56 protein-coding genes (1 of these 56 cut by a window edge) are annotated in these 55,936 nt (G+C 68.6%); 19 read left to right on the forward strand and 37 right to left on the reverse strand.

Features of this window, described 5'->3' with window-relative positions:
- The first annotated feature begins 262 nt into the window (after positions 1-262).
- The gene (locus tag DMH01_RS20115) at positions 263-1,258 is read left to right on the forward strand and encodes a hypothetical protein (protein ID WP_125678850.1); all 996 of its coding nucleotides are present in this window, start codon (positions 263-265) and stop codon (positions 1,256-1,258) included.
- Between the two features lie 180 nt (positions 1,259-1,438).
- Entirely contained in the window at positions 1,439-2,839 is a 1,401-nt protein-coding gene (locus tag DMH01_RS20120; protein ID WP_125678851.1) for an SdrD B-like domain-containing protein, read from the forward strand.
- Between the two features lie 67 nt (positions 2,840-2,906).
- Here DMH01_RS20120 and DMH01_RS20125 read toward each other — a convergent pair whose 3' ends face one another.
- The 3 genes from DMH01_RS20125 to ddaH form a co-directional block, all read right to left on the reverse strand.
- A complete protein-coding gene (locus DMH01_RS20125) occupies positions 2,907-3,575 on the reverse strand; it encodes a glycoside hydrolase family 75 protein (protein ID WP_125678852.1) in 669 nt (222 codons plus the stop codon).
- Positions 3,576-3,681: 106 nt separating this feature from the next.
- Entirely contained in the window at positions 3,682-4,338 is a 657-nt protein-coding gene (locus tag DMH01_RS20130; RefSeq protein WP_125678853.1) for a polysaccharide deacetylase family protein, read from the reverse strand.
- Between the two features lie 91 nt (positions 4,339-4,429).
- A complete protein-coding gene (ddaH, locus tag DMH01_RS20135) occupies positions 4,430-5,275 on the reverse strand; it encodes a dimethylargininase (protein ID WP_199745566.1) in 846 nt (281 codons plus the stop codon).
- Between the two features lie 74 nt (positions 5,276-5,349).
- Here ddaH and DMH01_RS20140 point away from each other — a divergent pair, with 74 nt between their 5' ends.
- The 4 genes from DMH01_RS20140 (at position 5,350) to DMH01_RS20155 (ending at position 9,835) form a co-directional block, all read left to right on the forward strand.
- A complete protein-coding gene (locus DMH01_RS20140; protein ID WP_005151923.1) occupies positions 5,350-5,796 on the forward strand; it encodes an Lrp/AsnC family transcriptional regulator in 447 nt (148 codons plus the stop codon).
- Between the two features lie 13 nt (positions 5,797-5,809).
- Positions 5,810-6,562: an enoyl-CoA hydratase gene (locus DMH01_RS20145; RefSeq protein WP_125678854.1), complete on the forward strand. Its 753-nt coding sequence runs from the start codon at positions 5,810-5,812 to the stop codon at positions 6,560-6,562.
- A gap of 301 nt (positions 6,563-6,863) precedes the next feature.
- On the forward strand, positions 6,864-8,771 hold the full coding sequence (locus DMH01_RS20150; protein ID WP_125678855.1) for a 2-oxoacid:acceptor oxidoreductase subunit alpha: 1,908 nt from the start codon (positions 6,864-6,866) through the stop codon (positions 8,769-8,771).
- Positions 8,768-9,835, forward strand: a complete 1,068-nt coding sequence (locus DMH01_RS20155; RefSeq protein WP_125678856.1) for a 2-oxoacid:ferredoxin oxidoreductase subunit beta — start codon at positions 8,768-8,770, stop codon at positions 9,833-9,835. The genes DMH01_RS20150 and DMH01_RS20155 overlap by 4 nt, the downstream gene beginning before the upstream one ends.
- Before the next feature lie 70 nt (positions 9,836-9,905).
- Here the strand turns inward: DMH01_RS20155 and DMH01_RS20160 are convergent, their stop codons facing one another.
- From DMH01_RS20160 to DMH01_RS20170, 3 genes are all read right to left on the reverse strand, one after another.
- Entirely contained in the window at positions 9,906-11,234 is a 1,329-nt protein-coding gene (locus DMH01_RS20160; protein ID WP_125678857.1) for a LapA family protein, read from the reverse strand.
- A 15-nt stretch (positions 11,235-11,249) separates the two neighbouring features.
- Entirely contained in the window at positions 11,250-12,275 is a 1,026-nt protein-coding gene (locus DMH01_RS20165; protein ID WP_034310720.1) for a polyprenyl synthetase family protein, read from the reverse strand.
- A gap of 150 nt (positions 12,276-12,425) precedes the next feature.
- Positions 12,426-12,731 carry a DUF6204 family protein gene (locus tag DMH01_RS20170; protein WP_125678858.1) on the reverse strand — a complete coding sequence of 102 codons (306 nt, stop codon included), beginning with the start codon at positions 12,729-12,731 and terminating at the stop codon, positions 12,426-12,428.
- Positions 12,732-12,910: 179 nt separating this feature from the next.
- Between DMH01_RS20170 and DMH01_RS20175 the strand changes: the two genes are divergently transcribed.
- Positions 12,911-13,570 carry a hypothetical protein gene (locus DMH01_RS20175; protein WP_125678859.1) on the forward strand — a complete coding sequence of 220 codons (660 nt, stop codon included), beginning with the start codon at positions 12,911-12,913 and terminating at the stop codon, positions 13,568-13,570.
- 112 nt (positions 13,571-13,682) lie between these two features.
- On the forward strand, positions 13,683-14,318 hold the full coding sequence (locus tag DMH01_RS20180) for an SRPBCC family protein (protein WP_125678860.1): 636 nt from the start codon (positions 13,683-13,685) through the stop codon (positions 14,316-14,318).
- Here the strand turns inward: DMH01_RS20180 and DMH01_RS20185 are convergent.
- The 3 genes from DMH01_RS20185 to DMH01_RS20195 all read right to left on the reverse strand — a co-directional run bounded on the left by DMH01_RS20185 (position 14,294) and on the right by DMH01_RS20195 (position 17,536).
- Positions 14,294-15,034, reverse strand: a complete 741-nt coding sequence (locus DMH01_RS20185) for an HNH endonuclease (RefSeq protein WP_125678861.1) — start codon at positions 15,032-15,034, stop codon at positions 14,294-14,296. The genes DMH01_RS20180 and DMH01_RS20185 overlap by 25 nt on opposite strands.
- Positions 15,031-16,218 carry an AAA family ATPase gene (locus tag DMH01_RS20190; RefSeq protein WP_125678862.1) on the reverse strand — a complete coding sequence of 396 codons (1,188 nt, stop codon included), beginning with the start codon at positions 16,216-16,218 and terminating at the stop codon, positions 15,031-15,033. Before DMH01_RS20190 ends, DMH01_RS20185 begins: the two co-directional genes overlap by 4 nt.
- 142 nt (positions 16,219-16,360) lie before the next feature.
- Positions 16,361-17,536, reverse strand: coding sequence for a hypothetical protein (locus tag DMH01_RS20195; RefSeq protein WP_233621619.1), 1,176 nt, complete (start codon positions 17,534-17,536; stop codon positions 16,361-16,363).
- Between the two features lie 299 nt (positions 17,537-17,835).
- On the opposite strand from DMH01_RS20195, the gene DMH01_RS20200 reads away from it, so the two are divergent.
- The 4 genes from DMH01_RS20200 to DMH01_RS20215 are packed head-to-tail and all read left to right on the forward strand — an operon-like array spanning position 17,836 to position 20,926.
- Entirely contained in the window at positions 17,836-18,258 is a 423-nt protein-coding gene (locus DMH01_RS20200) for a hypothetical protein (RefSeq protein ID WP_125678863.1), read from the forward strand.
- Positions 18,258-18,869, forward strand: a complete 612-nt coding sequence (locus DMH01_RS20205; protein ID WP_125678864.1) for a DUF3558 domain-containing protein — start codon at positions 18,258-18,260, stop codon at positions 18,867-18,869. The genes DMH01_RS20200 and DMH01_RS20205 overlap by 1 nt, the downstream gene beginning before the upstream one ends.
- Positions 18,869-20,146, forward strand: coding sequence for a PPE domain-containing protein (locus DMH01_RS20210; protein WP_125678865.1), 1,278 nt, complete (start codon positions 18,869-18,871; stop codon positions 20,144-20,146). Before DMH01_RS20205 ends, DMH01_RS20210 begins: the two co-directional genes overlap by 1 nt.
- 27 nt (positions 20,147-20,173) lie before the next feature.
- Positions 20,174-20,926: an ESX secretion-associated protein EspG gene (locus DMH01_RS20215; protein ID WP_125678866.1), complete on the forward strand. Its 753-nt coding sequence runs from the start codon at positions 20,174-20,176 to the stop codon at positions 20,924-20,926.
- On the opposite strand, the gene DMH01_RS20220 is transcribed toward DMH01_RS20215, so the two are convergent.
- The 21 genes from DMH01_RS20220 to DMH01_RS20320 all read right to left on the reverse strand — a co-directional run bounded on the left by DMH01_RS20220 (position 20,879) and on the right by DMH01_RS20320 (position 44,242).
- The gene (locus DMH01_RS20220) at positions 20,879-21,613 is read right to left on the reverse strand and encodes a helix-turn-helix transcriptional regulator (RefSeq protein WP_125678867.1); all 735 of its coding nucleotides are present in this window, start codon (positions 21,611-21,613) and stop codon (positions 20,879-20,881) included. The genes DMH01_RS20215 and DMH01_RS20220 overlap by 48 nt on opposite strands.
- Before the next feature lie 32 nt (positions 21,614-21,645).
- On the reverse strand, positions 21,646-22,452 hold the full coding sequence (locus DMH01_RS20225; RefSeq protein WP_125678868.1) for an alpha/beta fold hydrolase: 807 nt from the start codon (positions 22,450-22,452) through the stop codon (positions 21,646-21,648).
- A 97-nt stretch (positions 22,453-22,549) separates the two neighbouring features.
- Positions 22,550-24,115 (reverse strand): NADH-quinone oxidoreductase subunit NuoN, encoded by a 1,566-nt coding sequence (nuoN, locus tag DMH01_RS20230; RefSeq protein WP_125678869.1) that lies wholly within the window; start codon positions 24,113-24,115, stop codon positions 22,550-22,552.
- A gap of 3 nt (positions 24,116-24,118) precedes the next feature.
- The gene (locus DMH01_RS20235; protein ID WP_125678870.1) at positions 24,119-25,669 is read right to left on the reverse strand and encodes an NADH-quinone oxidoreductase subunit M; all 1,551 of its coding nucleotides are present in this window, start codon (positions 25,667-25,669) and stop codon (positions 24,119-24,121) included.
- Positions 25,670-25,847: 178 nt separating this feature from the next.
- The gene (gene nuoL, locus DMH01_RS20240) at positions 25,848-27,746 is read right to left on the reverse strand and encodes an NADH-quinone oxidoreductase subunit L (protein WP_125678871.1); all 1,899 of its coding nucleotides are present in this window, start codon (positions 27,744-27,746) and stop codon (positions 25,848-25,850) included.
- Positions 27,747-27,756: 10 nt separating this feature from the next.
- The gene (gene nuoK / locus DMH01_RS20245) at positions 27,757-28,056 is read right to left on the reverse strand and encodes an NADH-quinone oxidoreductase subunit NuoK (RefSeq protein WP_005151882.1); all 300 of its coding nucleotides are present in this window, start codon (positions 28,054-28,056) and stop codon (positions 27,757-27,759) included.
- Positions 28,053-28,898: an NADH-quinone oxidoreductase subunit J gene (locus tag DMH01_RS20250; RefSeq protein WP_125678872.1), complete on the reverse strand. Its 846-nt coding sequence runs from the start codon at positions 28,896-28,898 to the stop codon at positions 28,053-28,055. The genes nuoK and DMH01_RS20250 overlap by 4 nt, the downstream gene beginning before the upstream one ends.
- The gene (gene nuoI, locus DMH01_RS20255) at positions 28,895-29,434 is read right to left on the reverse strand and encodes an NADH-quinone oxidoreductase subunit NuoI (RefSeq protein WP_125678873.1); all 540 of its coding nucleotides are present in this window, start codon (positions 29,432-29,434) and stop codon (positions 28,895-28,897) included. Before nuoI ends, DMH01_RS20250 begins: the two co-directional genes overlap by 4 nt.
- A complete protein-coding gene (gene nuoH, locus DMH01_RS20260; RefSeq protein ID WP_233621620.1) occupies positions 29,421-30,758 on the reverse strand; it encodes an NADH-quinone oxidoreductase subunit NuoH in 1,338 nt (445 codons plus the stop codon). Before nuoH ends, nuoI begins: the two co-directional genes overlap by 14 nt.
- Positions 30,755-33,241: an NADH-quinone oxidoreductase subunit G gene (locus DMH01_RS20265; protein ID WP_125678874.1), complete on the reverse strand. Its 2,487-nt coding sequence runs from the start codon at positions 33,239-33,241 to the stop codon at positions 30,755-30,757. Before DMH01_RS20265 ends, nuoH begins: the two co-directional genes overlap by 4 nt.
- Entirely contained in the window at positions 33,238-34,518 is a 1,281-nt protein-coding gene (nuoF, locus tag DMH01_RS20270) for an NADH-quinone oxidoreductase subunit NuoF (protein ID WP_125678875.1), read from the reverse strand. Before nuoF ends, DMH01_RS20265 begins: the two co-directional genes overlap by 4 nt.
- Complete coding sequence (gene nuoE / locus DMH01_RS20275) at positions 34,518-35,405, reverse strand: NADH-quinone oxidoreductase subunit NuoE (protein ID WP_125678876.1); 888 nt, start codon at positions 35,403-35,405, stop codon at positions 34,518-34,520. The genes nuoF and nuoE overlap by 1 nt, the downstream gene beginning before the upstream one ends.
- On the reverse strand, positions 35,402-36,733 hold the full coding sequence (locus DMH01_RS20280; protein WP_125678877.1) for an NADH-quinone oxidoreductase subunit D: 1,332 nt from the start codon (positions 36,731-36,733) through the stop codon (positions 35,402-35,404). The genes nuoE and DMH01_RS20280 overlap by 4 nt, the downstream gene beginning before the upstream one ends.
- The gene (locus DMH01_RS20285) at positions 36,730-37,491 is read right to left on the reverse strand and encodes an NADH-quinone oxidoreductase subunit C (protein ID WP_125678878.1); all 762 of its coding nucleotides are present in this window, start codon (positions 37,489-37,491) and stop codon (positions 36,730-36,732) included. Before DMH01_RS20285 ends, DMH01_RS20280 begins: the two co-directional genes overlap by 4 nt.
- A 5-nt stretch (positions 37,492-37,496) precedes the next feature.
- Positions 37,497-38,045, reverse strand: a complete 549-nt coding sequence (locus tag DMH01_RS20290; RefSeq protein WP_005151847.1) for an NADH-quinone oxidoreductase subunit B family protein — start codon at positions 38,043-38,045, stop codon at positions 37,497-37,499.
- A gap of 6 nt (positions 38,046-38,051) precedes the next feature.
- Positions 38,052-38,468 carry an NADH-quinone oxidoreductase subunit A gene (locus tag DMH01_RS20295; RefSeq protein ID WP_125679783.1) on the reverse strand — a complete coding sequence of 139 codons (417 nt, stop codon included), beginning with the start codon at positions 38,466-38,468 and terminating at the stop codon, positions 38,052-38,054.
- A 650-nt stretch (positions 38,469-39,118) separates the two neighbouring features.
- The gene (locus DMH01_RS20300; protein WP_034310672.1) at positions 39,119-40,405 is read right to left on the reverse strand and encodes a geranylgeranyl reductase family protein; all 1,287 of its coding nucleotides are present in this window, start codon (positions 40,403-40,405) and stop codon (positions 39,119-39,121) included.
- Complete coding sequence (locus DMH01_RS20305) at positions 40,402-41,106, reverse strand: demethylmenaquinone methyltransferase (protein WP_125678879.1); 705 nt, start codon at positions 41,104-41,106, stop codon at positions 40,402-40,404. The genes DMH01_RS20300 and DMH01_RS20305 overlap by 4 nt, the downstream gene beginning before the upstream one ends.
- A gap of 69 nt (positions 41,107-41,175) precedes the next feature.
- Positions 41,176-41,946: an AfsR/SARP family transcriptional regulator gene (locus tag DMH01_RS20310; RefSeq protein WP_125678880.1), complete on the reverse strand. Its 771-nt coding sequence runs from the start codon at positions 41,944-41,946 to the stop codon at positions 41,176-41,178.
- A gap of 69 nt (positions 41,947-42,015) precedes the next feature.
- On the reverse strand, positions 42,016-43,119 hold the full coding sequence (locus DMH01_RS20315) for a glycosyltransferase family 1 protein (RefSeq protein WP_125678881.1): 1,104 nt from the start codon (positions 43,117-43,119) through the stop codon (positions 42,016-42,018).
- A gap of 4 nt (positions 43,120-43,123) precedes the next feature.
- Positions 43,124-44,242, reverse strand: a complete 1,119-nt coding sequence (locus tag DMH01_RS20320; RefSeq protein WP_199745567.1) for a glycosyltransferase family 1 protein — start codon at positions 44,240-44,242, stop codon at positions 43,124-43,126.
- Between the two features lie 111 nt (positions 44,243-44,353).
- Between DMH01_RS20320 and DMH01_RS20325 the strand changes: the two genes are divergently transcribed.
- Positions 44,354-45,184: an inositol monophosphatase gene (locus DMH01_RS20325; RefSeq protein WP_125678882.1), complete on the forward strand. Its 831-nt coding sequence runs from the start codon at positions 44,354-44,356 to the stop codon at positions 45,182-45,184.
- Between the two features lie 179 nt (positions 45,185-45,363).
- Here the strand turns inward: DMH01_RS20325 and DMH01_RS20330 are convergent, their stop codons facing one another.
- The 3 genes from DMH01_RS20330 to menD form a co-directional block, all read right to left on the reverse strand.
- A complete protein-coding gene (locus tag DMH01_RS20330) occupies positions 45,364-45,807 on the reverse strand; it encodes a DUF3592 domain-containing protein (protein ID WP_125678883.1) in 444 nt (147 codons plus the stop codon).
- Between the two features lie 22 nt (positions 45,808-45,829).
- On the reverse strand, positions 45,830-47,344 hold the full coding sequence (locus tag DMH01_RS20335; RefSeq protein ID WP_125678884.1) for a M1 family metallopeptidase: 1,515 nt from the start codon (positions 47,342-47,344) through the stop codon (positions 45,830-45,832).
- A 108-nt stretch (positions 47,345-47,452) separates the two neighbouring features.
- The gene (gene menD, locus DMH01_RS20340) at positions 47,453-49,129 is read right to left on the reverse strand and encodes a 2-succinyl-5-enolpyruvyl-6-hydroxy-3-cyclohexene-1-carboxylic-acid synthase (protein ID WP_199745568.1); all 1,677 of its coding nucleotides are present in this window, start codon (positions 49,127-49,129) and stop codon (positions 47,453-47,455) included.
- Between the two features lie 57 nt (positions 49,130-49,186).
- Here menD and DMH01_RS20345 point away from each other — a divergent pair, with 57 nt between their 5' ends.
- The 4 genes from DMH01_RS20345 (at position 49,187) to DMH01_RS20355 (ending at position 52,461) form a co-directional block, all read left to right on the forward strand.
- Entirely contained in the window at positions 49,187-50,110 is a 924-nt protein-coding gene (locus DMH01_RS20345) for a 1,4-dihydroxy-2-naphthoyl-CoA synthase (protein WP_125678886.1), read from the forward strand.
- Positions 50,111-50,161: 51 nt separating this feature from the next.
- Positions 50,162-51,286: an o-succinylbenzoate--CoA ligase gene (gene menE / locus DMH01_RS20350; protein ID WP_199745569.1), complete on the forward strand. Its 1,125-nt coding sequence runs from the start codon at positions 50,162-50,164 to the stop codon at positions 51,284-51,286.
- Positions 51,287-51,348: 62 nt separating this feature from the next.
- Positions 51,349-51,507, forward strand: a complete 159-nt coding sequence (locus DMH01_RS43040) for a hypothetical protein (protein WP_167337758.1) — start codon at positions 51,349-51,351, stop codon at positions 51,505-51,507.
- Between the two features lie 84 nt (positions 51,508-51,591).
- Positions 51,592-52,461: a 1,4-dihydroxy-2-naphthoate polyprenyltransferase gene (locus DMH01_RS20355; RefSeq protein WP_125678887.1), complete on the forward strand. Its 870-nt coding sequence runs from the start codon at positions 51,592-51,594 to the stop codon at positions 52,459-52,461.
- 74 nt (positions 52,462-52,535) lie between these two features.
- On the opposite strand, the gene DMH01_RS20360 is transcribed toward DMH01_RS20355, so the two are convergent.
- From DMH01_RS20360 to DMH01_RS20370, 3 genes are read right to left on the reverse strand one after another with little or no spacing between them, the layout of a single operon-like run.
- Positions 52,536-53,615, reverse strand: coding sequence for a PLP-dependent cysteine synthase family protein (locus tag DMH01_RS20360; protein WP_125678888.1), 1,080 nt, complete (start codon positions 53,613-53,615; stop codon positions 52,536-52,538).
- Positions 53,612-53,890 carry a DUF4229 domain-containing protein gene (locus tag DMH01_RS20365; RefSeq protein WP_007030895.1) on the reverse strand — a complete coding sequence of 93 codons (279 nt, stop codon included), beginning with the start codon at positions 53,888-53,890 and terminating at the stop codon, positions 53,612-53,614. The genes DMH01_RS20360 and DMH01_RS20365 overlap by 4 nt, the downstream gene beginning before the upstream one ends.
- 11 nt (positions 53,891-53,901) lie before the next feature.
- The gene (locus tag DMH01_RS20370; protein ID WP_199745570.1) at positions 53,902-54,375 is read right to left on the reverse strand and encodes an Lrp/AsnC family transcriptional regulator; all 474 of its coding nucleotides are present in this window, start codon (positions 54,373-54,375) and stop codon (positions 53,902-53,904) included.
- A 248-nt stretch (positions 54,376-54,623) separates the two neighbouring features.
- Between DMH01_RS20370 and DMH01_RS20375 the strand changes: the two genes are divergently transcribed.
- Together DMH01_RS20375 and DMH01_RS20380 are read left to right on the forward strand one after the other, a co-directional pair.
- Positions 54,624-54,836, forward strand: a complete 213-nt coding sequence (locus DMH01_RS20375) for a BldC family transcriptional regulator (protein WP_005151795.1) — start codon at positions 54,624-54,626, stop codon at positions 54,834-54,836.
- A gap of 149 nt (positions 54,837-54,985) precedes the next feature.
- On the forward strand, positions 54,986-55,168 hold the full coding sequence (locus DMH01_RS20380; protein WP_005151794.1) for a hypothetical protein: 183 nt from the start codon (positions 54,986-54,988) through the stop codon (positions 55,166-55,168).
- A gap of 9 nt (positions 55,169-55,177) precedes the next feature.
- Here DMH01_RS20380 and DMH01_RS20385 read toward each other — a convergent pair whose 3' ends face one another.
- Positions 55,178-55,936 carry the 3' portion of a MinD/ParA family protein gene (locus tag DMH01_RS20385; RefSeq protein ID WP_125678889.1) on the reverse strand. 570 nt of this gene lie beyond the right edge of the window, so 759 of the gene's 1,329 nt are visible here — the last part of the coding sequence; the start codon falls outside the window, past its right edge; the stop codon is at positions 55,178-55,180.

Below are 55,936 nucleotides of genomic sequence, written 5' to 3' on the forward strand. Positions count from 1 at the left end.
ATCGAAAACCCTGCTCTGCCCATCGAAGCATGATCACCACACAAGCCCTGGTCACCACACCGACAGACCGGTCAGTGTCCGTGAGGTCCTGAAACATCAACTGTCCGACATGTCCTGAACTCAGACATGCCGTTAGAACGGCACTTACCACTCACGACCACCCCGACCCGGTTATCCACAGCCACCGCCCCCTCCCCCCCTGTTTGTCCACAGATCCGCTTCATGCCCACCGTGACCGTCGCCGGACGGCGATCGTGGGAAGGTGCCCATCCACAGACGCTGGTCGGAAGACTCCATCCCGGCCGGACAACGCCCGAGCTGGCCGGTCCTCCTGGCGGAGCAGCATGGAATGGTCTCGAGGCGGCAATTGCACACCTACGGCCACACCATGTCGGATATCAGGGCGAACCTCGCGGGCGGACGCTGGCAGCGGGTTCTCCCGCGTGTTTACTCGACATTCACCGGCGGCTTGTCCCGCTCGGCCAAGATCCACGCCGCACTGCTCTACGGAAGCGGGTACGCGATCTTGAGCCATCGGACGGCCGCCGAAGAATGGAAAATCCTGCCGGTCATCGAAGGACCTGTCGAAATCACGGTTCCGTACACCTCCTCCGCGATCTCGCAGGCTCCCTTGGTCATAGTCCACAGATCCCGCGCATTGCCCCATATCGCCGCCGGAACGAATCCCCCACGCGCCAGGGTCACCGACACCATCCTCGATCTGGCCACTTCTCAACGGACACCGCGTCAGGCGACCAACACCATCGTCGACCTGCTCGGCCGGACCCGGGTCTCGGTGGCCGCGATGGAGGCGTGCGTGCTGGCCAGGCCACCGTTTCGCTATCGTCCCGCCATCCGGTACGGCCTCGCCCTCGTCGGCGGCGGCCTGATGTCAGCACTCGAAGTGGCCTACCAGGAGGATGTCGAAGACCGTCACGGCCTTCCCCGCGGAAGCAGGCAAACTCCCTTCGAGGTCGACGGAAAGACACTCTGGGAGGACGTCACCTACGACGCGCAGGGCGCCGCGGTGACGGTCCGGCTCGACGGCAGGTCGACACACTCGACACCGGGTGTCGCCTTCCGGGACCGTCGCCGTGACAACGCCGCGGAACTCGCCGGGCGGGCAAGGCTCGTCTACGGGTGGCGCGACGTCCGGGAGTCACCGTGCGCGGTGGCCGCCGAGGTTCGGACCATTCTCACCCGCGAAGGCCGGCTCCATTCCGACGCAAGGGAAAACTCCTGTCCGCGCTGCCGATGATCGCCGGAAAGACCTCTAGGACACGTCCAGGACACCCGTACGGTTGCCCGGCCGCGGTGCCGGAATGTTCCGCGCTGGCCACCCTCCGAACCGGTCTTTAGGTTCGATCCGTCAACGATGATCGCCTGGGGGCGTCCGCAAGGGACGGGTGCGTGCCGGGCGGGACTGGGGAACACATCAATGCGAAGAACATCGCTGCGCGCGCTCGGCTTGCTCACCGCGGCCTTCACCCTCACGGGGCTGGTGACGGCCACGCCCGCGAGCGCCGAGCCGGGCCCGAACCTCAAAGTGACGGCGACGGTCGTGCAAGGCCGTTACCTGCCGGGGGACGAGATCCCGGTCGACGTGACTGTCACCAACATCGGTGACACCGCCGCCGCCGAGGCCAAGGGCAGCAACTACACGGTCTCGGGGCCGTACTTCACAGTTCCCCGGGGCGCTTGGGGCGACCTGGAGAACGAAGGCCCCGGAGCCTCCTACGCTCCCGGAGAGACCCGGACCTACCGCGTGATCGGCAAGTCGATGTACGGCAGCAAAGAAGACCCCACCGTGCAGTTCGAGGTGTACACGCCCGGTGATGTCGACTACCGGGACAACACTTCCATCGTCACCCTGGAGCACGTTCCGGCCGGTACGACCGACCGCGTCGCCGGGCAGTTGTACGGCGACGCCAACGAGGACGGCGTGCCATCCCCCGGAGAGGGACTGGCCGGGGCCGAGGTCCACTTGAGCGGCGTGGGCATGACGGGCGAACTGATGACGACCACCGACGCCGCCGGCCGATTCGAATTCGCCGCCGTGCCGATCACCCCCAACGCGAGTATCTACTTCTGGAAGATCCCCAACGGCTGGATCACCCCGCACACGGGTGACCTCAGGGTGGACGGAAGCGGATCGCAGACGGCGCTCGCCATCAAGGCGACCCGCCCCCTGACCGACGTGCTCCAGGCGACCGGCAGCCTCGACAAGGCGAGCTATGCCGTGGGCGAGACCGCCAAGGCGACTCTCGTCCTCACCAACATCGGCAACCGGCCGCTGGCCGGTCTGTGGGTGGGTTGCGACCCCGTGGGCAGCGGACAGCATCTCGAAATCGCCGACACCCAATGGGGCGACTTCAGCCCGGCGAAGCAGGCGGGCACGCTCGCGGCGGGGCAGCGCCTGGAAATCACGGTCACGGGCAAGGTCCCGGAGAAGGCGAGCTACTTCGGCAGGGTCTACCTGACGTGCTACGTCGACAGCAAAACCGCTTCCTCCGGTCCGGTCGCCGAAGCCTTCGGCAAGGTGCCGGGCAAACGGGCCGACTCCCGTGGCCGGATCTGGACCGACAAGAACGGCAACGGCCAGTGGGACTCCGGCGAGCAGGTGCCGAACGTGACCGCCACCTTGAGCACCGACGGCGGGAAACTCGTATCGCTCGCGAAGACCGACGCTGACGGCTGGGTGACCTTCCCGAACGTCGCGGTCGGTGTCTACCGGTTGCGGACGGTCGCGCCGTGGCGGGCGGTCGGCGACACCGATGTCTACGTCATCGCCCCGCCCTACGGGTTCGGCGACTGGCACCAGCAAGTGGTCCGGCGCTGAAGTCTCGATCGGTCTCGTGAGTGGTAAGGGCGGTTCTAACCGTCCTTACCACTCACGAGGTTTTCCGTCAGCCCTGAACGAACTTCGTCGCCAGAGCCTGCCCGACCGAGGTCGACTTCCCGTTGTCCTCGATCGGCGACACCTTCGAGTTCTTGAAGCAGATGTACGTGACCCCCGAGTCGACGCCGCCGTTCTTCGGGTCCGGGTTGATCCCGAGCGCCTTCGCGGCCGCGTAGGACGCTTCGCCGATGATGTCCTTCGGTCCGGTGTCACCGATGACGGTGTAGAGCACCTTGTCGTTGTAGATCACCGCGCACGAACCGGCGCCCTTGAGGCCGGCCTTTTCGAAGTTCCACGTGCTGCTGATGCTCGGCACGACGACGTAGGGCGTCTGGTCGGCGATCAGCGCCTTGCCGTCGGAGCGCGGGTACGCGGTGCCGTCCTGGAACCACGGGTCGGTGTTCTTGTTGCACCGCGCGGTCGGCTGCCCGTCGCAGTCGATGTCCATGTCGGCCTTCCAGAACACGGCGCTCCCCGCGTCGCAGACCGCGATGGTCCTGCCGGTTTCGTCGTCGGTCTTGTACTTGCCGTTCGACACCTGCTTGCAGGCGGTGGTCTTCGCCAGCAGCTGCTGCGCGGTCGGGGCAGCCTGTACCGAAGGAGCGGCGACGGCCGTCGCCGCGGGGGCCAGTCCCGCGGCCAGCAGCATCGCAGAGAACAGGAGCAGTTTCCGCATACCGAGCACCCCTTTGTTAATAAAGCTTCTTTATCGAGGGTGCTCAGATTGCCTTCGCCGACAGGTCAGCTCAAGGGTTATTTTCCCACCACGCCAAGAAAACCGGTCAAAAGCGGGCAAGCCTGGCGACTCGCGCCATGAGCCGTCCCGCTCGGCGGTACAGGCCCTCCCGCTCACCGAGCACGCTGTCGATCCACTCCTGGTCGACGTCGTGCCGGACCTCGATCCGCGGCCGCAGCCAGCCGTCGCGCGAAGCCGCGCCGCCTTCGGTCGTGTAGACCCTTGTCGCGCCGGAACGCCGGAGCCTGCTGAGCACCCGCCGGTCGTAGGCGCCGAACGGCGGCGCGTACGCGCGCACCGGTTTCCCGCTCAGGTCCGCGAGCAGTTTCGGCGCGGTTTCCAGTTCACGCCGGGCGTTCCGGTCGTCCAGCCGCCGCCAGTCGCGGTGCTCCCAGCCGTGCGAACCGATCGACATCCCCGCCTCGACCAGCGCGCGAAGGCCGTCGGCGTCGAGGAAACCCCGCTGCCCGATCCGGCCCGCCAGCGGGAAGAACTCGGCCGTGAGATCGCGCTCCACCAGTCTGGGGAGCGCGATCTCGACGTCCGAGGAATTGCCGTCGTCGAACGTGAGGCCGACGTCTTCGCGTCCGGCCACGGTGTCGAGCACCCGCTCGAACTGTTCGACCGTCACCCATGTTTCGTTCTCACCGGGATCCAGCGCGCGCACGGGCCTGCCCACGCCGCCTATCGCCAGGATCACCATCCGCGCCTCATTCGGGACCGAGTGTGTTTCCCGATTAATCGAGTTGGCGAACGGAGTAGTTACATGATCCCGCAAGGTGTCCACGAACGGATTACTTGCGAATCTCCAGGGTGCAGCACTTCGGGCCGCCGCCCGCCTTCCTGAGTTCGGAAATGTCCAGGAAGACGACTTCGTAGCCGCGTTCGGTCAGCCGGGCGGCCAATCCGGTCGCCTCGACCGGCAGAACGACGTTGCGGCCGTCGGACACCCCGTTCAGGCCGAAGCACTCCGCGTCGGCCCGGTCCGCGATTACCGCGTCCGGGAACATCCGCTCCAGCACCTTCCGCGACCCGGCCGAGAACGCCTCCGGGAAGTAGGCGATCTGGGCGGACGTGGCGTCGGTGGCCTCGGCGAGCACGAACAGCGCGGTGTCGAGGTGGTAGTAGCTCGGGTCGATCAGCCGCAGCGACACGACCGGGACACCGAGGACCTCCTGCGCTTCGGCGTGCGCGGCCGGGTCGGTCCGGAAGCCGGTGCCGGCGAGCAGGATCTTGCCGGTCCACGCGAAGTCGCCCTCGGCCTCGTTGATCTTCTCGGGCATGGTGATGTCGCGGTAGCCGTGCTCGACGAACCAGCGGCGGAAGTGTTCGGCCTCGGCGGTGCGCTGCGGCGCGCGGAACCGCGAGCCGAGGACACGGCCGTCGACGACGGTACCGGAGTTCGCGGCGAACACCATGTCGGGCAGGCCGGGCTGGGCTTCGATCTCCTCGACGGTGTGGCCGAGGCGCCGATAGGTGTCGCGGAGTTCGGTCCATTGGGCCATCGCGGTGTCGACGCTGACCGGGACCGACGGGTCCATCCACGGGTTGATGACGTAGTCCACCGCGAAGTACCGCGGCGGGCACATGAGGTAGCGGCGCGTCGTGGGTACACGGGGCTGCTGCTCCAGTTCCGGCATACCCGAAGGGTAAGGCTCACCTAATTCCGCAATCAATCGCTGTTCGCTGCGCATATACCTGCTAAACATTGCGTGTGAACACCATCGACCAGCGAATCGTTTCATGCCTGATGGCCAACGCGAGGTCCAGCTACGCCGACATCGGCAAGGTCGTCGGCCTGTCCGCGCCCGCGGTGAAACGGCGGGTCGACAGACTCCTCGAAACCGGGGTCCTGCGCGGGTTCACCGCGGTCGTCGACCCGGAGGCGCTGGGCTGGGGCACCGAGGCGTTCGTCGAGATGACCTGCAACGGCAACATCACCCCGGCCCGGATCCGCGCCCGGCTGGAGCCGTTGCCGGAGGTCGTCGCGGCGTACACGGTGTCGGGCGCGGCCGACGCGATCGTCCATCTGCGCGCCTCGGACATCCACCATCTGGAGACCGCGCTGGAACGGCTGCGCGGGCTGGAGATCGTCGACCGCACGGTGTCCACCGTCGTCCTGTCCCGGTTGCTGGAACGCCCGCCGACACCCGAAGCGTGACACCCTCGTCCCCGTGACCGATCAGATCCGCTCCAGCCACGACGGCGGCGTCGCCGTGCTCACCATCGACGCGCCCGCGACCCGCAACGCCCTGACCCTCGACCTCTCCGCGCAGCTGGCCGATGCCGTTTCGCGCGCCGAAGCCGACGAAAGTGTCCACGCTTTGGTCATCACCGGCGCACCGCCGGCGTTCTGCGCGGGCGCCGATCTGGACACGCTCGCCGGCGCCAGGGAAGACGGGCTCCGCGCGATCTACGACGGATTCCTCTCGGTGGCGCGGTGTTCCCTCCCGACGATCGCCGCGGTCGGCGGTGCCGCCGTGGGCGCCGGGCTGAACCTCGCGCTCGCCGCGGACGTCCGCATCGTGGGACCGAAGGCGAAATTCGTGGCCAGATTTCTCGATCTGGGCATCCATCCCGGCGGCGGGATGACGTGGATGATCCAGCGGCTCGTCGGCCCGCAGAAGGCCGCGGCGATGACGCTCTTCGGTGAAGTCGTCGGCGCCGAAGCCGCTGTCGAATGCGGGCTCGCGCTCCGGCTCGCCGACGGAGATCTGGTCGAGGCCGCCCGTGAACTGGCGAAACCCGCCGTCGGCGCCCCGCGCGACGTCCTTCTCGCGACGAAGCGCTCGCTCCGGCACACCTCGTCGCTGACCGACCATTCGGCCGCCGTCGACGCCGAGATCGCCCCGCAGCTGGCGTCACTCACCGCACCCGCGTTCACCGAGCGACTGGCCAAGCTGCGGGCGTCGCTGTCCGACCACTGACCGGCCAATGACCGTTCCTCGACCGGACTTCACTACGCTGGAAGGAGATACGGCTCACAATCGAGCCGCATCGCCGACCGTTACCATCGGTAACAGATAAACCGGATAATCCCCGCTCAGCGCCGAGCTCAGGACACTCGAGGAGTAGGTCCAGACCGTTTTTACGGCAACCTGGAACGTGTGCCGAGGACTAACCTCGGGACATGGCACCTGTGACCTGGCCGACACCGCCGGGCGAGGCACGCCGAACTCCGGCATGGCCGGGGACGACGCACGTCGGGAGAGAGGGAATCCCTGACCTATGAGCACGAGTGCGAACGGCAACGGCTCCTTGTCGGCCGTCAGGCCCACCGAGGTCGCCAAGCTGGACCGGGTGGTCATCCGGTTCGCCGGTGACTCCGGTGACGGCATGCAGCTGACGGGCGACCGGTTCACCTCCGAAGCGGCCGCCTTCGGCAACGACCTGTCGACCATGCCGAACTTCCCCGCGGAGATCCGCGCGCCGCAGGGCACCATCCCCGGCGTCTCGAGCTTCCAGGTGCACTTCGCCGACTACGACATCCTGACGCCGGGCGACCGGCCGGACGTCCTGGTCGCCATGAACCCCGCCGCGCTGAAGGCGAACCTCGCCGACGTGCCGACCGGTGGGACGATCATCCTCAACACCGACGAGTTCACGAAGCGGAACCTGGTCAAGGTCGGGTACGAGAACGACCCGCTCGACGACGACACCCTTTCGGCCTATCAAGTCCACCGGGTGGCCATGTCGACCTTGACCAGAGGCGCGCTCGAAGAGACCGGACTGTCCAAAAAGGACGCCGAACGCGCGAAGAACATGTTCGCGCTCGGGCTGCTCTCCTGGATGTACCACCGGCCGACCGAGGGCACGGAACGGTTCCTGCGCGAGAAGTTCGCGAAGAAGGCCGATATCGCCGAGGCCAACATCCTGGCCTTCCGTGCGGGCTGGAACTACGGCGAGACGACGGAGTCGTTCGCGACGACGTACGAGGTCGCGCCCGCGAAACTGAACCAGGGCACGTACCGCCAGATCACCGGGAACACCGCGCTGGCGTACGGCCTGGTCGCCGCCGGGCAGCAGTCCGGCCTGCAGATCCTGCTGGGCACGTACCCGATCACCCCGGCGTCGGACATCCTCCACGAACTGTCCAAGCACAAGAACTACGGCATCCTCACCTTCCAGGCCGAGGACGAGATCGCCGGTATCGGCGCCGCGCTCGGCGCCTCCTACGGCGGCGCGCTGGGCGTCACCTCGACGTCCGGGCCCGGTGTCGCGCTGAAGTCCGAGGCCATCGGTCTCGCGGTGATGACCGAACTGCCGCTGGTCGTCATCGACGTCCAGCGCGGCGGCCCGTCGACCGGCCTGCCGACCAAGACCGAACAGGCCGACCTGCTGCAGGCGATGTTCGGCCGCAACGGCGAATCCCCGGTGCCGATCGTCGCGCCGCTGTCCCCCGCCGACTGCTTCGACGCGGCGATGGAGGCCACCCGGATCGCGCTGAAGTACCGCACCCCGGTGTTCCTGCTCTCGGACGGCGCGATCGCGAACGGCTCCGAACCGTGGCTGATCCCGGACGTCGAGGACCTGCCGGATCTGCGCGTGGAATTCGCCACCGAGCCGAATGCCGAGGACGGTTCCGGGGAATTCTGGCCGTATGTGCGTGACCCCGAGACCCTCGCCCGCACGTGGGCGGTGCCGGGCGCCGCCGGGCTGCAGCACCGCATCGGCGGGCTGGAGAAGGCCGACAAGACCGGCCACATCTCCTACGAGCCCGACAACCACGACAAGATGGTCCGCCTGCGCCAGGCCAAGATCGACGGCGTCGACGTCCCGGACCTCGTCGTCGACGACCCGAGCGGCGGCAAGGCACGGGTGCTGGCGCTCGGCTGGGGCTCCTCCTACGGGCCCATCGGCGCCGCGTGCCGCCGCGTCCGCAAGGACGGCATGCCGATCGCGCAGGCGCATCTGCGCCATCTCAACCCGTTCCCGGGCAACCTCGGCGACGTACTCCGTTCGTACGACACCGTGGTCGTCCCCGAAATGAACCTCGGGCAGCTTTCGATGCTCCTGAGGGCCAAGTACCTCGTCGACGTGAAGTCGTACACGAAGGTCGCCGGACTGCCCTTCAAGGCCGAAGAGCTGCAAGGCGTCTTCACGGAGATCATCACCAGTACGGAGGGGACGAAGTGACCGCGATCGATCTGGGGATCCCCACCCTCGGCGGCTTGGACCTTGTGCCGACCGAAACCGAACCGCAGAAGGCGAAGGACTACAAGTCGGACCAGGAGGTCCGCTGGTGTCCCGGCTGCGGTGACTACGTCGTGCTCAACGCCGTGCAGTCGTTCCTGCCGACGCTCGGCCTCAAGCGCGAGAACATCGTGTTCATCTCGGGGATCGGCTGCTCGTCCCGGTTCCCGTACTACCTGAACACCTACGGCATGCACTCGATCCACGGCCGGGCGCCGTCGATCGCGACCGGGCTCGCGACCGCGCGGCCGGATCTGTCGGTGTGGGTCGTCACCGGTGACGGCGACGCGCTCTCCATCGGCGGCAACCACCTGATCCACGCCTTGCGCCGCAACGTGAACATCAAGATCCTGCTGTTCAACAACCGGATCTACGGCCTCACCAAGGGCCAGTACTCGCCGACGTCCGGGCCGGGCATGGTCACGAAGTCCACCCCGATGGGCTCGGTCGACACCCCGTTCAACCCGCTCTCGCTGGCGATCGGCGCCGAGGCGTCGTTCGTGGGCCGCGCGCTCGACTCGGACCGCAAGGGCCTGACCGAGGTGCTGGAGGCCGCCGCGAAGCACCGCGGGTCGGCGTTGGTGGAGATCTACCAGAACTGCCCGATCTTCAACGACGGTGCCTTCGACGTCCTCAAGGACAAGGACGAGGCCGCGACCCGGCTCATCCCGCTGAAGGCGGGCGAGCCGATCAAGTTCGGGCCGCAGGGCGAATACGGGGTCACGCGGAGCGGCTGGGCCGGCCTGGAAGTCGGGAAGGTCGCGAACATCGGCGAGGAGAACCTCGTCGTGCACGACCCGGCGATCGAGGACACCTCGTACGCGTTCGCGCTTTCGCGGATCGGCGACCAGAACCTGAACCACGTGCCGACCGGCATCCTGCGGCAGGTCGAGCGGCCCACCTACGACGACCAGGCGCGCGCCCAGGTCACGGAGGCCCAGGCCGCCCGGAAGCCCGATCTGCAGGGGCTGCTGCGCGGCAAGGACACCTGGACCGTGGTCAGCTAGCCGGTCCTCAAGCGCGTGAAGGCCCCCTTCCCTCGGCTGAGCCGAGGGAAGGGGGCCTTCACGCGCTTCATCAGGTCAGGGGGCGGAAGCCCACGCGCTCCGCGTCGGCGGCGGAGCGGAACCAGACCTCCGCGACCATCTTCGGGAACTGCGGCGAGTCCTCCGTGCAGTACCGCAGGGCGGTCACGCTGGCCTTGACCGCGAAGTCGTCGGCGGGACGGCCACCGCCCGGCCGCGGCATCGCCGAACCGGGGCCGAACGGGCCGGGCGGGACGGATTCCGTCACCGGAGCGACCTGCCGCGCGGGCGGGGGCTCCGGGGCCGGCATCGCGTCACCGGGCTGGACGGCCGGCTCGAACAGCGAACCGCTCTGCCCGCCGGACAGTTCCGGCTCACGACGTTCGATCGCCCGCATCGACGGCTGGATCGGCTGCGGCGGCTCGAAACCACCGCGCACCGCACCCCGCGGCGTGCGCTTGGGCAGCACCTGGGTGGCTTCGGCGGGCGTCTCGGGCTCCGAGTCGAGGAGACCGGCCTTCGCTTCTTCGTCGGATCCGAAGGCGTACGCGGGCGGGTCGTCGTGCAGCGCCTCTTCCCGCTCGAACCAGTTGGTCTCGACGGGGGCCTGCTCGGTCTCGACGCGCGACGCGGGGCTGAACAGCGACACCGGCTCCGGCTGCGTCTCGGCGCCTTCGGGGTCCAGTTGCATCTCCAGGCGGGACCGGTACGGCCCCTCGCCCGGCAAGGACGGCTGCGGCTCGGGTTCCGGCTCGGGCTCGGGTTCGGGCTCGACGTCCAGCTTCGACGCGGGCTGGAGGTAGTCGGTCGCCGCGGCGACGTACGGGTTCGCGGGCTCCGGCTCCGGCTCGGGATCCGGCTCCGGCAAGGCCGCCGGGATGTACTGCGTCCGCTCCGCCGCGAGTTCCGCGTCAGGCTCGGGTTCGGGGTCCGGCTGGGGCGCGGTGCGGTACTCGGCCTCGTACTCTTCTTCGGGCTCGAAGATCTGCGTCGGGGAGTGCTGCTCCGGCTCCTCGGCAGCGTCCTCGCGGACGTCCTCGTGAACGTCCTCGGCAGGCTCGGTCCACTGCTGCGCGGGCTCCTGCTCGGTGAGCGTCTCGGGGTACGCGGGCTTCGGCTCCTCGACGGCCGCGAACTCCTCGTCCAGCTCGTCGTGCGACGGCTTCGCGAGGTACGCGGTCCCGCCGGCGACGGCCGCCGCCCCCGCGCCGAGACTCACCCCGGCCGGCAGTCTCGACGTCTCGGCGTGCGCGGTGGCCAGCGAGCTTTCCAGCTCACGGATGCGCTTGCGCGCCGGAAGTACCAGCACCAGCCAGGTGAGCAGCGCGCCGACGACGAACGCCAGCAGACTCCACAGCCAAACCTGTCCGAAAATGGACATCTAACCTGCCCTTTGTCAATGCGTTCGCGCGACCAGGTAGTCGGCGACCGATTCGCAGGCGTCCCGGGCGGGCGACGCGGGCAGCGCCGCGAGCTCGGCACGCGCCCGACGAGCGTAGTCGGAAAGAGTTTCGCGTGCGCGTTCGAGTCCGGACGAGGCGCGCAGCAGGTCCAGGGCCTCGGCGACGAGCGCGTCGTCGGAGATCGGGCCCGACAGCAGCTCGACCAGGCGCGGGTCGGTGGCCGGGTCGGCCAGCGCGTACAGCATCGGAAGCGTGCGGACGCCTTCGCGCAGGTCCGTTCCCTGAGCCTTGCCGAGCTCGTCCGAGGCGGACGCGATGTCGATGACGTCGTCGGAGATCTGGAACGCCGTCCCGATGATGTCGCCGAAGCGGCGGAGCGCGTCGATGTAGTCGTCGGGCGCGCCGGACATCATCCCGCCGAACCGGCCGGAGGTGGCGATCAGCGAGCCGGTCTTCTGCGCGATGACCGTGAGGTAGTGCTCGACCGCGTCGTCGCCGTCGGCCGGGCCGACCGTCTCGCGCATCTGCCCGGTGACCAGCTCGCCGAAGGTCTCGGCGATGATCCGGGCCGCGTCGGTGCCGAGGTCGGCGACCAGCCGCGAAGCGTGCGCGAACAGGAAGTCGCCGGTCAGGATGGCGATGGTGTTGTCCCAGCGGGCGTTGACGCTCTCCGCGCCGCGGCGCATCGTCGCCTCGTCCATCACGTCGTCGTGGTACAGCGTCGCGAGGTGCACCAGCTCGACCGCCGCCGCGGCGGTGACCACCTGGTCGCCCTGCTTCGGCCCGAACTGCGAGGCCAGCAGCGTGAACAGCGGACGGAAACGCTTGCCCCCCGCTTCGACCAGGTGCGAAGCGGCGTCCTCGACGGCCTTGACGTCACTGCGGACGACCTCGCGGAGCAGCGTCTCGACGTCGGCGAGACCGGTCGCGAGCGTGCGCAGGAGCTGCTCGTCGGCGATCTGGAGCCCCACGGACGCGCGCAGGTCCTCGATGGCACCACCTGGGGCAGGTGAAGACACAGACACGTCGGCTCCGCTCTCTTTGACACCGTTCGGGGTTGCTCCCAGCGTAGTGGCTACCCGCTGAGGCCTGTTGACCTGCTGTCCAGGGGAAACGGTGACGAAGATGACACCCCCGCCGAGTATCCTGCCCGCTTCGGCGCGAACGGGTCAGCGGCGGCGGATCTTGATGTCGTCCATGCAGGTCGCCTTGCCCGTGACGTCGCGGTACGGATACCCCTTGGCGTCCAGCAGTTCCATGACCTTCAGCTCGGCTTCGTCGAGCACGTCGCGTTCTTCTTCGCCCCGCAGCGTGATCCGGAAGGTGAACGCGCCGAGGTGCGCGCTGTAGGTGAGCAGGCCGTCCTCGGTGAAGCCCATCGTCTGGTGCTGATCGAGCTCGGCGAGGAGCCTCGCGCGGGTGTCGGCGTCCGGGTGGTCGAACTTGCCGTTGACGAGGACGCGGTAGGTCGGCATGCCCTCGAATATACAGACCTGTATCCGAATACGAATCCGAATATCCAATGGGTGTCCATGATCCACGGTCGAGTGAAACGACCGTCACGCACGCAACGGGCGAATCCGACACGCAGATAGTGATGACAAAGGAAGAACGGCCAACCGGCTCGCTCTCCGTCACGTGAGGAGGACGTGGAATGCGCATCACCATCGCAAGCCGGGCAGGCCTGGTCGGCGCGCTGCTGCTGGCGGGCCTCGGCGCGGGGGTGACCCCGGCCGCGGCGTCCAACCCCGCGGGCGTGGCCTCGCTCGGCTCCGCCGCCTTCACCAAGGGGACTTCGGCGCCGATCTCGATCGCCTCGCTCGCCGACTGCGCGGTCGAGGGACCGACGAGCAACTCGTCCGGGGTCGTGACCAGGACCGGGATCACGTTCGGTGGCGGCACGTCGACGTGCACGACCACCGTCGTCGACCCCGAGAACGACGTGACCACGACGAAGTCCGAGGCCAAGGGACAGAACTTCGAGCTGTCGGCGCTGGTCTCGTCGAGCGGGCCGCGGATCAAGATCAGGTCCTACTCGGTCAGCTGCACGGCCACCCAGACCAGCACCAACGCGAGCTGGACCTACGGCGGTGCGACCGGGCTCGGCACCCTGCCGTCGCCGGTGCCGGTCGGCTACGTCAAGCCGATCACCAAGTCCAACGGCACCCTGCTCGCCGAAGCGATCTTCAACGAGCAGACGTTGCCGGGCGACGGCAGCATCGCGCTGACCATGCTGCGGATCAAGTTCGCCCCGGGCTCGAACATCACCGGCGAAGTGGTCGTCGGGCGCACGGCCTGCTCCCCCACCCCGTAAGCCATCCCGCCGGAAAAGGGGCGTCCGGGACTCACCGGGCGCCCCTTTTCCATTCTGGCTTATATAAGCAGTGGCTGATATCTTGTCGGCAACCGAGCCGAGGAGGGCACCGATGGTCGACGTGACCAGCCAGATCAACTCCGTCCAGCGCAGGCTGGGCAAGCGCGTGGTCGAAGCGGGCGAGGCGGTGACGGCCATCGTCAGCCAGGTCTACGACACCGGCCTCGACGACCTCTGGGACGCCTGCACCAATCCCGAGCGCATCCCGCGCTGGTTCCTGCCGATCAGCGGCGACCTGCGCGTCGGCGGCAAGTACCAGCTCGAAGGCAACGCGGGCGGAACGGTCGAGCGCTGCGATCCGCCGAAGAGCTTCGCGGCGACCTGGGAGTACGGCGGCGACGTCAGCTGGATCGAACTCCGGCTGAGCCCCGAAGCCGACGGGCGCACCCGGTTCGAACTCGACCACACCGCCGTCCCCAACGAGCACTGGAACCAGTTCGGGCCCGGCGCCGTGGGCATCGGCTGGGACATGATGCTGAACGGGCTCGCACTCCACCTCGAATCCGGTGAGGCCGCCGACCCCGAGGCCGCGATGGCCTGGATGACCAGCGAAGAGGGCGTGCGCTTCATGACACTGAGCAACGAGGCCTGGTACGAGGCCGACGTCGCCAACGGGACGGACGCGGCCACCGCCCGCACCCGCGCCGACGCCACCTTGGCCGCCTACACCGCGCCGCCGGAGAGCTGAAGGTCCTCGGCGAGTTCCGGGGCGCGAAGCAACTCGATGAGCTCGTCGTCCGCTCGGAAAACGGCACGGGCCCCCGGCATCTCCGCCTGCCGGAGCATCGCGTGGAGTACGTCGGCGTGCGGCTGGTCGAGCAGGGTCCAGACCATCGCGCGCCGCTTCCCGTCGTCGCCCAGTGCGCGCGCGGCCCACCAGCCCATGACGAGCGCGCTTACCTGGTTGACCGCCGTTTCCCGCCCCCGCGCCAGTTGCGCGCGGTTCAGCCCGCACACCTTGATGGTCTGCTCGCCCTTCGCGGTCAGCGCGCGGTAGGTCCCGATCGACAGGACCAGGAACAGATGCTCCAGCGGGTCTTCGGCGGTCGGGTCGATGAGCAGGCTGTTGCCGTCTTCGTCCACCGGGAAGAGGTCGCGTTTGTGGTGGCTGTTGCAGTACTCGCAGGCGAGCACGTGGTTGAGCCAGTCGAACGCGCGCCCCGGATTCCGCGCGATCGGCTCGAAATGGTCCACAGTGGACCCAAGGCCGTCGCCGCAGTACATGCAGTAGCCGCGGCCGGCGGCCATCACGTCCAGGCCCGCCCGCAGAGAACGCCGCACGGCACGCGAAACCCGCCAGAGTCGCCGGGCTTCTTTCGTGTCACCGGGAGGGATCCGCGCCGTCAGCTCTTCGAGATCGGCCACCACCCGCCCCGGCAGCGCGACCCGGCGGATCCCGATCACCGATCGTCGGCCTCGAACCGCCTGGCCACCTCGTCGACCCGGCTCGGCGGCGAACTGCTCAGCATGCCCCGCAGGCGTTCCCATTCCCGGACGCCGTTCGCGTCCGCGCGGCCGGACGCCACCTGGAACTCCAGCTCGGCCAGATGCTCCCGCAATTCGACCGCCTGCGGCGAATACGGCGTGTCCAAGCCGAAAAGATCGGACAACACGGCGTCGTCGCCGGAGCCGAACACGACCCGCTCGTACAACTCCTCGGAGACCACGCGCGGCGGCAAGTCCTCGTCGGGACCCGAAAGCCGGATGAGGCCGCCCGGGTCGGCGGCCTGGCAGACGTAGGGGCTGTGCGTGGTGACGATGAACTGGATCCGCGGGAAATGCGCCTTGAACCACGATCCCATGCGTTTCTGCCACGACACGTGGAGATGCGCGTCCACCTCGTCGATGATCACGACACCGGGACTCTCGTGGTCGAGGCCGGCGCCGTCGAGCTGTTTGAGCAGGTCGACCACGAGCGCGGTCACCGTGCGGTAGCCGTCGCTCATCTCGCCCAGCGGGAACCGGTCGCCCCGGTACTCGACCCAGAGCCCGTCCGAATCGACGTCCCGGATCCGGTAACCGCCCGGCAGGAGACCGTCGCCAAGGATCTCCAGCGCCGCGTCCTTCAGCTCACGCGCGCCCGCTTTCCCTTCCAGCGCACGGAGATGCTGATTGATCAGCCAGGTGACACCCTCGGCGAGCGAGGCGTCTTCGTGGAACAGGCTGGCCATCCGCGCCAGCGATCCCGCGCCGCGCATCCACGACTCGGCCTCGCCGCTCCCGCCCGCAAGCCGGCGGAACGGCCCGTACGCCGCGCAGAACGGCTGGCCCGGCGGGAGTCCGGAGATCGGCAGCAAACCGGAGTCGAGCCAGCGGACCTCGACCGGGGCCGGGCCCTCCTCGCGCATCACCGACAGCTCGATCGACCCGGACGTCTGATCGTTGGAGATCCAGCTGCCGGCGTCCGACAGCAGCCCCCAGGCGACGTCCGGCGCCGCCGCGACCGCGATGGCGCGCAGCAGCGAGGTCTTGCCGGAACCGTTGCGCCCGGCGAGGACCACCCAGCCGGGGCCGGGCAGCCGGAGGTCGACGGCGCGGGCGCCGCTGAAGCCGCGGATGTTCTCCAGCCGGACCCGCTCGATGTACATGCAGAAAGCTTAGTGCCTGTCGGCGGAGCTGAGAGGTGTCCGGAAAGGGACCATATGCGTGAACCCGCCCGGCCGAAGGCCCCGCTATCGCGGTGGCAGGGCGCCCTACCCGCGTAGCGCCCTGCCGACGTCGATCGCGGGTTCACCAACGGACACTTACGACGGCGCGGACGTCACCTGGCCCCCGAAAGTGGGTCGCCATCACGAGCTCCATCACGGCGTGCGCCTTGGCGACGTCCACGGCCGGGAGCGCCCTGGACCGCGGCCATTCGTCGACGCCCCGCTCCTGCTGGGACGAAATCAGCAGCCGGACATGCCCGCGCGAGCCGAGATTCCCGAACGGCGAGACGTACATGAGCAATTCGCTGTCGTCCTTGGTGCGAAGGGTGGCTCCCGGGTTCCCGCTGAAGGTGTGCTGACGGTGGTCCTTGAAGGTGCCCTTCGGATCCGCGTGCCACTCGCCGGGCGCGCCGCCGTTCGCGGTGGCCCCGGCTTCGATCTGCACCCGATGGCGTGGCTCGACGAAGTAGCAGGAACCCGGCGTCGCGATCGGCTCGAACTCCGGCCCGAAGGTCTTCTTGACCGCGTCCCGGAACACCGCGCACTCGACGTTCGGGTCGGCTGCGCCGGCGGCCAGCATCACCTCGGCACCCGCGGGCACTTGGGCCTCGACCGCCGGATCGCAGGTCTCACCCTTGCTGGTGGAGACCCAGTTCGCGCAGGCGCCGACCCGGGCACTGTCCTGGGCGTCCGGCGGGTAGACGAGGTCGCGAGGCAGCTTCGCGGCCCCAGCGGCGGCGAAGTCGCGGAGGAGTCCGCAGTCCTTGCTCCGGCTCTGGAACCCCAGCTCGAACTGGACCGCACGCTGGAAACTGACCGGAACGGTGATCGCGCAGCCGCTGACCGCGCCCTCGCGACGGGATTCGACCTGGTAGGCCTTGACTCCGCCGAGGTCGACGACGGCTCCGTCGTTCCGGAGTGCCGCATGGCCCGGGTCCACGTCCTGGACGTAAAGCAGGTCCAAGTCTCCTCGGACGAGCGCGCAGCGTTTCCTGCCGCGCTTCACCTCCGGGCGCGTGGTCGCCAGTGCGGCATCGAGCGGCTGTCGAAGCGCGTAGGTGACGCGATCGATCAGGGCACAGAAGTCGGTCGCGGCGAGGGCGGCGTCGACAGCCTTTGCGTCGCGATCCGCGGGGCGGGGCTGCTTGGGCTGCCATTTCGGAAACTGCGGTGGCGGTGGGGTCGCATCGACGGAATCCGCACAAGCCGCAAGCAGCCCGAGGAGTACTGCGCCGAGAATCACTCTTCGAAACTTCATTACGCAGAGTGTGCAAATTCGCCGCCTACTCCACCAGGAAGAACCCGGTTTCCTGGGGCAGATTCACACGATTGATTTTCACGGATAGTCACCAGGTTCGCGAACGCTATTCAGCGAGGAACGGGACTTTATGCAGCCGGGTTCACCGCCCCGGGAACCCTGGTAATCTTCCCGGCGTCGGATTACGCAGGGTGCATCGGGGAGACGCGCCTTGTAGCCACGGGAGGGGCAGATGACGACGGTGACTTCGGGGCGGCTTCGGCCATTCAGCGGGGAACGGTTCGGCGCCATGGGGGTGCATGGCCGTGCCTGAGGGTTCGCCGACCTATGAGCCGGGCCTGCGTTGGAGTGAGGTCGATCGGTTCCGGCCCAGCGGTGGTTCCTACGGGACGCCTGTCGCGCAGGGTGCGGGGTTCAAGTACGACGAGGCGACCCTCCACGAACTGGTGAAAGAGTGGTCTGACCTGGCAGTCGAGTACAAAAACGATCTGATCGACGCGAACAGGATTGCTTTTGCTCAACCGCCAGGGCTCGAGTACGCGAGCGGGGACAACGCCTCCGTAACCCGGCAGTCCGGCGAGGCGCTTGTCGAAGCCCTCAATCAGCGCATCACCTACTGCGAGAACATGGCCAAGAAGTATCTGGCCGCGCTCGGCAAGTACGCCACTGCGGACGACCACGCAAAGACCGTCATCAACCAACAGCCGAAAGGCATCGCCTGATGCGTCGAACAGTCCTCATAGTCGGCGCGGTCGCGCTTACCGTCAGCGCTTGCTCGAACCCCACCCCGAACGGCACACCGACGCCCACCAGCGCCGGAACGAGCCTAAGCTCGTCAAACCCGGCCAGCACTCGTCCTGACATACCCAAGGTCGGGGACCCGATCGACCTGACGAGGTTCAAGCAGGCGCCCTGCAACACGCTCACCAAAACTCAGGTCGAGGAGCTCCTCGGTGTAACGGCGGACGGCAAGGCACGAGACGGCGCAGGGCCCGCATGTACTTGGGTAGCCCCCTCCACTACCCGGCCTCTCGTCAGCGTGGTTTTCAGCAACGAGCAGGACAGCGGCACGGCGAGGATCTATGAAGCCAAGGGCAAGTCCTACCAATTCTTGGAACCGCTCGAAGCAGTTGACGGCTACCCCTTGACCGCTTACGGCATCAAAGACGAGCGGTCCTTAGGCCGCTGCTCGGCCGCGTTGGGAACCAGCGACACGGAAACTATCGGCGTCGCCGCGGAGCAATCCGAGGCCAACGTCGGCATAAAAGACCCTTGCGACGTCGCTCGTGAGGCCGCAGTCAGGGTGCTGGCCACCATCCGAGGAGGCAACTGATGACGGCAGGACCGCTCACCGCCGCCCAGATCTATGAACAGATCACTGGCGGCGTAGGCCCTGGGTCGTTGGCTGATGCACAGCAGAGTGGCTTCAACTTGACCCAGCGGCACCACGAGCGGGCGCAGAAGCTTTCCGCGCTCACCCAGAAGACCATGGCCGGTTGGCAGGGTGGCGCCAGCGACGCGGCCGCCGACGCGACGAAGCCTGTCGTGGAGGCCGCGTACGACGACGCGATGCACCTGGCCGTGGCCCAGTCGGCGATCAGCGCGCAGATGGACGCGTTCGGTACGGCCAAGAACTCGGTCAAGCCGGTGCCGCCCGAGCAGCCCGCGCCGACGGCCGAGGACGTCAAGACTGCCATGAGTGGCGGCCTGGTCGGCTACTGGAACAAGGTCCAGGGGTACCAGGCCGACAGCCAGCACAACATCGACACCTTCGCGAGCTACCACTCCGCCAGCACCGCCAACGGTGACGAGCTGCCCGCCCAGTACGCGCAGCTCACCGACCCCGGCGGCAGCGTCGCCCTGGACGAGGGCGGCGGCGGGAAGCCGGCCGTGAGGGGGTTCGGCGACGGTTCCGACGGACGCGAATACGGTGTCGGCGAGCCCTACCGAGGCCCGAGCGGCCCGAGCGGCCCGAGTGGCCCCAGCACTCCCGGCGGGCCGAGTGGCCCCAACGGGCCGAGCGCAACCGACGGCGGCCAGCAGCCTGGGCAAGGTCCCCAGCCAGGTCAGCACCATCCCGGCTTTCAGCAGCCGGACGACGGGACCCGCGCGAATTCGTACACGCCGCCCCAGACCACTCCGGTCGTGCCGCCGGCGGCGAACCTCGACTTCGGGCCGACCGGCAAGCCGAACCCCACGTACAACACGCCCGGCGCCTTCCCGCCCGGGTACGGGCCGGGAACGGGCGGGCCCACGCCGTACGGTCCGGGCACGGGCGGCAAGTCGCCGGTCGGCGGCGGTTTCCGCGGCGGCGTCCCCGGCCCAGGCGTGACAGGCGGGCCCGGGCAGCAGCCCGGTATGGGTGGCCGAAGCGGTGCCGGGATGCCCGGTGAAGGCGTGGCCGGCCGTGGTGCGGCGGGAGCAGCGGGCTCGGCCGGTCGTGGCGGGGCGAACGGGATGCCGATGGCGCCCGGCGCAGCTCGCGGGAAGGGCGAGGAGGACAAGGAGAAGAAGGCTCCGGCGTACCTCCAGAACCCGGATCCCGACGAGACCTTCGGCGGCTACCCCGAAAAGCCGATGCCGCCGGTGATCGGCGAAAAGAAGAAGTAGCACCACAGTCCCAGGGGAGGGAGGCACGTGGTGCTCGCGCGCCCGGTCGAGATCACGCTCGACACCTTGTTGACCGCGTTCCGTCACGCCGGCTGCGGAGATCCGCATCTGATCTTCGCCGGCGGGCTGCGCTACATCCCACCGTCGTCGCGGAACGGCGAGGACAGGGCGGCGTTCGAGGAGCTCGGCGGGCTCGGGTTCACCGAGGGCAAGCGGCTGACCAGCGACTTCGAGGACGTCCTGCACATACTCGACCGGCCGAACACCGAGTACTACGCGACGTTGCGAACGGAGACGGAGCAGTACAACGTGCTCGTCGCCGTACGCGGTCGTGCCGCGGTGACCGCGATCTGCGAAGGCAACCGCGTGTGGCTGAAAGGCGTGCGGACCGCCGACCACGCGGCGGCGCTCGTGATGAACCTGCCCGAGTACCCGCCGGCGCGGTTCGCCCCGTTCTCCTTGCCCCAGGACGACTTCAACGGCGGCGACGGGGACGGTCTCTACGACGAGCCCGAGTCACGAAGCCGCGAAGCGCGGCAGTTGGACGAGGTCTTCGAGCAGCCCTATTTCGGGGTCGGTTTCTTCGCCGCGGCCACGCGCCCGGACGGGGGCAAGCGCACAGAGGCCACGGATAGCCTGTCCTATTTGGACCTCGACTCCGGGCGGGTTGCCATGCACGTGAGCGGTTCGCCCCGGAACCGGTACATCACCGTCCTGCCCGGCGAACCCACGTTACTGGCCAAGAAAGTCGCCGCGCTGCGGGCGAGCCTCGATCACTGACTCGATCAGGCGTACCGACCGCGCCGGATCCAGCGCGACAGCGTCCACAGTGGACCGGAGGTAGGGCGCGACATCGCAGGGCCGGTACAGGAACAGCCCGCATCGCCGATGTTCCAGGTACACCACCGGCGATGCGTCGCCGAATTCCAGCAGGACGTAGGCCTCGCCCGCATGCGCTCCGGCGGCGAACGGGATGACCCGGAGTTCGACGGTGGGCCGCTCGGCCATCGAGACGCGATGCCGAAGCTGATTCGCCATCACCAGCGGCCCACCGACCTGACGGTGCAGCGCCGCTTCGTCGATATAGGCGACAAATCTCTTCTGGCCCAGCACTGCTGCGGAAGAGTTCGTGGCTCTCGCGTAGGCGGGAGTCCGCAGCAGATCGGGCAGGAGCGTTGCCCCGAAAGCGACGATCTTGGTGGCCTCCTTTTCGTACTGTGCAAGCGTTTCACGCTGGAAGGAAACGTCGGCGAACCACCACGGCCCGCTGTCGCGAGCCAGCGAGAGCAGTGCCGACACCTCCTCGGCGGACGCCGCGCGCAGACCGGTTTCGATCCGGCTGATCGTCGACTGGGACCACGCCAGTTTGTCGGCCACTTCGGTCGCGGCCAGTCTGGCGGCCTTCCGCGCGACTCGAAGTCCGTCGGCGAGGGCCCTCGCCTGGGGTGTGGGTCTCGGCTTCGGCATCGCGAGCACCCTGCCCGGTGCGCCGGAGCAAGTCATTCCCCGAGCCGGGCGACCTCGCGGACGGCCGCGGAAATGGCACCGAAGTCCTTACGCAGCAACGCCCCGTGGTTGCTCTCGACCTTCGCGCTCACCTGGATGTTCGGGTTGCGGACGGTCACCGCGTCGAGTCCGGCCCGGATCTGTTCCTGCTCGTCGCCCTTGCTGCCGAAGGAGGTTCCCGAGGCGACCACGTACCGCGTCGGCACGCTGATGCCGTCGAGCACCGGGCCCAGCTCGGCCGACCGCGAGAGCTTTCCGAGTTCGATGTTGCTCTCCGCCTGCTGGGCCGCGGTCATCCGCGGGGCCAGACCGGTCGGGCGCAGCAGCGGCATGATCAGGTTCAGCCGCTTGAACAGCTTCCGGATCCGCTGCTCCATGGCATCGTCGAGCCAGTCGTACGGGAACGCGCCGTCGACGAGGACCGCGCCGAGGGTGCGCTCCGGATTCCGGGCGGCCCAGTGCGCCGCGACGACCGCGCCGTAGGACCAGCCCACCACCAGCGCGCGCTCCACTCCCCTGGCTTCGAGGACCGCGTCGACGTCGCGGACGGCGACCTCGAAGGAGTAGTCGGCCGAACGCCGCGACTTGCCGCGGGCACGCTCGTCGTAGGTGATGTGGCGGAAGTCCGAGCCCAGGTCGGCGAGGACTCGCCGCCAGTAGCCCTGCGTCGCGAACTGGCCGTTGAGGTAGACGACCGGAATACCCGTGCCACCGGTGTCGGTGACGGCGAGCGCGGTGTCGTCGACCGGCACCATTCCGGTCCAGGGGGCGGTGATCGTGGCGGTGCTGTTCTTGGTCATGAGGCAACTATCGAGGTGCGGCCTGACACCGCTCTGACGTCGCCCTGACACGAAAAAGCCCCCTCACGACAGCGAGGGGGCCTTCCGCGGAACCGGACTACTTGAGGGCGAAACCGCCGGAGCCCGCCCAGTCGAGGGCGAACGCCGGGAGCAGGCCGAGCACCAGCGTGACGATGACGCCGAGCGTGATCGCCGTGGTGGTGAACGCTCCGGGCACGGTGACGGTCGGGCCGTCGGGGGCGGGCTCGGAGAAGTACATCAGCACGATCACCCGCAGGTAGAAGAACGCGGCGACGGCGCTGAAGATCAGGGCGACGACGACCAGCGGCGCCATCCCGTCGGACAGGGCCGCCGAGAAGACCACGAACTTGCCGACGAAGCCACTGGTCAGCGGGATACCGGCCAGCGCGAGCAGCAGGAAGGTGAACACGCCGGCCAGCACCGGAGACCGCTTCGCCAGCCCGGCCCAGGCGGACAGGTGCGTCGCCTCGCCGTTCGCGTCCCGGACCAGCGAGACGACACCGAACGCGGCGAGCGTGGTGAAGCCGTACGCCAGCAGGTAGAACAGCGTGCTCGACAGGCCTTCTTCGGTCATCGCGATGGCACCCACGAGCAGGAAGCCGGCGTGCGCGATGGACGAGTAGGCGATCATGCGCTTCACGTCGGTCTGCGTCAGGCCCAGCACCGCGCCGATCAGCATCGAGATGATCGCGACGGCCCAGAGCACGCCGCGCCATTCCCAGCTCGTCGACTCGAACGCCACCTGGAACACCCGCAGGATCCCGCCGAACGCGGCGACCTTGGTGCAGGCGCCCATGAACGCGGTGACCGGGGTCGGCGCGCCCTGGTAGACGTCCGGGGTCCAGGTGTGGAACGGACCGACCGAACCCTTGAACAGCAGGCCGACCGCGACCAGCCCGAGCCCGGCGAACAGCAGCGTGTCCGACCGGTCCGAACCGGCGGCGGCGTTGGCGATGTCCGAAAGCTTCACGGAGTTCGCGTAGCCGTAGAGCAGCGCGAGACCATAGAGGAAGAACGCCGACGAGAAGGCGCCGAGCAGGAAGTACTTGACCGCGGCCTCCTGCGAGAGCAGGCGACGACGGCGGGCGAGACCGCACATCAGGTACAGCGGCAGGCTCAGCACCTCGAGCGCGATGAACATGGTGAGCAGGTCGTTGGCCGCGACGAACGCCATCATGCCGCCGAGCGCGAACAGCGTCAGCGGGAAGACCTCGGTCTGCATCCCGGTGGTGCCGACCTGCGCGCGGTCCTGGACCGTGCCCGGACGGATACCGGCCTGCGCGACGAACGCGCCGCCCGGTTCGACCGAACGGTCCGCGATCAGCAGCAGCGCGCCCAGCGCCAGCGCCAGCAGCGTGCCCCACAGGAACAGCGACGGCCGGTCGACGGCGATCGATCCGCTGAAGGTCGTGATGCCGTTCTTCGGTGCGGAAGTACTGGCGTACCAGGCAAGGAAGACACCCGCCGCGCCGATCCCGACCAGGGACAGGAAGACCTGCGACGGCCACCGCATGTGCTTGGGCAAGAAGGCTTCGAACAGCACGCTGACACACGCGGCCCCGAGGATGATCAGGATCGGCGTGACGGCGAAGTAGTCGATCGACGGCACCGTCACCGGTGGCGCCTGAGTCAAGAAGTGCACGGTTTACTTGCCTCCCTGCACGGACGACATCGTCGCCTGCACCGACGGGGTGATCGTGTCGAGCACCGGCTTGGGGTAGAACCCGAGCGCGATGATCAGCACGACCATCGGCGCCAGGATCGCGATCTCCTTGCCGCCGAGGTCCTTGATTGCCTTGGTCGCCCCGAGTTCGGGAGCGATCGCCGTGCCGGGGCCGCCGCCGGCGCCGATCAGGGCGTCACCGCGGACGGGCCCCTGCATGACGCGCTGGTAGAGCCAGAGCACGTACGCCGCGGCCAGCACCATGCCGACCGTCGCGATGATCGTGTACACCGGGTAGTCCACAAAGGACCCCAGCAGCACCAGGAACTCACTGATGAAGGAGTTCGTGCCGGGCAGGGACAACGTGGACAGACCGGCGATGAGCAGCATCCCGCCGAGCAGCGGGGTCACCTTCGCCATGCCGCCGTAGTCGGAGATCCGCGTGGACCCGCCGCGCATCACGATCAGGCCGACGACCACGATCAGCATGCCGGTGGCGAGGCTGTGGTTCAGCATGTACGACACCGAACCGACCATCGCCTGCTCGTTGAAGGTGAAGATACCCAGCGCGATGAAGCCGAAGTGGGCGATCGACACGTAGGCGATGAACCGCTTCATGTCGCGCTGCCCGGCCGCGAGGATCGATCCGTAGAGGACACCCGCGACGGCGAGCACCAGCACCCATGGCGCGAGTTCCTTGCTGGCCTCCGGGAACATCGGGAGGCAGTAGCGCAGGAACCCGAACGTGCCGACCTTGTCCAGCACACCGACCAGCAGGACCGCGACGCCGATCGGCGCCTGGCCCGCAGCGTCCGGCAGCCAGGTGTGGAACGGCACCAAAGGGGCCTTGATCGCGAACGCGAGGAAGAACCCGATGAAGAGCCAGATCTGGGTGCCCAGCGGGGCGTCGCGGACGACCGTGACGAGCGTTTCCCAGTCGAAGGTGCCCTTGCCGAGCTCGTCCGACGCCAGCGAGTACGCGCCGATCGCCGAGGCCAGCATGATCAGGCCGCCGAGGAACGAGTACAGGAAGAACTTGACCGCCGCGTACTGCCGGTTCGCGCCGCCGTAGCCGCCGATCAGGAAGTACATCGGGATCAGCATGATCTCGAACAGCACGTAGAACAGGAAGACGTCGGTCGCGGCGAACACCGCGATGGTCAGCGCCTCCTGCACCAGGATCAGCGAGAGGAACCCGCCCGCCGAGCGCCCGGCCGGGAGCTTGTCGGTGAGGCCCAGCGCGCCGACCACGATCGGCACCAGCAGGCCGATGACCGCGATCATCACCAGCGCGATGCCGTCGATGCCGAACGAGATGTGGATGCCGAAGTTCGGGATCCAGTCCATCGAGGACTTCTGCTGGATCCGGTCCCCCGAGGGGGCGTAGCTCGCCCACATCGGGATCACCAGCAGGAACGTCAGGAGCGACACCACGAGCGCGGTGAGCGTCGCCAGCCTGTCGTTCTTCTTCATCCCCGCGACTACCGCGGCGCCGACCAGCGGCAGCAGGATGGATGCGAGTACCAGTGTCATGGGAGGGTCCTCACAGGAGTCGCGGCAGCCGAATCAACCACAGAGCGCGCCCCGGCCGAAGGCCCCGCGATTGCGGCGGCAGGGCGCCCTGACTCGAGACCTGGGCCGGACAGCGGAAGTTGCGCCCTGTCGACGCAATCGCGGAAGCGCGCAAGCCGCGTGGTGGCTTTTGCAGTCATCAGGAGAACCTCACCAGCAGGAGTGCCGCCAGAAGCAGGAATGTGCCGCCCAGCATGGACAGTGCGTACGAGCGGACGAAGCCGGTCTGAAGGCGGCGCAGGCGCCCGGATCCGCCGCCGAGCGCGGCGGCGAGGCCGTTGACCGCGCCGTCGACCCCGCGGTTGTCCACGTAGACCAGCGCGCGGGCGAGCCAGGTGCCCGGACGGGCGACCAGCGTCTCGTTCAGGGTGTTGCCGTACAGGTCGTTGCGCGCGGCCTTGACCACGGCCGAGACCCGCTCGGGGCGTTCCACCGGAACGTCCTTACGGCCGACGAAGAACCACGCCGCCGCCGCGCCGAGCACCGACAGCGCCACGGTGAGGATCGGGACGAGCGCGTGCGGGATGACACTGTGGCCACCCTCTTCGAGCGGACCGACCACCGGCGAAAGCCATTCGGCGAACCGGTCGCCGAGGGCGAAGAACGCACCGGCGCCGATCGAGCCGATCGCCAGGATGATCATCGGCCACTTCATGATCGCCGGAGACTCGTGCGGGTGGAAGTCGCGGCCGTCGCTGGACTTGATCTCCTTCCAGCGTTCCTTGCCGAAGAAGGTCATCACCATCAGGCGGGTCATGTAGAACGCGGTGAGCCCGGCGCCGAGCAGTGCCGCGCCGCCCATCACCCAGCCGCGCCAGCCGCCCTGGCTCAGCGCCGCCTCGATGATCGCGTCCTTGGTGAAGAAGCCCGAGAGCGGCGGGATGCCGATCAGCGCCAGGTAGCCGAGCGCGAAGGTCCAGAAGGTGACCGGCAGGTGCTTGCGCAGCCCGCCGAACTTCCGCATGTCGACCTCGTCGTTCATGGCGTGCATGACCGAACCGGCCCCGAGGAACAGCCCGGCCTTGAAGAAACCGTGCGCGACCAGGTGCATGATGCCGAGCGCATAGGCGATCGGGCCGAGACCGACGGCGAGCATCATGTAGCCGATCTGGCTGACCGTGGAGTACGCCAGGACCTTCTTGATGTCGTCGTAGGCGCACCCGATGATGCACCCGATCAGGAGCGTGACCGTACCGACGAGGGTGACGATCAGGCGGCCGTCCGGGGTGGCGTTGAAGATCTCGTGCGCGCGGGCGACCAGGTAGACGCCGGCGGTGACCATCGTCGCCGCGTGGATGAGGGCCGAGACCGGGGTCGGGCCCTCCATCGCGTCGGGAAGCCAGGCCTGCAGCGGGAACTGACCGGATTTACCGCAGGCGCCCAGCAGCAGCAGGATCGCGATCGCGGTGACCGCGCCGGTCGGGATCTGGCCGACGGCGCCGAAGACCTCGGCGTATCCGGTGCTCCCGACGTACTTGAACATCAGGAAGATCGCCAGCGCGAGCCCGACGTCACCGACGCGGTTCATCAGGAACGCCTTCTTCGCCGCGGTGGCCGCGGACGGGCGGTCCTGGTACCAGCCGATGAGCAGGTACGAAGCGAGACCCACGCCTTCCCAGCCGAGGTACAGCGTCACGAAGCTGTTGCCCAGCACCAGGATCAGCATCGAGGCGACGAACAGGTTGAGGTACGCGAAGAACCTCGACCGGTCGCGGTCCTCGGCCATGTAGCCGATCGAGTAGAAGTGGATCAGCATGCCGACGCCGGTGATCAGCAGCACGAACGTCAGCGAAAGCGCGTCGATCCGGAGCCCGAAGTCGACCTGCAGCGCCGAAACCGGGATCCACGAGAACAGTTTGACGTCCGCGGTGGCCTTCGTGTCGGCCGTGAAGAACAGCAACAGGCCGTACACGAAGGACAGTGAGACGGTCGCACTGCCGAGGAGGTGTCCCCAGCCCCTGGCCCGCTTGCCTGCCAGCAGAAGGATAAGGGCGCCGAGGGCGGGAAAAGCCACCAGCAGCCACGATGATGCGGTCAACTCGGTGCTCCTAGTACTTCAGCAGGTTGGTGTCGTCGACCGAGGCCGAGCGCCGGGTGCGGAAGATCGCCATGATGATCGCCAGCCCGACCACGACCTCCGCGGCGGCGACGACCATCACGAAGAACGCCATCACCTGGCCGTCCAGCGACCCGTTGATCCGGGCGAACGTGACCAGGGACAGGTTCGCCGCGTTCAGCATCAGCTCGATGCACATGAACACGACGATCGCGTTGCGGCGCACCAGCACCCCGACCGCGCCGATGGCGAACAGCAGCGCGGACAGGAGCAGGTAGTACGTCGGGGTCATTCCTTCTCCCCTTCAGGCTTGCCGACCAGAGCGTGGGCGTCGGGAACCTCTTCCGTTCCGGCGACCTGCTTGCGCTCGTGTTCCAGCTGGGCGGCCGAAGTCGACTCGATGATCTCCGAGAGCGACTCCCTGGCGATCGAGCCGTCCGGCAGCAGCGCCGGGGTGGCGACCGAGTTGGCCGTGGCGAAGACACCCGGGCCGGGCAGCGGCGAAGGCCGGTCGTGCTTCCCGGTGAACCGGTCGACGACGAGTTCCTTCTGGTTCTTCTTGCCGCCCTTGGCGTGCCGGTCGGTGAACGCGAGCACCATCGCGCCGAGCGCGGCGGTGATCAGCAGCGCCGAGGTGAGCTCGAACGGGAACAGGTACTTGGTGAAGATCAGCCGTCCCAGCCCGCCAGGGCCGCCGCCGTCGACGTTCGCCGGGTCGAGCGGCATCGCCGGGGTGACGTTGGCCATCGCGCGGGCGAGACCCGCGGCGAGCAGCCCGCCGACACCGATGCCGAGCAGGGTCGCCATGACCCGCTGCCCGCGCAGCACTTCGACGACCGAGTCGGAACTCTCCCGGCCGACCAGCATCAGCACGAACAGGAACAGCATCATGATCGCGCCGGTGTAGACGATGATCTGCGTGAAGCCGAGGAACGGCGCCTGCTGGATCATGTACAGCGCGCCGAGGCACAGCATCGTGAGGACCAGCCACAGCGCCGAGTGCACGGCGTTGCGGGAGAAGATCATGCCGAGCCCGCCGAGCAGCGCGAGCGGGCCGAGCACCCAGAACGCGATGGTCTCGCCAGTGGTGATGCCTGCCGAAACGTCCGTCTGGGCGAGGAAAGCCGTGATCACTGGACCGGCTCCTTCGGCTCAGCGGGCTTCCGTGCGAGTTCCGGGCCGTTGACGTAGTAGTCCTGCTCGTTGTCGCCCAGCCGCATCGGGTGCGGCGGCTGCTCCATCCCGGGCAGCAGCGGCGCGAGGAGGTCTTCCTTGGTGTAGATCAACCGCTGCCGGTCGTCGTCGGCCAGCTCGTAGAAGTTGATCATCGTCAGGGACCGGGTCGGGCAGGCCTCGACGCACAACCCGCAGCCGATGCAGCGCAGGTAGTTGATCTGGTAGTCGGCGCCGTACCGCTCACCGGGCGAGTAACGCGCCTCTTCGGTGTTGTCGCCGCCTTCGACGAAGATCGCGTCCGCCGGGCAGGCCCACGCGCACAGCTCGCAGCCGACGCATTTCTCCAGCCCGTCCGGATGCCGGTTGAGCTGGTGCCTGCCGTGGTAGCGCGGAGCCGCGGGGGCGCCCGCCTCCGGGTATTCCTCGGTGGCGACCTTCTTGAACATCATCCCGAAGGTGACACCGAAACCCTTGATGGGATCAAACATCCCCATCGCCGGCCTCCCTTCCACTGGAAACCGCCGCGGGCTTGCGCTTGGCAGCCCGGGCTTCGGCCTTCGCGAGGGCCTTCTGACGCGGAGTCTTGTCCGGAACCTGCAGGTCGAGCGGCGGCACCGGGAACCCGCCGCCGGTCACCGGGACGTAGTCGTCGTCCGGGACCTTCTTGTCCGGCAGCAGCAGGCTCAGGATGACGACGACGAGGATGAGCGCGCCGCCGCCGATGAGGATCTGCGGCGTGGACAGGCCGCCCGAGTTCTTGATCGCGCGGACCGTGACGATCACGACGATCCAGACCAGGTTGACCGGCACCAGGACCTTCCAGCCCAGCCGCATGAACTGGTCGTACCGCAGCCGCGGCAGCGTGCCGCGCAGCCAGATGAAGCCGAACAGCAGGATGAACAGCTTGGCGGCGAACCAGATCAGCGGGAGCCAGCCCTGGTTCAGCGCGTGGTCGGCGCCGACGAACGGGAACTTCCAGCCACCGAGGAACAACGTCGTCGCGAACGCCGAGACGATCACCATGTTGACGTACTCGGCGAGGAAGAACATCGCGAACTTCATCGAGCTGTACTCGGTGTGGAAACCGCCGACCAGCTCGGATTCGGCCTCGGGAAGGTCGAACGGCGCGCGGTTGGTCTCGCCGACCATGGAGATCAGGTAGATCACGAAGCTCGGCAGCAGCAGGTAGAAGTACCAGCCGGTCTGCTGCGACTCGACGATCGCCGACGTCGACATCGAACCCGCGTAGAGGATGACGCCCACGATGGACAGACCCATCGCGATCTCGTAGGAGATCACCTGAGCCGCGCTTCGCAGTCCGCCGAGCAGCGGATACGGGGAACCGGAAGACCAACCGGCCAGCACCAGGCCGTACACGCCGATCGAGGAGCAGGCCAGGATCACCAGCACGCCGACCGGCAGGTCGACCAGCTGGAGCGTGGTGCGCTCACCGAAGATCGAGACCACCGGGCCGAACGGGATCGCGGCCAGCGCGATCAGCGCCGGTACCGCGGAGATCACCGGCGCGAGGAAGTACACCTTGCGGTCGGCGGTGTCCGGGATGATCTGTTCCTTGAACGGCAGCTTGATCGCGTCCGCGAGGGACTGCAGGTAACCGCCGGGCCCGACCCGGTTGGGGCCGGGACGGTTCTGCATCCGGCCGACCGCCTTCCGCTCCCAGACGATCAGGAAGATCGTCAGGATCGGGCCGATCAGCAGGATGACGACCGTCTTGATCAGGATCAGCCACAACGGGTCGTCCGCCAGCAGCGCCGCCCGCTCGGCGGCGTCCGGCATCTGGCTGAGCAACGGAGTCACTTCTCACCTCCGGTGAGGGTGACGGCCGAACCGTGACCGGCCGCGAGCGCGGCGCGGACGGCCGAGCCGTCGGAGTTGCCCGGGAGCCACACGACGCCGTCCGGCAGGTCCGCGACCTCGATCGGCAACGTGATGGAACCGCGTTCGGTGGAGACCTTCACGGTCTTGCCCAAGCCTTCGGCGGTCTTCGCCGAGAGCTTGGCGACGACCTCGCGCTGCGTGCCCTTGAGATGCGGCTCGCCGTCCTGCAGCGAACCGTTGTCGATCAGCTGACGCCAGGTGGCGAGGAGAACCTGACCGTTCCCCGCCTCCGGACGTGCGATGAAAGCGTCCTTCATTGCGAAATCTGCAATGAAGGAGTCCTTCATCTCACGGGCGGGAAGCTTCGCGAGATCGGCGGCGGAAGCGGCCGGGGTCTGCGTGAAGATGTCCGCGTCCATCTCGACGGCGAGGGTGTCGAGCACCCGGCAGTCCGGCAGGGCGCCGGTGCCTTCGAGGGTGACGGCGAACTCGCGGCGGCGGCCTTCCCAGTTCAGGTAGCTGCCCGCCTTCTCGACCGCCGGGGCGATCGGGAGGACGACGTTCGCGTGCTCGGTGACCGCGCTGTGCCGCAGTTCGAGGCTGACGACGAAGGGCACATTTTTCAAAGCGCGGCGGGCCAGATCCGGGTCCGGCAGGTCGTCCGGGTCGACGCCGCCGACCAGCAGGCCGTCGATGTCCTGACCGGAAGCGGCCTTCAGAATGGCGGTGGTGTCGCGGCCTTCCGTGGCGGGAAGCGTGACGCCCCAAGCCTTTTCGATCTCGGCGCGAGCTGCGGCGTCGGCGACCGAGCGGCCACCGGGCAGCAGCGTCGGCGCCGCGCCGGCCGCCAGGGCACCGCGTTCACCCGCGCGACGCGGGATCCACGCGAGCCGGGCGCCGGTGCGCTCCACCAGCCGGTGCAGGGCCGAGAACAGACCGGGGACCTCGGCGGCACGCTCGCCGACGAGGATCACGGCGCCTTCTGAGGCCAGCGCCTGGTCGACGTCCTGCGCGTGCTGCGCGATGCCGTCGATCGCGGCGGCCTCGGCGCCCGGCGCGCAGGCCAGCAGCTCACCGAAGGTCTTGCGGACCGACGAGGTGGTCCACTGTCCCAAGTGGACGACGCGGGTGCGGTTCTTGCGGGCCGCCTTGCGCAGCCGCAGGAACACGATCGGCGCCTCGTCCTCCGGCTCGAACGCGACGCACAGCACCGTGCGCGCCCGCTCGATCTCGCCGAAGGTGACGCCGCTTTCCGGCGTCGTCCCGACCACGTGCGACGCGAGGAAGCCCAGCTCCTCGGCCGAGTGCGGGCGGGCCCGGAAGTCGATGTCGTTGGTGCCCAAGGCGATCCGCGCGAACTTCGAGTACGCGTAGGCGTCTTCGACGGTCAGGCGACCGCCGGTCAGCACCGCGGCACCCTTGCCGTCCCGCGCCTCGGCGAGCCCGGCGGCGGCCGTGCGCAGCGCGTCGGTCCAGGAAGCCTCTTCCAGCACGCCGTCGGCGTTGCGGATCAGCGGACGCCGGATGCGGTCATCGGCGGTGGCGTAGCGGAAGGCGAACCGGCCCTTGTCGCAGATCCACTCTTCGTTGACCTCGGGGTCGTCGCCCGCGAGCTTCCGCATGACCTTGCCTCGGCGGAAGTCGGTCCGCTCGGCGCAGCCGGACGAGCAGTGCTCGCACACGCTCGGCGAGGACACCAGGTCGAACGGCCGCGAACGGAACCGGTACGCGGCCGACGTCAGCGCGCCGACCGGGCAGATCTGGATGACGTTGCCGGAGAAGTACGACTGGAACGGCTGGCCCGACGTGGTGCGCGAAGCCAGGTCCAGCACGTCCGCGGTCTCCGCGGTCCCGATCTGCTGGTGGGCGCCGCGTTCGAGCAGCTCGATGAACGGGTCGCCGGCGATCTCGCGGGAGAACCGGGTGCAGCGCTGGCAGAGCACGCACCGCTCACGGTCCAGCAGGACCTGTGAGGAGATCGGCAGCGGCTTCGGGAACGTCCGCTTCGTGTCGACGAACCGGGAATCCGCGCGGCCGTGCGCGAGGGCCTGGTTCTGCAGCGGGCATTCGCCGCCCTTGTCGCAGATCGGGCAGTCCAGCGGGTGGTTGATGAGCAGCAGCTCCATCACACCCTGCTGGGCCTTGTCCGCGACGGCCGAGGTCAGCTGGGTCTTCACGACCATGCCGTCGGCGACCGTCATGGTGCACGAGGCCTGCGGCTTCGGCATCGGGCGGCCGCCCATTTCGACCTCGACCAGGCACTGGCGGCAGGCGCCCGCCGGGTCGAGCAGCGGGTGGTCGCAGAAGCGCGGGATGACCGTGCCGAGCCGCTCGGCGGTGCGGATCAGCAGCTCGCCCTTGGGCGCGATGACCTCTTCACCGTCGATGACCAGCTTGACGTGGCCTTCGGGGACCGGAGTGTCCTCTGTGGACGTCCCGGGCTTGTCGGGTGCGATCGTCATGCCTGCGCCCCCACCAGTTCGCGCTTGTTTACCTGACACAACGCGAGGAATTCCTCGCGGAAGTACTTGATCCCGCTCTGGATCGGCGAGACCGCGCCGTCGCCGAGGGCGCAGAACGAGCGGCCGAGGATGTTGTCGCAGACGTCAAGCAGGGTGTCGATGTCCTCCTCGGTGCCCTTGCCCTCGACCATGCGCTCCAGGATCTGCGCCAGCCAGTACGTGCCCTCACGGCACGGCGTGCACTTGCCACAGGACTCGTGCTCGTAGAACTGCGTCCACTTCATCACGGCCCACGGCACGGAAACGGTCTCGTTGAAGACCTGCACGGCCGTCGTGCCCAGCATCGACCCGGCTTCCGCCGCGCCTTCGAAGTCCAGCGGAACATCGAGATGCTCCTTGGTGAACATCGGCGTGGACGAACCACCCGGCGTCCAGAACTTCAGCGGGATGCCGTCCTTCATGCCGCCCGCCATGTCCAGCAGCTCGCGCAGCGTGGTGCCGAGCGGGCATTCGTACTGGCCGGGCTTCTCGACGTGGCCGGAGATCGAGTAGATCTTCGGGCCGGGCGACTTCTCGCGGCCCATCTGGCGGAACCAGTCGGAACCGCCGTTGACGATGTACGGCGCGCTGGCGATGGTCTCGACGTTGTTCACCGTGGTCGGCGCCGCGTAGAGACCCGCGGCGGCCGGGAACGGCGGCTTGAGCCGCGGCTGGCCGCGACGGCCTTCCAGCGAGTCCAGCAGTGCCGTCTCCTCGCCGCAGATGTACGCCCCGGCGCCCGCGTGCACGGTGATGTCGAGGCCGAATCCGGAGTCGAGGATGTTCTTGCCGAGGTAGCCCGCTTCGTACGCCTCGCGCACGGCCGCGTTGAGACGGCGGATGCAGTGCAGCGCCTCGCCGCGGACGTAGATGAAGCAATGGTGCGAACGCATCGCGTACGAGGCGATGATGCAGCCCTCGATCAGCGAGTGCGGGTCCGCCATCATCAGCGGGATGTCCTTGCAGGTACCCGGCTCGCCCTCGTCGGCGTTGATGACGAGGTAATGCGGCTTGTCCTCGTTCGGCGGCATGAAGGACCACTTGATGCCGGCCGGGAAGCCCGCGCCGCCACGGCCGCGGAGGCCGGAGTCCTTGACCAGCTGGACGATCTGCTCGGGAGTGGCCTTGAGCGCCTTGCGGATCGCGGTGTAGCCCTCGAGGGCTTCGTAGGACTGGATCGTCCAGGAGTTGGGCGAAAGCCAGCGCTTCGTGAGGACCGGAGTGATGGGATCGGCCATTACTTCGTCTCCCCTGTTTTTGATGGCAGAGCCGGCAGCGGAACGTCCTTCATGGCGGGCGCGGTCCAGCCGCGGTCCTGCGCGACCTGCGCTCCCCGCAGGGTTTCGACGGCCTGCGAAGGACCGTCGACGTCCGTGCGGTACTGCTGCGCGTCCTCCGGGAAGAACCCGGCGAGCTGCAGTTCGGCGCCCTTGAAGTTCGTCAGCGGCGCGCCGCGCGTCGGGGCCGGCTTCTTGCCCGCCTGCAACGCGTCGACCAGCGCGACGGCCTTGTCCTCGGTCTGGTTGTCGAAGTACTCGTAGTTGACCTGGATGACCGGGGCGAGGTCACAGGCCGCGAGACATTCGGCGTGCTCCAGCGTGATCGAGCCGGGCTCGTTCGGCGTGCCCGCGGTCTCGTTGTGCCCCAACGGCTTCTCGTCGGAGCCGAGGTGCGTCTGGAGCTTCTTGTAGATCGCGTCGCCGCCCATGGCCGCGCAAAGCGTGTTGGTGCACACGCTCACCAGGTGCTCGCCGCACGGGCGGCGCTTGTACATGGTGTAGAACGTCGCGACCGCGCTGACCTCGGCGTCGGACAGGTCCAGGTTCTGCGCGCAGAAGGCGATGCCCTCCTGGCTCACGTACCCCTGCACCGACTGCACCAGGTGCAGCATCGGCAGCAACGCCGACCTCGACTGCGGATACCGCGAAATCAGGTTCTGCGCCTTGGCGTAGGTGTCGGCGTCGAAGATGTCTTCGAGCTTCGCGTTCTCCAGGATCCCTTCCGCCTCGGCGGGATCCGGCGCGATCGCGATCACGTCGACGTCGCCACCGGCGGCGATGTGGGTCTGCTCGGCCAGGCTGGTGCCGGGCTCGGGCGTCGGTGTCGTTCCGGGCTGGGTGCTCAACGGTCCACTCCCCCCATGACGGGGTCGATCGAGGCGATGGCGGCGATCACGTCCGCCACCAGGCCGCCTTCGGCCATCGCGGGCATCGACTGCAGGTTCACGAAACTCGGTTCGCGCACGTGGACCCGCAGCGGCCTGGTGCCGCCGTCGGAGACCAGGTGCACGCCGAGTTCACCGCGCGGCGATTCCACCGACGTGTAGGTCTGGCCCGGCGGGACCTTGAAGCCCTCGGTGACCAGCTTGAAGTGATGGATCAGCGATTCCATCGACTGGCCCATGATCTTGCGGACGTGCTCGAGCGAGTTGCCCATGCCGTCGCTGCCGATCGAGAGCTGCGCCGGCCAGGCGACCTTCTTGTCCTCGACCATGACCGGGCCCGGCTCGAGCTTCTTCAGGCACTGCTTGATGATCCGCAGGCTCTGGTGCATCTCCTCGACACGCAGCAGGTAGCGCGCCCAGCAGTCCGCCTCGGTCGAGGTCGGGATGTCGAACTCGAACTCGTCGTAGCGGGAGTACGGCTCGGTCTTGCGCATGTCCCACGGGAGACCGGCGCTGCGCAGCACCGGGCCGGTGACGCCGAGCGCGAGGCACGCGTCGACCGGCAGGTACCCGACGCCCTTGAGCCGGTTGCGCCAGATCGGCTGACCGGTGAAGAGCTTGTCGTACAAGGGAAGCCGCTCGTCCATCGTCTTGACGAACGCGCTGACGACCTCTTGGTAGTCGTCCGGCATGTCCTGGGCGAGGCCGCCCGGGCGGATGAACGCGTGGTTCATCCGGAGACCGGTGAGGTGCTCCAGCAGGTGCAGGACCTCTTCGCGCTCACGGAACCCGAGCGTCATCGCCGTGGTGGCACCGAGTTCCATGCCGCCGGTGGCGATGTAGACCAGGTGCGAACCGATGCGGTTGATCTCCAGCAGCATCACGCGCAGCAGCTCGGCGCGGCGCGGGGCCTGGATGCCGAGCAGCTTCTCGACGCCGAGGCAGTACGCCATCTCGGTCGACAGCGGGGCGAGGTAGTCCATGCGCGTCACGAAGGTGACGCCCTGGGTCCACGTGCGGTACTCGCAGTTCTTCTCGATCCCGGTGTGCAGGTAGCCGATGACCGAGCGGAGCTGGGTGACGGTCTCGCCCTCCATCTCCAGCACGAGCCGGAGCACGCCGTGCGTCGACGGGTGCTGCGGGCCCATGTTGATGACCATGCGCTCGTCGTGGCGGGAGTCCTCGATGAGGTCTTCCCAGTCACCGCCGGAAACGGTGTAGACGCGGCCTTCGGTGGTGTCGCGCGAGTCGGCTTCGGGAACTTCCGGCGCTTGGAATTCGGTGCTCACGAGTACGACCTCCGCTGGTCCGGCGGCGGGATCTCCGCGCCCTTGTATTCGACCGGGATCCCGCCGAGCGGGTAGTCCTTGCGCTGGGGGTGGCCGTCCCAGTCATCCGGCATGAGGATGCGGGTCAGCGCCGGGTGGCCGTCGTAGACGATGCCGAACATGTCCCAGGTCTCCCGCTCCTGCCAGTCGGCCGTCGGGTAGACCCCGACCAGCGACGGGACGTGCGGGTCTTCGATGTCGAGGGTGACCTCGAGCCGGATGCGGCGGCGGTAGGTCATCGACGTGAAGTGGTAGACCGAGTGCAGCCGCTGCGGGACGTCGACGCCGTAGTCCACGCCGGAGACGGAGCTGAGCAGCTCGAAGCGGAGACCGGTGTCGTCGCGCAGGACCTTGGCGATCTCGACGAGGTGCTCGCGGGCGACGTAGAAGGTGATCTCACCGCGGTCGACCGTGGTCTGCAGGACCGCGTTCGCCGGGATCTTGTTGTCCGCCAAGGCCGCGTAGAACTCGTCGGCGAACTCGTCGAACCAGCCGCCGTACGGGCGCTCCGCCGGGGGCGGGCTGTACGCGGGGAGGCGGACGCCGCCGTAACCGGAGGTGTCACCGGTGCCGCGGACGCCGAACATGCCCTGGCGCTCTTTACCGGTGACGACCGGCTCGGCCGGGCGCGTGCCCTGCGGCTCGAGACCGGCTTCGGGACGCTCGGCGCTGGACTGCTCGCCGCCGGTTTCCGGGGATTCGGGGGATTCTTCAGGCACGTCGCTCACTTCTTCGCGTACTTGATCGAGGAGGCGATCAGCTCGGTGCGCTCACCGCTGGCGGCGCGGATCGCGGCCCGGCGGGCGTTGATCGGCTCGTCCTGGATCTTGGCGTGCAGCTTCAGGATCGCGTCGAGCAGCATTTCGGGGCGCGGCGGGCAGCCGGGGAGGTACATGTCGACCGGGACGATGTGGTCGACGCCCTGCACCACGGCGTAGTTGTTGAACATCCCGCCGGACGAGGCGCAGACGCCCATCGCCAGCACCCACTTGGGCTCGGCCATCTGGTCGTAGATCTGGCGGAGCACCGGCGCCATCTTCTGCGTGACACGGCCGGCGACGATCATCAGATCCGCCTGGCGCGGCGTCGCGCTGAAGCGCTCCATGCCGAAACGCGCGATGTCGTAACGGGAACCGCCGACGGTCATCATCTCGATCGCGCAGCAGGCGAGACCGAAGGTGGCGGGCCACATCGAGTTCTTGCGCGCCCAGTTGACCAGGCCCTCAAGGCTGGCGAGCAGGATGCCGTTGGGGAGTTTTTCTTCGAGGCCCATGCTTCTCTAGTTCCAATCCAGGCCGCCGCGACGCCACACGTAGGCGTACGCGAAACCGACCGTCGCGATGAACAGCACGATCTCCACCAGGCCGAACATGCCCAGCGCGTCCGCGGAGACCGCGAACGGGTAGAGGAAGACCATCTCGATGTCGAACAGGATGAACAGCATCGCGGTGATGTAGTACGCGACCGGCATCCGGCCGCCGCCGACGACCGGCTGCGGCGACGGTTCGATACCGCATTCGTAGGCCGCGAGCTTCGCCTTGTTGGCCCGGCTCGGGCCGACGAGCGGGCCGAGCAGCACCGAGAGCACCGCGAAGCCGAGAGCGAGGACGAACAAGAGGACCAGGGGGAGGTACATGTTGAGATTGGGCACTGTAGGCACCGAGGGGGTACCGGCCTGGGTCAGCACGGGCAACATCAGCACGGGGTTTTCGCCATCCTTTCCGCGCCGCTGCGGTTTTCGAGTCGGGGTTCACCGCTTCCCTCGGTCGGCACCCTAAGTCACCTGGGTCACACCGCCGGGGGTAAGGCAACCCTTACGGGCCGTGCATGACGGCCCCCTTGCTTGTGAAATAGTTCACAAGCCTCCCGTCGAGGATGTGAAGCGATTCACAAAGCATGGGGCGAGTGTAGGACGTGACTCACATTCTTGTCCCTAGGCCCCGTGCTATAAGGCTGCCCTAACTTGACCGCACGGCCAGTACGGTTACTTCCGGCGTGCGGTACCGATGACCTGCGACGTCGTTCCCAAGATCGGCTTCAGAGGTCCGTTTGACCACATATGTCCTGTGACCGATACCACTGCCCGGCGTACCCGTGACTGGTCCAGACGTGTGGAGCCGAAGGGGGCGGTGAGGTGTGAGCCGGGTTGGTCGTGCATCCGCGCGACCGGGCCGACCTCTCGCTCTACTCTCGGCGAGGGCGTTGCGAAAGCCACTTTCGCAACGTTGAAGGTTGCGAAAGTGGGCTTTCGCAACCTCCGGCCGGGGTGCCCTCCCGCTAAGTACATGAAGGCCCCCTTCCTTGCGCTAGGCGCAAGGAAGGGGGCCTTCATGTACTTAGGAACCGTCAGCGCGGTGAGGGCGTCGCCCGCGCCAGAGCAGCGATGAGACGGTCGACGCCGTCCCCGCCCTTGGCGTCGTAGCAGCCCGAAAGTCCCTTGTACACCAACGGAAGGATCGAGTTGATCCGCAGCCCGTACTTCGTCGCGGCGTGCATGACCTTCGGCTTCCCGATCAGCTTCGCGAACACGTTGCCGAGCCGGTAGTAGCCACCCATCAGCTCCGCGACGGCGCGGGGATAGCCCTCCAGCGCCCGCTCACGCGAAGGTCCTTCGCGCCGCGCCAGCGCCTGCACGACGAACTCCGACGCCAGCTGCGCGGACTCCATCGCGGCCGAGATGCCCTCGCCGTTGAACGGGCTGACCATGCCGCCCGCGTCGCCGAGCAGCAACAGCCCGTCGCGGTAGTGCGGGGTGCGGTTGAAGCCCATCGGGAGACCGGCGCCGCCGACCTTGCCGATGGCGTTCTCCTCGCGGTAGCCCCATTCCTCGGGCGTCCCGTCGAGCCACTGGCGCAGCAGCGCGCGGTAGTCGGTGCTGCGGAACGCGGCCGACGTCGACAGCATGCCGAGGCCGACGTTCACCGTGCCGTCGCCCAGCGGGAACGCCCAGCCGTAGCCAGGCAGCAGCTTGGGGTCGCGCGGGTCCGAGCGGTCCCACAGCTCCAGGTGGCCCTCGATGAACGGATCGTCGTGGCGCGGGCTCTTGTAGTACTGCCGCACCGCGACGCCCATCGGGCGCTTCTCGTTCTTCTGGATGCCGACGCTCAGCGCGAGCCGCGCGGAGACGCCGTCGCAAGCCAGGACCAGCGGAGCGCGGTAGCTCACCGGCGTCTTCTCCGGGCCGACCTTCGCCTCGACGCCGATCACGCGACCGGTCGGGCTGGTGATGGCGCCGGTGACGGTGGTGCGCTCGTAAAGCCGGGCGCCCGCCTTCACCGCGGTCTTCGCGAGCAGGTCGTCGAAGTCCTGACGGGTGCGCGAAACGCCGTACGGCGGGTAACTCGTCAGGTCCGGCCAGTCGAGCTCCAGCGTGAGCTCGCCGGTGAGGATCCGCAGGCCGCGGCTGTGCACCCAGCCCGCGTCCTCGCTGGTGTCGATCCCCAGGTCGATGAGCTGCTTGACGCCGCGCGGGGTCAGGCCGTCGCCGCATACCTTCTCGCGCGGGAACTCGGTCTTCTCCAGCAACAGCACGTCGACGCCCGCGCGGGCGAGGTACGTGGCTGCGGTGGAGCCGGCCGGTCCGGCACCGACGACGATGACTTCGGCGTCGTGGTCTGCGTTGCGACGTGTCATGGCCGCGAGTTTACGGAGGGCTTTTTGGCGCGGTGGATGGCGACGACGCCGAACGTGAGGTTCAGCCACTCCACCTCGGTCCACCCGGCGCTCGCGATGATCTCGCCCAGCGTCCGCTGGTCCGGCCACGCGAGCATGGATTCGGCCAGGTAGGAGTAGGCCTCGGGGTTCGACGAGGTCCGGGCGCCGACCCAGGTGAGCAGCTTCGCGATGAACTTCCGGTGCAGGAACCGGATCGGCGGGAATGTGGGCGTCGACACCTCGCAGATCACCAGGCGGCCGCCCGGTTTGACCACCCGCGCGATCTCGGTGAGCGCGGCCTTGGTGTCGACGAAGTTCCGCAGCGCGAGCGAGATGGTGACCGCGTCGAAGCTCTCGTCGGCGAACGGCAGCTTCATCGCGTCCGCGGCCACCATGGGGACGCCGCGGTGCTTGCCCGCCTTGAGCATGCCGACCGAGAAGTCCGCCGCGAGACACCACGCGCCGTTGCGCGCGTACTCGACGGTGGACACGCCGGTGCCCGCCGCGAGGTCCAGCACCTTCTCGCCGCGTTTGGCGTCCAGCACCCGGCCGGTGATGGTGCGCCAGCGGCGATCGAAGCCGAAGGTCATGAACGAATTCGCGCGGTCGTAGCCGTCCGCGACGTCGTCGAACATGGCGGCGACTTCGTGCGGATCCTTGTCAAGACTCGCTCGGGACATACCCCGAACCCTAACCCTGAGGTCCTGAGACAGGTCGGCCAAGCGGGAGCAAAGCGACGCGCCGTAGGTTCACCTGGCCCGGTGAAGCAACGCCGGGGCACGGTGCGCACCGGCCCCCGCGACCTCGCCGGCGAGGATCCTCCGCTCCAGCAACCGCAGTTCCGGCCCCGGTTCGAGGCCGAGCTGATCGACCGAGACCCGGCGCGCACGCCGGTACGCCGCCAGCGCGTCGGAGGTGCGCCCGGCTCGCCAAAGAGCGTCCATCAGGAGGTACTGGGCACGCTGCCGCAACGGGTTCCGCCGCACCAGATCCGCCAGCTCGACGGCCGCGCTCGCGTGCCGCCCGAGGTCCAGTTCGGCCTGGTAGAGCTCTTCGAGCAGGACCAGCCGGTGCTCGGACAGGCGCATCGTCTCGTCCGAAAGCAGGGGGACGTCGAGGCCTTCGTAGGGCGCGCCGTGCCAGTGCGTGAGGGCCTGCCGGATCAGCGAGGCGCGCTGCGCGGGGTCGGCGGCCTTCAACGCCTGGCTCGCCAGCGTCTCGAAGGTCTCGACGTCGAGTTCTCCGGGGTGGACCTCCAGCCGGTAGCCGCCGTTGTCGAAGCCGAGCCGGTCGCCTTCGGGCAGGGCCTGCCGCAGCTTGTGGACGTGCCAGTGCAGCTTCGGTACCGCCCGCGGCTCCCACTTGCTCTCCCACAGGGCCTCGGTGAGCACGTTCACCGGCACGAAGGTGTTCGCGCGGACCAGCAGCACGCCGAGGAGCGTCCTTCTCATCCGGCCCTGCAGCGGGACCGACCGCGAACCGGAAGAGATGCTGAACGTTCCCAGTACTTCGAACCTCACGTGCCGTCCTCTCGCTCGATGGCGTGAGGGGACGATGAATGCCGGTTGTACAAAATGGATACAAAGTATTCAAGTGAGTGCGGAGAGCATTCCCTGCACCGATCGCGGCCAGGCGAATTCCTCCGCCCGGGCTCGCGCCGCCGCGCGCCTCGCGTCCTCGGGACGCTCCAGCAGACCCGTGACAGCGCCTGCGAAGGCCGGAGCACGATCGTCGACGGCCTCGCCGCAGCCGGGACGCACGATCTCCCGCAGCGCCGACGACGCCGAGACCACCACCGGGGTTCCCGAAGCGAGCGCCTCCAATGCGGCCAGCCCGAACGTCTCGTGTGGACCGGGCGCGAGGGAAACGTCGGCGCTGGCCAGCAGCCGCGCGACCTCGTCGCGTCCGGACAGGAAGCCGAGGAAGGTCACCGGGAGCCCGCGCGCCCGCCGCTCCAGCGCACGCCGCCGAGGGCCGTCGCCGGCGATCACCAGCCGCACGCGGTGCCCCGCCTCGGTCAGCTCGGCGACGGTGTCCACGCTGCGCTCGACGTGCTTCTCCGGCGACAGACGTCCACAGTGGACAAGGAGGGCGTCGGCGTCGCCGGACAGTGTGTGCCGCCAGCCGTCGTCGCGCCGGGCGGGGGTGAACGTCGCGAGGTCGACGCCGAGTGGGACGCGGCGCACGTTCGGCGCGGCGATCCGGTCGAATTCCGCGCGGGCGAACGCCGTCGTGCAGACGACCGTGTCGTAGCGCCGCGCCATCCGCCGGTTCGCGACGTCCGCGACGCGCCGCGCGACGGGTTCCGGCATCAGGAACTGCTCCAGCAGCCTGTCCAGCCGCTCGTGCGAGATCACCATGCTGGGCACCCCGTTGCGCCGCGCCCAGACTCCCATGCCGCGCAGGGTGAGCCTGTCGGACACTTCCAGCCTGTCCGGTTCCAGGCGTTCCAGCACCGCGCGCACCCGGTGCGGATCGACCGCGCGGTAGCCGCCGGTGCCCGGGATCTGCGGTGCCGGAAGGGAAAACCGGCGGACTCCCGAGGGCAGCGTCTCGTCCGCGTAGCGCCGCCCTGGCACCACGAGGGTCACCTGATGACCGCTCGCCACGTAACCGGCGCCGAGATGATGCAACGCCGTCCGCAGCCCGCCCGAGCGTGGCCCGTAGAAGTTGGCCAGCTGGACGATGTGCATGGGGTCAGGCCGCGCGCGCGACTTTGCCCTGGACGGCTTCGTAGTGGCCGACCAACTCGTGGCAGACCGCGGGCCAGGTCCGGCCCAACACGACCTTGCGCGCCTTCTCTCCCAGCCTGGCGCGCAGCGCTTCGTCGCGCAGGTCGTTGACCTTGTCCACCAGCGCCGTCGCGAAGCCGGCCCGGTCGGCAGGCAGGAGGTACCCAGTGCGGCCGGGCAGGACCAGGTCCTTCGGGCCGCCCGCGTTCGGCGCCAGCACCGGCAGCCCGGACGCCATCGCCTCCTGAATGGCCTGGCAGAACGTCTCGTGCGGTCCTGTGTGGACGAATACGTCGAGGCTCGCGTACGCGGCGGAGAGCTCTTCGCCGTACCGGGCGCCGAGGAACGCCGCACCCGGGATCCGTTCGCGCAGCATCGGCAATTCCGGTCCGTCGCCGACGACGACCACCCGGATCCCGTCGACCCCGGCGAGCGCGGTCAGCCGCTCGACCTCCTTCTCCGGTGCGAGCCTGCCGACGAAACCGACCAGCAGTTCGCCGTTCGGCGCCAGCTCGGCGCGCAACGCGGGGTCGGCGTGGACCGGCGAGAACCGCTCGATGTCGACGCCGCGCGCCCAGCGGTGCACCCGCGGGATCCCGTGCAGTTTCAGCTGTTCGACCGAGTCCGTCGACGGCGCGAGCGTGCGGTCGGCCCGCGAGTGCAGGCGGCGCACCCAGCGCCAGGCCGCGCGGGCGGCGATGCCGAAGCCGTACGCGGCGGCGAACCCGGCGATGTCGGTCTGGTACACCGCGACACACGGCACCCGCAGCCGTCTGGCCGCGGCGAGCCCGCGGGCGCCGACCACGAACGGCGACGCCAGATGCACCACGTCCGGGCCGAAATCGGCCAGCGCGGTGAGCACCGTCCTGGTCGGCACGCCGACCGGGAGGGAGTTCACGCCGGGGAAGTCGAGGGCGGGAATGCGCACGACCGGGGCGCCGAGGTACTCCACGGGACCCGGCCCCGGGGCGATGATCAGCACGTCGTGCGCGCGGTCGCGGAGGTGTTCCACGACGCGGAGCACGGAGTTGGTCACGCCGTTCACCTGGGGCAGGAAACTTTCGGTGACTATCGCGACTCGCACGCGGATCACTGTCGCATCCGGTTGTGACGCCCACCCCAACAAAAACGGAACAGACGACATGTCATCTCAAGGTCGTGTTCCGTAAACCAGGCTCGGCCACACTAGTCAGGCATGACCCTCCTGTCCTCAAGGCCGCCTCAGCCCGTCGAGCCGGGGCTGGTGTCGAGGGCCCTCGAAGTGGCCGGTCGGCTGGCCAACGACGCGACCGACGTGATCACCGCGACCGCGGGCCGGGGCGCCCAACCCGATCCGAAGGACTCGCCCTTCGACTGGGTCACCGACACCGACCGCATCCTCGAACGCCACACCCGCCGGGTGCTGACCGCGGAATTCCCCGGTATCCCCGTGGTCGGCGGTGAATTCGGTGCCGACCACGGTGCCGACGTCGCCGAATACCGCTGGGTGGTCGACCCGGTCGACGGCACCGCGAACTACGTCGCCGGTGTCCCCTGGTGCGCGTACAGCCTCGCCCTGATCGACGCTTCGGGGCCGGTGGTGGGCGTGGTCGCGGACCCGTACCGCGCCCAGATCTACGCCGCCGCGCGCGGCCGCGGCGCGCGGGCGAACGGCAAACCGATCACGCTCACCGACCGCTGCGGGACCGCCGGGGCGATCGTCTGCACGGAACTCACGCGCAAGGGTGTCTGGCCGGGAATGGGCCAGTTCATCGAACGGGCCGCCGCCGCGCACGCCGGGGTCCGCGTGCTCGGCTCGGCGGCGCTGGCGATCGCGCAGGTCGCCCTGGGCCACGCGGCCGCGGCGGTGCTGCACAACTACCGCGAATGGGACGTCGCCGGATCGGTCGCGCTGGCCATCGAGGCGGGTGCCGTGGTGCTGGACCGGCACGGGGAGGACACCGCCCTGCCGGTCGACGCCCTGCTGGTGGCGGCGCCGGGAGTGGCCGACGAGGTCCTGGGCTGGTGGCAGGAGTCCGTCGCCTGAGTTACGCGCCCAATCACGCGTGTTGCGCGCCCAATCACGCGTGTTGCGCCTCCAATCACGCGAGTTCGCCGGTCCCGCACGGCGAGCCCACGTGCCCGAACTCGCGACTCGCGTGATTGGGCGCGTAACTCACGTGATCAGGGGCGCGACTCGCGTGATTGGAGGCGTAACTCGCGTGATCAGACGGACGACTCGGCCCGTGACCGGACGTTCTGCCGCCGGATCCACCACAGCAGCGGCCCGGCGATCAGCCAGGTGAAGAAGATCATGCTGCCCAGCGGCAGCAGCGTGTTCGCCGCTGAGCGGCCGGCCACCCGCGCGAGTTCCGGGTCGCCGACGTCGTACTCGATGTTCACGAGCTGCCCGGCGGCCAGCCCGGCCGGGTAGAGCACGCCGTTGGCCGGGCTGTGCATGATGCCGTCGGGGGTCGCGTAGTTGATGATCGTGCGGTCGAAGGCCACCGACTCGACCTGCGCCGTCGCCTGCCCGAGCTGGGCTTCGATCGCGCTGTCGTTGCGGATGGCGGCGAACAGCAGCGAGACACCGAGCACGGTGACGAGTGAGGCGACAACGAGGGCGGCATACCACCCGATGCGCCTCACCCGCTCCGTTTTGGCCGTCACGCCGCGAGCGTATCGCTACCCGTCAGTGGGCGTGTCGCTCGGCGAGGAATTCGTGCGTCGCCTTGATCTGCGGGTAGGACTTCGGTGCGACCGGGGCCACAGCGGCCCGGAGTGCCTGCGCGCCGTTCGGGCCCACTGCGGGCTTGCCCTTGGTGTACAGCCACGTCTGGAACAGGTCGTACAGCGGCTTGCCCGAGATCTTCTCCGCGAGCGCGATGAACTCCGGGATCACCGCGGACTTGCTCTTCTTCACCTGCTGCCAGGTCTGCAAGATCCGGAAGAACGTGTCGTCGCCCACGGCCTTGCGCAACGCGTGCACCGCGAGCGCGCCGCGGTCGTAGACGGCCGCGTGGAACTGGTCGTCCGCGCCCGGGTCGGCGGGAAGGACCTGCCAGAACGGGTCCTCGGCAGGCGTGGAGTCGTAGATGTACTGGGCGAGTTCGTCGGCCGTGCCCTCGCCGGTCTCCTCCGACCAGAGGAACTCGCCGTAGGAGGCGAAACCCTCGTTCAGCCAGATCTCGCTCCACTTGCCGAGCGTGACGCTGTCGCCGAACCACTGGTGCGCCTGCTCGTGCGCCACGATCGAGGTGTTGGAGCCGGACCGGAAGGCCCTGGCGCCGTAGACCGGCCGCGTCTGGTTCTCCAGCGCGAAGGTGATGCCGGTGGTGACGACGCCGCCCTGCGCCTCGAACGGGTACGGCCCGAACTTCGAGGCGAGGAATTCGGTGATCTCCGGCGTCCGCTCGATGCTGGCCTTGGCCGCGCCGAGCGATTCGCCGAGGTCGGCACCGTACGCAGTGATGAACGGCTTGCCGTCCGGCGTGGTCTGCTCGTTCACCTCGAACTTGCCGACTTCCAGTGACGTGAGGTACGTCGCCTGCGGTTTGGTGCTGCGCCAGTTCCAGCGCGTCCAGCCGGGACGCTGCACCGTCTTGCGCACGAGCGTGCCGTTCGACAGCGCGGCGACGTCGTTCGGGACCTCGACCGAGACGTCGTAGGTGGCCAGGTCGGTCGGGTGGTCGTTGGACGGGAACCACCAGGCCGCGCTCTGCGGCTCGTCGACGGCCAGCGCGCCGTCCGGGGTCTTCTTCCAGGCGGTGAAACCGTCGATCTTCACCTTCGACGGCGTGTCCGCGTAGGCGACGACGACGGTCGCCGTCTGGCCCTTCTTCAGCGGCGAGGCCGGGGTGACGGTCAGCTCACCGGTGCCGTCGGTCGACGTCGCGAACTTCGCGGGCCGGTTGTTGACCCGGACGCTCGACACCTTCAGCCCGAAGTCGAGGTTGAACGCCGAGAGGTCCTGCGTCGCGGTGAGCAGGATCGTCGTGGCGCCGGACAGCAGGTCGGTGGACGGCTGATAGGTCAGCCGGAGGTCGTAGTGGGCGACGTCGTAGCCGCCGTTCCCGGCGTGCGGGTAGTACGGGTCGCCGATACCGATCGAGCCGGGCGCGGGTGCGGCGGCCGCGGTGCCCACGAGCAGCACCGAGACGACGCCCGCGGTCAATCCGGCGAAGCCGGCGCGAGTCTTCAAGCGCATTGCGAATCCTCCCAGGATTTGTCAGCGCGCTCGAACGTAGCCAGCCGATCAGCGCGGAGACACGTCCGAAGGAGGGGTTCCTAGCCTCTGGACTGAGAGCAAAATCGGCTAGACAGCACGCACGGCCGACGAAACCGCCGTACGGAGGCGCGCGTGCAGCTCGCGGTGGCGCGTTCGGTCCACGCGGACCTCCACCACCCGCAACCCCGGCGCGGGCTTGAGCGCCGCACGGAATTCGGTGAGCGTCTCGGCGACGACGTGCGGCACGCGGTAACCGGCGCACAGGGCACCGAGATCGGCGCCGTGCGGCGTGCCGAAAACGCGTTCGAAGCTGGCGTTGTGCTCGGGCGCGCCCTGCTCCAGCAGGGAGAAGATGCCGCCGCCGTCGTCGTTGAGCACCACGATCGTCAGGTCAGGGCGCTGTTCGGCGGGTCCGGTCAGCAGGCCGCTCGCGTCGTGCAGGAACGTCAGGTCGCCGAGCAGGGCGTACGAATGTCCCCTGTGGACGGTCGCGGCGCCGATCGCGGTCGACACCATGCCGTCGATGCCGGCGACGCCGCGGTTGCGGTGCACGAGGACGTCGGGCCGCAGCCGCCCGGCGAGGGCGACGTCACGGGTCGGGTTGGACGAGCCGACGACCAGCAGCGACCCCTCCGGGACCGCGTCGACCAGCTCGGTCGCCAGGCGCAGCCCGCTCGGCCACGGCTCGTCGGCCAGCGCTTCGGTCACCGCCGCCGACGCCGCCTTGTCCGCGCGCTGCCAGCCGGCGAGCCACTCCGGATCGGCCGGTTTGGTCGGCTCGTCGAACCACTGGCCGACCTGGCGGACGTTGTGCGCGGGCGCGGGCCAGTCCGAATCGGGCCGGACCAGCAGCACCTCGACGTCCGGATCGGACAGCACCCGCTGGACCTGCCGGAACACCGTCGGACGCCCGATGCACAGGACCTGTTCGGGCTTGTGCCGCGAGATGAACTCCTCGACGCCGAGCAGCCACGCGCCGGACGAGATCGCCGTCGCGCCCGCCATCCCGATACCGCCGGTCTCGGAGACGACCGGCCAGCCGTGCAGCTCGGCCCATTCGCTGGCCGCCTGCACGCCGGTGTCGCACGCGATGACCAGGCCATGGCGTGCCGAGGGCACCACGAAAGAGGGAAGCGCGCCGAAGTCCGGCAGCTCCGTCCAGCGAGCGCCGTCCGGACGCCCTTCGAGTGACTCGTACCACTCGCCGTCATCATCGATATCCGGCACGAGCGGCTCACGGAAGGGGATGTTCAAGTGCACCGGCCCGCAGCGCCATTCGCCGTACGCGGCGTTCCAGGCGCGGCAGATCTGGCCACGCCAGTACGAGTTCTGCCCGGCGCGGCGTTCGGCGACGGCGAGCTCGTCGAAGTAGCGGATGGCGTTGCCGTAGAGCTGGTGCTGGTCGATGACCTGGCTCGCGCCGGCGGCCCGCATCTCGGGCGGCCGGTCGGCGGTCAGCACGATCAGCGGGACCCCGGCGCGGTCGGCCTCCAGCACGGCGGGGTGGAAGTTCGCGGCCGCGGTGCCCGACGTGCACAGCACCGCCACGGGGCGGCCGGTGCGCGCGGCGATGCCGAGGGCGAGGAAGGCGGCGCCGCGTTCGTCGATGCGGACGTGCAGCTGGAGCCGTCCGGCGGCCGCCGCGTCGTACAGCGCGATCGACAGGGGGGCGTTGCGTGAGCCCGGGCAGAGGACGACGTGCGAGACGGTGTTGCGGACGAGTTCGTCGACGATGACCCTGGCCTGCGCGGTGGAAGGATTCACCGGCAGACCTCGGGTTTGACACTACGACTCACGGCCACACGTCCTATTCTCCCAAACGTGGATGACGCCCAGGTTTCCGAGCTGTTCGACCCCGCCTCGTGGACGGAAGTCGACGGTTTCGACTTCACCGACATCACCTATCACCGCTCCTCTGAGAGCCGCTCAGGCAAACGTGTCGTACGTGTCGCGTTCGACCGTCCCGAGGTCCGCAACGCCTTCCGCCCGCACACCGTCGACGAGCTGTACCGCGCGCTCGACCACGCGCGGATGAGCTCGGACGTCGGCTGCGTCCTGCTCACCGGTAACGGCCCGTCGCCGAAGGACGGCGGCTGGGCGTTTTGTTCTGGTGGTGACCAGCGTATTCGCGGACGCTCCGGGTATCAGTACGCGGATGGGGAGACCTCCGACACGATCGATCCGGCCAGGGCCGGACGGCTGCACATCCTCGAGGTCCAGCGGCTGATCAGGTTCATGCCGAAGGTGGTCATCGCGGTCGTCCCGGGGTGGGCCGCGGGCGGCGGTCATTCGCTGCACGTGGTGTGCGACCTCACGCTCGCCTCGGCCGAGCACGCGCGGTTCAAGCAGACCGACGCCGACGTCGGCTCCTTCGACGGCGGCTACGGCTCGGCGTACCTGGCCAAGCAGGTCGGGCAGAAATTCGCGCGGGAGATCTTCTTCCTCGGCCGCGAGTACACCGCCGAGCAGATGCAGGCGATGGGCGCGGTCAACTCCGCCGTCCCGCACGCGCAGCTCGAGGCCGAGGCGCTGGACTGGGCGTGGGCGATCAACGGCAAGTCGCCGACGGCGCAGCGGATGCTGAAGTACGCGTTCAACCTCACCGACGACGGTCTGGTCGGCCAGCAGCTCTTCGCCGGCGAAACCACCCGACTGGCGTACATGCAGGACGAGGCCGTCGAAGGCCGCGACTCCTTCCTGGAGAAGCGTTCCCCCGACTGGTCGGCCTTCCCGTACTACTACTGACCTGCGTTTAGCGGGCTAAACGCGATCCGCGGGCAGACGTAGGGTGGAGCGATGCGTGCGGTAGGGGTGGACGGGAGTCCAGGGTCGATCGTCGAGCTGACCGCGGCACTGGCCGAGGCGCTCGACGGCGGTCCGGCCGTCCTCCCCTACTCGTCGGAGGTCCTGCGGGACGCGATGGAGCCGGCGCGCCCGGCCGAGCCCGGGACCGCGGTGATCATCGCCACCTCCGGCTCCACCGGCGAGCCGAAGGGGGTGCTGCTGTCTGCGTCGGCGCTGACAGCCTCGGCTCACGCGACCCACACGCGGCTCGGAGGGCAGGGTCACTGGTTGCTCGCGACCCCGGCGCACTACATCGGCGGACTCCAGGTGCTGGTGCGTTCGCTGCTGGCCGGGACGACACCGTCCGTGCTGCACGCCTCCGGTTTCCGGCCGGACGACTTCGCCGAAGCCGCCGCGCCGCTGCTGTCGCTGGACGGCCCGCGCTACACCGCGCTCGTGCCGACCCAGCTCGGGCGGCTGCTCGACGCGGGCGGCCCCGGACTGGCGGCGGCCCGCTCGTTCGACGCGATCGTTCTCGGCGCCGCGGCGACGACAGCGGATCTCCGCGAGCGCGCCGCCGAAGCGGGCGTGAAGATCGTCCCCGCGTACGGCATGAGCGAGACCGCGAGCGGCTGCGTCTACGACGGCGTACCGCTGGACGGAGTACACGTCGAACTCGAGGACGAGCGGGTCTGTATCACGGGTGACGTCCTCGCGCACGGCTACCGGCTGCGACCCGACCTGACCGCGGAGGCCTTCGAGGACGGCCGGTTCCGCACTTCCGACCGCGGCCGGTGGTCGGCCGACGGGCGGCTGGAGATCCTCGGCCGGATCGACGACATGATCAACACCGGTGGGGTGAAGGTGGCCGCCGCGACCGTCGAACGGATCTTGACCGCACAGCCCGGAATCCGGGACGCGTGCGTGGTCGGAGTACCCGACCCCGAGTGGGGCGAAGCGGTCGTCGCGCTCGTCGTCGGCGCAGGTTGCGACGTCGATTCGCTGCGTGCCGCGTGCCGTGAAGAGGCCGGCGCGGCCGCCGCTCCGAAGCGGGTCGAATTCGCCGAAGAGCTGCCGTTGCGAGGCCCAGGGAAGGTCGACAGGACGGCCGTCAGGAATCTCCTACGAAGGTCGTGAATTCCCCACCGATTACTGGGACGTTGTTGACACGGTCATTACCCGCGGGTTTACGTCTACGTATGACGCGCTGGACACGCACCGTATTGGCCTGCACCGCCGTCACGATGGGACTGGTCGCTTTGGCCGGTCCCGCGCTGGCGGACGAACCGGAGACCGCCGTTCCGAACAGCGGCACGCTCACCTGGACCCTGGAAGACGCGATCGACGACCTCAAGTAGCGCGACTCGTCACCTGCCCGGGATGGCCGGGCAGGTGACGAGCCCCGCATACCGGCCGGTAGTGGCCAGGGCCAGAATGGCGGCATGGCGACTGCTGGTGAATGGATCGAAGGGGCACGCCCGCGGACGCTGCCCAACGCGGTGGCGCCGGTGGTCGCCGGAGTCGGCGCGGCGATCGCGCTCGACGGCTTCTCCTGGTCCCGCTCGATTCTCGCGCTGCTCGTCTCGTTGGCGCTCATCGTCGGCGTCAACTACGCCAACGACTACTCCGACGGCATCCGCGGCACCGACGAGAACCGCGTTGGCCCGCTGCGGCTGGTCGGCTCCGGAGTCGCGAAGCCGAAGGCCGTCCTGGCGGCCGCTCTCGTCTCGCTCGGGCTCGCCGGAGTCCTCGGGCTCGTGCTCCTCGCGATCAGCGGCCTGTGGTGGCTGCTGGCGATGGGCGCGGTCTGCATCCTCGGCGCCTGGTTCTACACCGGCGGCAAAAAGCCTTACGGCTACTACGGTTTCGGCGAGATCGCGGTCTTCGTCTTCTTCGGGCTGGCCGGGGTGCTCGGCACCGTGTACGTCCAAGCCGGACAGCTCAGCTGGACCGCGCTCGGCTGCGCGGTCGCCGTCGGCTCGTTCTCGACGGGCGTGCTGACCGCCAACAACCTCCGCGACATCCCGACCGACGTCGAGTCCGGCAAGCGCACGCTCGCCACCCGGCTCGGCGACCAGGGCACGCGGCGGCTCTACCTGGTGCTGGTCGCGGTGCCGTACATCGCGAGCGTGCTGCTCGCCTTCGTGACGCCGTGGGCGCTGCTGGGCCTGCTGACCGCGCCGCTGCTGCTGAAGTCGGTCAAGGCCGTCGGCGGCGGGGCGCAGGGGCGGGCGCTGATCCCGGCGCTGCGGGACACCGGGTTCGCGATGCTGGGGTGGGCGGTGCTGACCGCGGTGGCGCTGGCGCTGTGAGCTGAAAGGGCCCTTCACCGCATGCGATGCGGCGAAGGGCCCCTTCGTGGCGTCTAATGCGGGGAAAGTCCCCTTCAGCTCTCCGCGAGCTTCCCGCTCACCAGGAACTCCCGGTACTTCTCCAGGTAAGGCGCGATGTCGATGTTCTTCTGCGCCAGCCACTCGTCGTCGTAGTACGTGTTGGCGTACCGCTCCCCGCCGTCGCACAGCAGCGTGACGATACTGCCCGCCTGGCCTTCGGAGACCATCCGCGAGATCAGCGTGAAAGCGCCGAAGAGGTTCGTCCCGGTCGAGCCGCCGGCCCAGTGCCCGGTCCGCTCGCGCAGCACGCGGATGGCCGCCAGCGAAGCGGCGTCGGGAACCTGGAACATCTCGTCGATCACGCCGGGCACGAATGACGGCTCGACGCGCGGCCGCCCGATCCCCTCGATCCGCGAAGGCATGCCGGTGCTGTAGTCGAGAGCCCCGGTCTGCCAGGCGCCGAAGAACGACGAGTTCTCCGGGTCGACGACGGCGATCTTCGTGGTGTGCCGCTTGTAGCGCACGTAGCGGCCGAAGGTCGCGCTCGTGCCGCCGGTCCCGGCGCCGACGACGATCCACGTCGGCACGGGGTGCCGTTCGGACTGCATCTGCGCGTACACCGATTCGGCGATGTTGTTGTTCCCGCGCCAGTCCGTCGCGCGCTCCGCGTAGGTGAACTGGTCGAGGTAGTGGCCGTTGCACTCCGAAGCGAGCCGTTCGGCCTCCGGGTACATGTCCGGCGCGCGGTCGACGTAGTGGCATTCGCCGCCGTAGAACTCGATGAGCGCGATCTTCTCCGGCGAGGTGCTGCGCGGCACCACGGTGATGAACCGCAGCCCGAGCATCCGCGCGAAGTACGCCTCCGAAACCGCCGTCGAGCCGCTGGACGCCTCGACGAGCACGGTGTCCGGCCCGATCTGGCCGTTCACCAGGCCGTACAGGAACAGCGAACGCGCGAGCCGGTGCTTGAGCGAGCCGGTCGGGTGGACGGATTCGTCCTTCAGGTACAGGTCCACGCCCCATTCGGGGGGCAGCGGGAAGACGTGGAGGTGCGTGTCGGCGCTGCGGTTCGCGTCGGCCTCGATGATGCGGACGGCTTCGCGGACCCAGCTGCGGCTCTGCAAGAGGCTCACGCTGCGCCGTCCACCCGGTCGCCGCGCAGCTGCGAACGCAGTTCGGCACGGGCGCGAGCGCGCTTTTCGTTGCGGCGGGCGAGCCCGGCGGTCACGCGCGCGTTCAGCGGGCGGAACAGCAGCAGGCCCAGCGGCAGCCCCACGACCAGGCCGATCAGCAACGCGACCAGCAGCGGGACGTTGACCAGCAGCAAGCCGCCTGCGATGACCCCGACCAGGAGGAACCTGGCCAGCACGTACAGCGTCAGGTCACGGGGCAGGTGATTATCGCTCACATCAACGCAGGCTACGCGTTGCCGTTGCGGCCGTCGTCCAGGCCCGCGTTGTTGGGGCGCCCCTCGAAGCGGGTGGAGAGCACGACGGTGGTGTTCGTGCGGCCGACGCCGGGAATCCGCCGCAGCCTGCCGAGGGTCCGCTCCAGATCGTCGACGGTGGCCACCCGCACCTTGACGACGAAGGCTTCGTCGCCCGCGACGGCGTAGCAGCTTTCGACCTCGTCCAGGGCCCCGAGCGCCTCCGCGACGTCGTCCTCGGTCGCGGTGTCGGTGGGGTGGATGCCGACTAGCGCGGTCACCCCGAGCCCGACCGTGTTCGGGTCGACCATGGCGTGGTAGCCGGTGATCACGCCGGCGGCCTCGAGTTTGCCGACCCGCTCGTGCACTGACGAAGCCGAGAGCCCGACAGACCGGCCGAGGTCGGCGTAGGTAGCCCGCCCGTTCTCCCGTAATGCCGCGATGATCTTCCGATCCACCTGGTCCACCGCTACACCTTAGGTGCCACGGCCCGATTCGCGTGATCAGGGCGCGTTTTCGTACATCCGTGACAAGACCGCGGCGCCGGACGACGCATGTCGTGGTTGTCGGTTTTGACCTTTAAGGGCTCTTTACTGTTGGACAACCGTTCGAGTACCTGACGGGTGAGATGCAACGATTGCCGTGTTGGCTACCCGGCACGACGGGCACAGGGCCCGCCTCCGGTTTAGCACTGGAACCGTGAAGGAGGCGGAAAATGACCGCGACCATGGGCGGCAGGTTGCTCACCCCCGGCGAAGTGGCGGCTCTGTTCCGGGTCGACCCCAAGACCGTGACCCGCTGGGCGACCGCGGGCCGGATCGGCTCGATCCGCACTCCCGGCGGCCACCGCCGGTTCCGCGAGGCCGAGGTGAACGAGCTCCTCGCCGAGCTCACCACCGACGCCAGCGAGCCCGCTCGCAAGGTCTGAGCAGGCATTTCCCGCAAAAAGGACTCCAGTGACGAAGGGCTCGTAACCGCCCTTCGTCACATTGGGGTATCCATGAGTCCCCCCGCGCGCGACAAAAGGGCTAGCCTCGTGGGACCGGACAACGTCCTCCACGCGGAAAGGGACCGAGCATGATCTATCTGCTCGCGGCCATCGGAGCGCTCACCGTCGCCGTGGTGTTGTGGCGCGCGTTCGGGATCGAGCGCGTCGGGGTCCCCTCGTCGCGACCGACGCTGGCCCCGGACGACGACCCCGACTTCCTGCGCAAGCTCGGTGAGCAGCAGCGCAAAGGTAAAGACGAGGACAAAGAGTAAAGAGCGGGACTAGGGCTGGATCGGCTGGTACTGCTGGCCGCCGAAGCCGTCCGCGACGGTGGCCGCCAGTTCCAGCAACGCCAGCCGGGTGTCCGCGTCGAGCCGGTCCAGCTCGATCTCGGCGCCCTCTTCCAGATGCGGGTCGAACGGGATCCGGCACACCGAACGGACGCGCGCGCCGAAGTGCGCGGAGAGCTTGTCGAGATCGACGGAGCCACCCTTCGGTCGCACCGAGTTGATCACCGCGACGGACCGTTTGACCAGGTCACCGTAGCCGTGCGCCTCCAGCCAGTCGAGCGTGGCCGACGCACTGCGCGCCCCGTCGACGGAGCCTGAAGACACCACCACGAGCGCGTCCGCGACGTCCAGGACGCCCTTCATCGCCGAGTGCATCAAACCGGTCCCGCAGTCGGTGAGCACGATGTTGTAGAAGTGCTCCAGCAGGTTGACCGTGCGCCGGTAGTCGTCCTCGGAGAAGGCTTCCGACACCGCCGGATCCTGCTCGCTGGCGAGGATCTCCAGCCGGCTCCCGCCCTGCGAGGTGTACGAACGGACGTCGCTGTACCTGGTGATCTTGTCCGCGTCCCGCAGCAGGTGCCGCACGGTCGCGGTGGTCTCGATCGGGATCTTCTGCGACAGCGTCCCGCGGTCCGGGTTCGCGTCGACGGCGACGACCCGGTCACCGCGCAGCGACGCGAACGTCGAGCCCAGCGTGGTCGTCGTGGTGGTCTTGCCGACGCCGCCCTTGAGGCTCAGCATCGCGATCTT

It is taken from the genome of Amycolatopsis sp. WAC 04182, from assembly GCF_003947465.1.
Classification (GTDB): domain Bacteria; phylum Actinomycetota; class Actinomycetes; order Mycobacteriales; family Pseudonocardiaceae; genus Amycolatopsis.

Bases quoted from the DNA above. Each gene is read 5' to 3' on its own strand.
- DMH01_RS20120 (WP_125678851.1), top strand. From the start codon at position 1,439: ATGCGAAGAACATCGCTGCGCGCGCTCGGCTTGCTCACCGCGGCCTTC.
- DMH01_RS20125 (WP_125678852.1), bottom strand. From the start codon at position 3,575: ATGCGGAAACTGCTCCTGTTCTCTGCGATGCTGCTGGCCGCGGGACTG.
- DMH01_RS20130 (WP_125678853.1), bottom strand. From the start codon at position 4,338: ATGGTGATCCTGGCGATAGGCGGCGTGGGCAGGCCCGTGCGCGCGCTG.
- ddaH (WP_199745566.1), bottom strand. From the start codon at position 5,275: ATGCCGGAACTGGAGCAGCAGCCCCGTGTACCCACGACGCGCCGCTAC.
- DMH01_RS20150 (WP_125678855.1), top strand. From the start codon at position 6,864: ATGAGCACGAGTGCGAACGGCAACGGCTCCTTGTCGGCCGTCAGGCCC.
- DMH01_RS20160 (WP_125678857.1), bottom strand. From the start codon at position 11,234: ATGTCCATTTTCGGACAGGTTTGGCTGTGGAGTCTGCTGGCGTTCGTC.
- DMH01_RS20170 (WP_125678858.1), bottom strand. From the start codon at position 12,731: ATGCCGACCTACCGCGTCCTCGTCAACGGCAAGTTCGACCACCCGGAC.
- DMH01_RS20175 (WP_125678859.1), top strand. From the start codon at position 12,911: ATGCGCATCACCATCGCAAGCCGGGCAGGCCTGGTCGGCGCGCTGCTG.
- DMH01_RS20180 (WP_125678860.1), top strand. From the start codon at position 13,683: ATGGTCGACGTGACCAGCCAGATCAACTCCGTCCAGCGCAGGCTGGGC.
- DMH01_RS20190 (WP_125678862.1), bottom strand. From the start codon at position 16,218: ATGTACATCGAGCGGGTCCGGCTGGAGAACATCCGCGGCTTCAGCGGC.
- DMH01_RS20195 (WP_233621619.1), bottom strand. From the start codon at position 17,536: ATGAAGTTTCGAAGAGTGATTCTCGGCGCAGTACTCCTCGGGCTGCTT.
- DMH01_RS20200 (WP_125678863.1), top strand. From the start codon at position 17,836: ATGGCCGTGCCTGAGGGTTCGCCGACCTATGAGCCGGGCCTGCGTTGG.
- DMH01_RS20205 (WP_125678864.1), top strand. From the start codon at position 18,258: ATGCGTCGAACAGTCCTCATAGTCGGCGCGGTCGCGCTTACCGTCAGC.
- DMH01_RS20210 (WP_125678865.1), top strand. From the start codon at position 18,869: ATGACGGCAGGACCGCTCACCGCCGCCCAGATCTATGAACAGATCACT.
- DMH01_RS20220 (WP_125678867.1), bottom strand. From the start codon at position 21,613: ATGCCGAAGCCGAGACCCACACCCCAGGCGAGGGCCCTCGCCGACGGA.
- DMH01_RS20225 (WP_125678868.1), bottom strand. From the start codon at position 22,452: ATGACCAAGAACAGCACCGCCACGATCACCGCCCCCTGGACCGGAATG.
- DMH01_RS20235 (WP_125678870.1), bottom strand. From the start codon at position 25,669: ATGACACTGGTACTCGCATCCATCCTGCTGCCGCTGGTCGGCGCCGCG.
- nuoK (WP_005151882.1), bottom strand. From the start codon at position 28,056: ATGACCCCGACGTACTACCTGCTCCTGTCCGCGCTGCTGTTCGCCATC.
- nuoI (WP_125678873.1), bottom strand. From the start codon at position 29,434: ATGGGGATGTTTGATCCCATCAAGGGTTTCGGTGTCACCTTCGGGATG.
- DMH01_RS20265 (WP_125678874.1), bottom strand. From the start codon at position 33,241: ATGACGATCGCACCCGACAAGCCCGGGACGTCCACAGAGGACACTCCG.
- nuoF (WP_125678875.1), bottom strand. From the start codon at position 34,518: ATGGCCGATCCCATCACTCCGGTCCTCACGAAGCGCTGGCTTTCGCCC.
- DMH01_RS20290 (WP_005151847.1), bottom strand. From the start codon at position 38,045: ATGGGCCTCGAAGAAAAACTCCCCAACGGCATCCTGCTCGCCAGCCTT.
- DMH01_RS20295 (WP_125679783.1), bottom strand. From the start codon at position 38,468: ATGTTGCCCGTGCTGACCCAGGCCGGTACCCCCTCGGTGCCTACAGTG.
- DMH01_RS20300 (WP_034310672.1), bottom strand. From the start codon at position 40,405: ATGACACGTCGCAACGCAGACCACGACGCCGAAGTCATCGTCGTCGGT.
- DMH01_RS20305 (WP_125678879.1), bottom strand. From the start codon at position 41,106: ATGTCCCGAGCGAGTCTTGACAAGGATCCGCACGAAGTCGCCGCCATG.
- DMH01_RS20315 (WP_125678881.1), bottom strand. From the start codon at position 43,119: ATGCACATCGTCCAGCTGGCCAACTTCTACGGGCCACGCTCGGGCGGG.
- DMH01_RS20325 (WP_125678882.1), top strand. From the start codon at position 44,354: ATGACCCTCCTGTCCTCAAGGCCGCCTCAGCCCGTCGAGCCGGGGCTG.
- DMH01_RS20335 (WP_125678884.1), bottom strand. From the start codon at position 47,344: ATGCGCTTGAAGACTCGCGCCGGCTTCGCCGGATTGACCGCGGGCGTC.
- menE (WP_199745569.1), top strand. From the start codon at position 50,162: ATGCGTGCGGTAGGGGTGGACGGGAGTCCAGGGTCGATCGTCGAGCTG.
- DMH01_RS43040 (WP_167337758.1), top strand. From the start codon at position 51,349: ATGACGCGCTGGACACGCACCGTATTGGCCTGCACCGCCGTCACGATG.
- DMH01_RS20355 (WP_125678887.1), top strand. From the start codon at position 51,592: ATGGCGACTGCTGGTGAATGGATCGAAGGGGCACGCCCGCGGACGCTG.
- DMH01_RS20375 (WP_005151795.1), top strand. From the start codon at position 54,624: ATGACCGCGACCATGGGCGGCAGGTTGCTCACCCCCGGCGAAGTGGCG.
- DMH01_RS20380 (WP_005151794.1), top strand. From the start codon at position 54,986: ATGATCTATCTGCTCGCGGCCATCGGAGCGCTCACCGTCGCCGTGGTG.